Origin of the sequence: Pseudomonas sp. RIT-PI-AD, from assembly GCF_025642785.1 — a bacterium.
Taxonomy (GTDB): Bacteria; Pseudomonadota; Gammaproteobacteria; order Pseudomonadales; family Pseudomonadaceae; genus Pseudomonas_T.
In genome coordinates this window covers 1-55,728 of sequence record NZ_JANZKU010000010.1, presented here as the reverse complement: position 1 = coordinate 55,728, position 55,728 = coordinate 1, and the positions used below count along the sequence as shown (strand labels likewise).

Sequence of the window (55,728 nt, the reverse complement as noted above, 5' to 3'; positions counted from 1 at the left end):
TCGATCCGCAGGGCGGCGACATCGTCCAACTGAGCCTGCCGCAATACCCGCGTCGCCAGGACCGCCCGGACGTGCCGTTCCAGCTGTTCGACAACGGCGGCGAACGCACCTACCTGGCACAAAGCGGCCTGACCGGCGCCAACGGCCCGGACGCGCGCGCCAACGGCCGCCCGCTGTACGCCAGCGCCCAGCGCCTGTACAAGCTGGCCGACGGCCAGGACAGCCTGGTGGTGGACCTGACCTTCAGCGAAGCCGGGGTCAATTACATCAAGCGTTTCAGCTTCAAGCGCGGCCTCAACGCGCAGTGCTCGGCCAAGGAGCAGGAGCAGAAGAAGCCCGGTTGCGTGGACCCGTCCGCCTACCAGATCGAGATGCGCTACCTGATCGACAACCAGAGCGGCCAGGCCTGGAGCGGCAACCTGTTCGCCCAGCTCAAGCGCGATGCCAGCGCCGATCCGTCCTCCAGCACCGCCACCGGTACCGCCACCTACTTGGGCGCGGCCGTCTGGACCGCCGGCGAGCCCTACAAGAAAGTGTCGATGAAAGACATCGACAAGCAGCCGTTCAAGGAAAGCGTGCAGGGCGGCTGGGTCGCCTGGCTGCAGCACTACTTCGTCACCGCCTGGATCCCGTCCAAGGACGACACCAACGCGATTCAGACGCGCAAAGATAGCCAGGGCAACTACATCGTCGGCCTCACCGGCCCGGCCCTCAACGTCTCCGCCGGCGGCAAGGCGGAAACCGCGGCGACCCTGTACGCCGGTCCGAAGATCCAGGCCCACCTGAAGCAGCTTTCCCCGGGCCTCGAACTGACCGTCGACTACGGCATCCTCTGGTTCATCGCCCAACCGATCTTCTGGCTGCTGGAACATATCCACAGCCTGCTCGGCAACTGGGGCTGGTCGATCATCGCGCTCACCGTGCTGATCAAACTGGCGTTCTTCCCGTTGTCCGCCGCCAGCTACAAGTCCATGGCGCGCATGCGTGCGGTATCGCCCAAGCTGCAAGCACTGAAGGAACAGCATGGCGACGACCGCCAGAAGATGTCCCAGGCGATGATGGAGCTGTACAAGAAGGAGCGCATCAACCCGCTGGGCGGCTGCCTGCCGATCGTGGTGCAGATGCCGGTGTTCCTGTCGCTCTACTGGGTGTTGCTGGAAAGCGTGGAAATGCGCCAGGCACCCTGGATGTTCTGGATCACCGACCTGTCGATCAAGGATCCGTTCTTCATCCTGCCGATCATCATGGGCGCCACCATGTTCTTCCAGCAGCGCCTCAACCCGACGCCGCCGGACCCGATGCAGGCCAAGGTGCTCAAGCTGATGCCGATCATCTTCACCTTCTTCTTCCTCTGGTTCCCCGCCGGCCTGGTGCTCTACTGGGTGGTCAACAACTGCTTGTCCATCGCCCAGCAGTGGTACATTACCCGCAAGATCGAGGCGTCCACCCAGAAGGCCACGGCCTGACAGGCAGATAGCCCCACCCGTTGAACCAAGGCGCCCCCTCGTGGGGCGTCTTGCTGTCTGGAGCCACCCCATGAGCCAATCCCGCGACACCATCGCCGCGGTCGCCACCGCCCAGGGCCGCGGCGGCGTCGGCATCGTCCGGGTCTCGGGCCCGCTCGCGCGGCGCATGGCCGGCGAGATCGGCGGCCGCGAGCCGCGCCCGCGACATGCCCAGTACGGCCCGTTCCAGGGCACGCACGGCGAGGTCCTCGACGAGGGGTTGCTGCTGTTCTTCCCCGGCCCGCATTCCTTCACCGGCGAAGACGTCCTGGAATTGCAGGGCCACGGCGGCCCGGTGGTGCTCGACCTGTTGCTGCGCCGGTGCCTGGAACTGGGCGCGCGGCAGGCGCGTCCCGGCGAGTTCAGCGAGCGCGCCTTCCTCAACGACAAGCTCGACCTGGCCCAGGCCGAGGCCATCGCCGACCTCATCGAAGCCAGCTCGGCCCAGGCCGCGCGCAACGCCCTGCGTTCGTTGCAGGGAGAGTTCTCCCGGCGCGTGCACGCCCTGACCGAGCGGCTGATCGAACTGCGCATCTACGTGGAAGCCGCCATCGATTTCCCCGAAGAGGAAATCGACTTCCTCGCCGATGGCCACGTGCTCGGCCGCCTCGAGGCGATCCGCCAGCAACTGGCCGGCGTGCTCCGCGAAGCCGGACAGGGCGCGCTGTTGCGCGACGGCATGACGGTGGTCATCGCCGGACGGCCGAATGCGGGCAAGTCCAGCCTGCTCAACGCCCTGTCGGGGCGCGACACCGCCATCGTCACCGATGTCGCCGGCACCACCCGCGACGTGCTGCGCGAGCACATCCACCTGGATGGCATGCCCCTGCACGTGGTGGACACCGCCGGCCTGCGCCAGGCCGAGGATCAGGTGGAACGCATCGGCGTGGCCCGCGCGCTGGACGCCATCGCCACGGCGGATCGCATCCTGCTGGTGGTGGATGCGACGGCCGCGGAGGCCGGCGATCCTCTCGCGCTCTGGCCGGAATTCCTCGAGCAGCGTCCGGAACCGGCCAAGGTGACCCTGATCCGCAACAAGGCGGACCTTTCCGGCGAACCCATCGGCCTCGCCACCGATGCCGACGGCCAGGTGGTCATCAGCCTCTCGGCCAAGGCCGGTGACGGCCTCGAATTGCTACGCGAACACCTCAAGGCTTGCATGGGCTACGAGCAGACCGCCGAAAGCGGCTTCAGCGCCCGGCGCCGGCACCTGGAGGCCCTGCGCCAGGCCGCCGCCCACCTCGATCACGGCCATCGCCAACTGACCCAGGCCGGCGCCGGCGAATTGCTCGCCGACGACCTGCTCCAGGCACAGCGGGCCCTGGGGGAAATCACCGGCGCCTTCAGTTCCGATGATTTGCTGGGACGCATCTTCTCCAGCTTCTGCATCGGCAAGTGACGGCGCCGGGTTGCGCCCGGCTCACCAGTCGTAGGAAACCGTCCCCAGCAGGGTCCGGCTCTCGCCCCAGTAGCAGCGGCCGGCGTCGTTGCAGCCGGACACGTATTCCTTGTCGAAGAGGTTCTTCGCGTTGAGGTCGACCGACCAGTTGCGGTCGAAGCGGTAGCCGACCGCCGCATCCACCAGGGTGACGTCGCCCGCGTCGAGCTTCCCGTACAGTGTCGCCGGGGTGTAGGAGAAAGCGCTGTCGAAGTGGCGCACGCCGCCGGCGGCGTAGAAGCCGTTGAGCGGTCCTTCGAGGAAGCGGTACTTGGCCCAGAACGAGGCCTGGTTGCGTGGCACGCCGGTCATCTGATGGCCTTCGATCAGCGAGTCGGCGGCGTCCTGGGTGACCCGGGCATCCGTGTAGCTGTAGGTCGCGGTGAGGTTCAGGTTGCGGGTGAGGTCGCTGTTGAGTTCCAGCTCCAGCCCTTTGGCACGGCTCGCGCCGACCTGGCGGTAGCTGGCGCTGGCGGTGTCGTAATAGGTGTCGTCCTTCTTGCGCAGGTCGTAGACCGAAGCGGTGAACGCGGTGTCCCAGCCCGGCGGCTCGTACTTCAGGCCCACTTCGTACTGTTCGCTGGTGATCGGGTCGAGGGGCGTGCCGGCGTTGGTGATCTGCTGCACCGGGACGAAGGCCGTCGAGTAGCTCATGTAGGGCGTGAGGCCGTTGTCGAAGCGGTACATGATCCCGCCCTGGTAGGTGAACTTGCGATCCCGCGAGTGGATGTCGCTGGCAGCGGCGAGCTTGTTGCGGAAGTCGTTCTCCACCCAGTCCTGGCGGCCGCCGAGGAGGAAGACCCACTTGTCGTAGGTGCTGTGGAGCTGCGCGTAGAGCCCTTCCATCCGTTGTTCCAGCAGGGTGTTCTGCACCGCGATCGGGGTGGTGGGGCGCTGCGCGTAGTGGGGATTGAACACGTCGATCCGCCCCGCGAAGCCCGCGTCCCAGTCCTGCCCGAAAGAAGTACGGTCGTAGCTGGCACCGAGCAACAGGGTGTTTTCCAGCCCCCCGGCGACGAATTTGCCTTCGAGCTGGTTATCCAGCGAGTAGACCATCGACTTGTTGTAGCGGTCGTAGGCGGTCATGTTCACCAGGGTGCCGTATCCCGCTTCGTCCAGGCTGCCGGGCCAGGTTTCATGGCGCTGGATGCGCGATTGCATATATCGCGAGTTCTGCCGGAACTGCCAGTCGTCGTTGAAGCTGTGGCTGAATTCGTAGCCGCCGCTCCAGGTCTCGCGCTCGAAGGTGTTCCAGTCCGGGTGGCCGAGCAGGGTGTCCTCGTCCAGCCGGCCGTGGGGGTTGTGCAGCAAGGTACCGGCCGCGGGCAAGCCGAGCTCCATGTGGGTGTGGTCCTTCTGGTAGCTGGCCAGCAGGGTCAGGCTGTCGACCTCGCCCAGGTTCAACGTCAGCGACGGGGCCAGGTACAGCCGATCGTCCGGTACGTGATCGGTCTGGGTATCGGCCTTGCGCCCCAGCATCACCACGCGGCCGAGGATCGAGCCGTCGTCGGTCAAGGGTCCGGCAACGTCCACCCCCACTTGGCGGCGGTCATGGGTGCCATAGCTGAGCTGGACCTCGCCCTGAGGCAGGGCGGTCGGGCGCTTGCTCACCAGATTCACCAGGCCGCCCGGCGCGTTTTCCCCGTAGAGGATCGAGGAGGGGCCGCGGAAGACTTCCACGCGCTCCAGGCCATAGGGCTCGGAGGTGGTGTCATAGCGGTTGCCCTGTACCCGCAAGCCGTCGCGGAGCAGGCCATAGCCGTAGTCGGTGGCATTGAAGCCACGGATGTAGAAGAGATCGCCGGCTAGGCCATCGCCGGCGGCGAAGGGCGGCGCGAAGATGCCCGGCACGTAGCCGAGGATTTCGGTGAGGGTCTGTGACTTCTGGTCCTTGATGCGTTGGCTGGTCACCACCGACACCGAGCGCGGGGTCTCCGCCAGCGCTGTGCTGGTCTTGGTGCCGACCCGGCTGCGCTCGGCCTTGTAGCCGGCGTCGACCAGGGGCTCGGCGCTGGGGCCGTCCACCGAGGCGCCGGTGACGGCGGTCGGCGCGAGCTCGACCGAACGCGGGTCCGAGGCCTGCAGGATATAGCTGCCGGGCGCCTGGGCGACCACGTGCAATCCGGATCCCTGCAGCAACCGCGCGAATCCCTGTTCCACGGCGTAATCGCCACGCAGCCCGGCGGTGCGCAGGCCACGGGTCTGCTCGGGGGCGAACGAGAGCACCACCTGGGCCGCCGAGGCGAACTGGCTCAGCGCCGCGTCCAGCGGACCGGCGTCGATGGCGTAACCCTGGGTGGCGCTGGCGGCGAGCGCCTCGCCCGCCACCAGGGCGCCGGTCATCGCGGGGAGAAGGAGGGCGCAGGTGAAGCAGTGCCGGGAGAGTCGCTGGCGAGCGGGAAACGGGATCGGAGGGAAGCGCATTGTCGTGTGGGCCCTGAGGGTTGCGGAGGTCGCGTTCATCGCGATTACCCTAGAGCCGCACCAGAATGAAAAAAGATCACCCCCGGATGCGGATCGAGCGTCGGCGCTCAGCCGCGGTGCTTGATCGATACCCAGTAGCGGGTGAAGGAATCGACGCGGATCGGTAGCGTCGCCTGCAGATTGGCCAGGACCAGATCGCTGGCGTCCAGGCGGAACGCACCGGACACCCGGAGCCGGGCCGCCCGCGCCTCGCATTGCAGGACGCCCGGTCGGTAGCGCGCGAGCTCGTCGATCACCTCGCCCAGGGGGGCGTCGAGCACGATCAGTTGGCCTTCGATCCAGGCGACCTCCGCAGCGCGATACGCCTGGCTGGGGCCGACGCCATGGGCGGAAAAATCCGCGCGCTCGCCCGCCTTCAGCAGCCGGCTTTGCGCCGCCGGGTCGGCGGGTTGCAGGCTGACGCTGTCCTCCAGTACGCCGACCCGGGTGCTGGAGGGCAACTGCCGGACCGAGAAGCGTGTCCCCAAGGCCTGGACGCGGCCCTCGGCGGTCTCGACGAAGAACGGCCGCGTGTCCCCGCGCTTTCCGGTGCGCACGAGGATTTCGCCCTCGCGGACCCGGATCAGCCGCTGGGCGTCGTCGAACAGCACGTCGATGGCTGTGGCGGTGTTCAGCTCGATCCGGCTGCCATCGGCCAGGTCGATCCCCTTGCGTTGGCCGGTGCGGGTCCGGTAGTCCGCCCAGACGTTGGCAAGGCCCGAGTGCGATTGCAGGTTCCAGCCGAGGTAACCGGTGCCGCCGAGGATCAACAGGGTTTTGAGCACCTGCCGGCGCCGGCGCGGGCTGGCCAGGGCGCGTTGGGCGAGGTCGCCGGGCATGGCGCCGAGGTTACGCTGCAGGTTCTCCAGGTGATTCCAGGCCAGCAGGTGCGCCGGATCGCTGTCGAGCCAACGCTGCCAGGCCAAGCGCTGGGCGGCAGTCGGCGGCTCGGCCTGGAATTGCACGTACCAGCTGGCCGCCGCTTCGAACACCCGGCGCTCGGGAAGGGCGCCCACTATGGGCTGGCCAGGATCATCGAGCATTCGGTGAACGCCCGGATCATGTGTTTCTTCACGGTAGTCAGCGACAGCTGCAACTGCTCCGCGATTCGCTGGTAGGTCAACCCCTCGACCTGGGACATCAGGAAAATCCGCTGGGTCCGGGCGCCGAGTCCGGCCAGTGCCTTGTCCACCGCCACCAGGGTCTCGATGATCAGGGCCTTGTCTTCCTCGCTGATGACCACCGGCTCGGGATGCGCCGCCAGGCTGTCGAGGTAGGCGAGCTCGATGGTGCGTCGACGGTAGCGGTCGATCAACAGACCTCGCGCCACCGTGACCAGGTAATCGCGAGGCTCGCGAATCTGCAAGGCATTGCGCGCGCCGAGCAGGCGCACGAAGGTGTCCTGGGCCACGTCGGCGGCATCGCAAGCGTTGTTCAGTTTGCCCCTGAGCCACGCCTGCAGCCATGAATGGTGCTGCTCGTAGATACGCTGGACGGCAGTCGTATGGGTCTGGAAAGGCATGGGGTCGGGACTGAAGTGTCTTTGATAATGGATATTATTAACTTTTGGCAACGACCGCCACAACCTTGTCCACACCTCCTTCCGAGTCGATCCACCGATGAAGCCGCAGCGCGCGTTCTCCGCTCTTTATACCGGCATAGTTTTCCTCGCGTCCAATCGCTGCCCGACCGGTTCCGGAGCCCTGTGGAAAACCCGCCCTGAGCGAGGTAGATAACCCAGCCGCAACCCTGTGGTTAAAGGGGGCTGTGCATAAGTAGGGCTTTCCTCCACAGCTTACTGACCGCTTTCCGCCAGGAACCCCTCAGCTTCGGCACAGCCTTATACGTCATTTAAATTCTTAAAATACAAAGGCTTGAAGTAGTTATTCACAGAAAACCGATTCACCATTCATAAACACAGTAAACAAGCTTTTTAAAAATTTCTCTCTATCTATTTCTATTAACCGCCAGGTGGATAAGCCGGGCGCGGTTCGGCGCGGTCGTTTCAGGATTGGCTAATTTTTGTGCAATAAGGCTTCATTCGATCCGGGGAAATCCCTATACTTGCCGCCCTTCCCAATTTCCCCTTCAACAGGCACGAGGTGCGTGGTGGATTTCCCTTCCCGTTTTGACGTGATCGTGGTCGGTGGCGGCCATGCCGGTACCGAAGCCGCGCTGGCGGCCGCGCGGATGGGGGTAAAAACCCTGCTGCTCACCCACAACGTCGAGACTCTCGGGCAGATGAGCTGCAACCCGGCCATCGGCGGGATCGGCAAGAGCCATTTGGTGAAGGAAATCGATGCATTGGGCGGCGCCATGGCGATCGCCACCGACAAAGGCGGTATCCAGTTCCGCGTGCTCAATGGCCGCAAGGGCCCGGCGGTGCGTGCGACCCGTGCCCAGGCCGACCGTGTGCTGTACAAGGCGGCGATCCGGAACATCCTGGAAAACCAGCCCAACCTGTGGATATTCCAGCAGGCCTGCGACGACCTGATCGTCGAGGGCGGCGAGGTCAGGGGCGTGGTGACCCAGATGGGTCTGCGTTTCTTCGCCGAAGCGGTGGTGTTGACCGCCGGGACCTTCCTCGGCGGACTTATCCACATCGGCTTGCAGAACCACGCCGGCGGTCGCGCCGGCGACCCGCCGTCGATCGCCCTGGCCCAGCGCCTGCGCGAACAACCGCTGCGCGTCGGCCGCCTGAAGACCGGCACCCCGCCGCGCATCGACGGCCGCTCGGTGGACTTTTCGGCGATGACCGAACAGCCCGGCGACACGCAGATCCCGGTGATGTCCTTCCTCGGCTCGAAGGAGCAGCACCCGGCCCAGGTCAGTTGCTGGATCACCCACACCAACGCCCGCACCCACGAGATCATCGCGGCCAACCTGGATCGCTCGCCGATGTACTCCGGGGTGATCGAGGGCGTCGGGCCGCGTTATTGCCCGTCCATCGAGGACAAGATCCACCGGTTCGCCGACAAGGACAGCCACCAGGTCTTCCTCGAGCCCGAAGGCCTGACCACCCACGAGCTCTACCCCAACGGCATCTCCACCTCGCTGCCGTTCGACGTGCAGTTGCAGATCGTGCAGAGCATCCGTGGCATGGAGAACGCGCACATCGTGCGGCCGGGCTACGCCATCGAGTACGACTACTTCGATCCCCGCGACCTGAAGTACAGCCTGGAGACCAAGGTGATCGGCGGGTTGTTCTTCGCCGGCCAGATCAACGGCACCACCGGCTACGAAGAAGCCGGCGCCCAGGGCCTGCTCGCCGGTGCCAACGCCGCCCTGCGCGCCCTGGGCAAGGACGCCTGGTGCCCGCGCCGCGACGAGGCCTACATCGGCGTGCTGGTGGACGACCTGATCACCTTGGGTACCCAGGAGCCCTACCGCATGTTCACCTCGCGGGCCGAGTACCGGCTGATCCTCCGCGAGGACAATGCCGACCTGCGCCTCACCGAGAAAGGTCGTCAACTGGGTTTGGTCGACGGGGCCCGTTGGGCGGCGTTCTGCACCAAGCGCGAAGCGATCGAGCGGGAAGAACAGCGCCTGAAAAGCACCTGGGTACGCCCGAACACGCCCCAGGGCGATGCCATCGCCGCGCGTTTCGGCACGCCGCTGACCCACGAATACAACCTGCTCAACCTGCTCAGCCGCCCGGAGATCGACTACCTTGCCCTGGTCGCGCTGACCGACGGCGGCGTCGACGACCCGCAGGTCGCCGAGCAGGTGGAGATCAAGACCAAGTACGCCGGCTACATCGACCGCCAGCAGGAGGAAATCGCCCGCCTGCGCGCCAGCGAGGACACCGCCCTGCCGGACGACCTCGACTACCTGGGGATTTCCGGGTTGTCCAAGGAGATCCAGCACAAGCTCGGCCAGGCCCGCCCGCAAACGCTCGGCCAGGCCTCGCGGATTCCCGGGGTCACCCCGGCGGCGATCTCGCTGTTGCTGATCCACCTGAAGAAACGCGGCGCCGGCCGGCGCCTGGAGCAGAGCGCCTGATGGCCGTCTCCCGCCACGCCGACGAGCTCGCCCAGGGCGCGCGCCAACTGGACGTCGAATTGACCGAGGCGCAGCAGGTTCGCCTGCTCGCCTACCTGGCCCTGCTGATCAAGTGGAACAAGGCCTACAACCTCACCGCGGTACGCGACCCGGACGAAATGGTCTCGCGGCACCTGCTCGACAGCCTCAGCGTGGTGCCCTTCGTCGCCGCCGGCGGGGCCGACTGGCTGGACGTCGGCAGCGGCGGCGGGATGCCGGGCATTCCCCTGGCGATCCTGTTTCCCGAGCGGCGTTTCACCCTGCTCGACTCCAACGGCAAGAAGACCCGCTTCCTCACCCAGGTCAAGCTGGAGCTGAAGCTGGACAACCTCGATGTCGTGCACGCCCGGGCGGAAGCCTTCCAACCGGAGCGGCCGTTCGCCGGCATCGTTTCCCGGGCGTTCAGCTCCCTGGAAGACTTCGCCGTCTGGACCCGCCACCTCGGCGACGCCGAGACCCGCTGGCTGGCGATGAAGGGCCAGCACCCCGCGGACGAGCTGGGCGCACTGCCGGCGGACTTCCGCCTGGAAAGCGCGAACGCCCTGGCCGTGCCGGGTTGCCAAGGTCAGCGTCATCTGCTGATACTGCGCCGCACCCTATGACCGGGAAAGACGCCGACCATGGCTAGAGTATTCGCCATCGCCAACCAGAAGGGCGGTGTCGCCAAGACCACCACCTGCATCAACCTGGCCGCTTCGCTGGTCGCCACCAAGCGGCGCGTGCTGCTGATCGACCTGGACCCCCAGGGCAACGCCACCACCGGCAGCGGCGTGGACAAACTGGCCCTGGACTACTCCATCTACGACGTCCTGATCGGCGAATGCAGCCTGGTGGACGCCATGCAGTTCTCCGAGCACGGCGGCTACCAACTGCTGCCGGCCAACCGTGACCTCACCGCCGCGGAAGTGGCCCTGCTGGACATGCCGGCCAAGGAAAACCGCCTGCGCGAGGCCCTGGCGCCGGTGCGCGAGAACTACGACTACATCCTCATCGACTGCCCGCCGTCACTGTCCATGCTCACGGTCAACGCCCTGGTGGCGGCCGACGGCGTGATCATCCCGATGCAGTGCGAGTACTACGCCCTGGAGGGCCTGACCGATCTGGTCAACTCCATCCAGCGCATCGGCAAGCTGCTCAACCCGTCGCTGAAGATCGAAGGCCTGCTGCGCACCATGTACGACCCCCGCATCAGCCTCACCAACGACGTCTCGGCGCAGTTGAAGGAACACTTCGGCGACAAGCTCTACGACACCGTCATCCCGCGCAACGTACGCCTCGCCGAAGCCCCCAGTTTCGGCATGCCGGCGCTGGTCTACGACAAGCAATCCCGGGGCGCGCTCGCCTACCTGGCCCTGGCTGGCGAACTGTCCCGCCGCCAGCGCAGCGCCGCCCGAACCGCAAACGCATAAGGAAACCCGCATGGCCGCCAAGAAACGAGGTCTGGGACGTGGCCTGGACGCCCTGTTGGGGGGAAGCAGCGTCAGCGAACTCCAGGAGCAAGCCGCCCAGGCCGACACCCGCGAATTGCAGCACCTGCCGCTGGAGGTGATCCAGCGCGGCAAGTACCAGCCGCGGCGCGACATGGACCCCGCGGCCCTCGAGGAACTGGCCCAGTCGATCCGCGCCCAGGGCGTGATGCAGCCGATCGTGGTGCGTCCGGTGTCCGCCGGTCGCTACGAAATCATCGCCGGCGAGCGGCGCTGGCGGGCCAGCCAGCTGGCCGGGCTGGAACGCATTCCGGCGCTGGTTCGCGAGGTGCCCGACGAGGCCGCCATCGCCATGGCGCTGATCGAGAACATCCAGCGCGAAGACCTCAACCCCATCGAGGAAGCCGTCGCCCTGCAGCGCCTGCAGCAGGAATTCCAGCTGACCCAGCAGCAGGTCGCGGAAGCGGTGGGCAAATCGCGGGTGACCATCACCAACCTTCTGCGCCTGATCGCTCTGCCCGAGGAAATCAAGACGCTGCTGTCCCATGGCGATCTGGAGATGGGCCACGCCCGCGCGCTGCTCGGGCTGCCCGCCGAAAGACAGGTCGAAGGGGCGCGACACGTTGTCGCACGGGGCTTCACCGTGCGGCAGACCGAAGCCCTGGTACGCCAGTGGCTGGGCGGCAAGGAGAAAGCGGCCGAGCCGGAAAAGGCCGATCCAGACATCAGTCGCCTCGAACAGCGCCTGGCAGAGCGGCTGGGCTCTCCCGTGCAGATCAAGCATGGGCAGAAGGGCAAAGGCCAGTTGGTGATCCGCTACAACTCCCTCGACGAACTGCAGGGTGTCCTCGCTCACATCCGCTGAAACATTTGGCGATGCAACGCCTGTAGCGAACAGTCGGAAATCACTACCCGGCAGTTGAACGGGTGGGGAACGCCCCCTATACTCTGCGCGCATTTTGTCGGCACAAAGTATGCCAAGTCATTGATTTGGAGGGGCCGATCCAGAGAGCCGAATTGGGAATCACGATGGACCTTCGCACGCCCAACCGCCTGCCGCTCCATCGCCTCCCGGTTTTCCCGGTACTCCTGGCGCAATTGGTCGCCTGCCTGCTCGCCGCGCTCATGCTGTGGCTCTGGCGCGGTCCGGTCGCCGGCTATTCCGGTCTCTGTGGTGGCCTGATCGCCTGGCTACCGAACCTGTATTTCGCCCACAAGGCGTTCCGCTTCGGCGTGGCGCGGGCCGCGCAAGCCATCGTCCGGTCCTTTTATGCCGGCGAGGCGGGAAAACTGATTCTGACGGCGGTGCTCTTCGCACTGACGTTCGCAGGTGTGAAACCCCTGGAAGCGCTGGCGGTATTCGGTGTCTTCCTGTTGATCCAGGCGGTCAACTGGTTCGCGCCCCTGCTGATGAGAACAAGACTTTCGAGACCTTAGGGCGTTTGAGGCAACCATGGCAGCAGAAACCGCTTCAGGCTATATCCAGCACCACTTGCAGAATCTGACGTTCGGCCAACTTCCCGACGGCGGCTGGGGTTTCGCCCACTCCGCGGCGGAAGCCAAGGCCATGGGGTTCTGGGCATTCCACCTCGATACCCTCGGCTGGTCGGTCGCACTGGGTCTGATCTTCGTGCTGATCTTCCGCATGGCGGCGAAGAAGGCCACCTCCGGGCGTCCCGGCGGCCTGCAGAATTTCGTCGAAGTACTCGTCGAGTTCGTCGACGGCAGCGTGAAGGACAGCTTCCATGGCCGCAGCGCGGTCATCGCCCCGCTGGCGCTGACCATCTTCGTCTGGGTGTTCCTGATGAACGCCGTCGACCTGATTCCGGTCGACTGGATCCCGCAACTGGCGATCCTGATCACCGGCGACCACCACATCCCGTTCCGCGCGGTGTCCACCACCGACCCGAACGCCACGCTGGCCATGGCCTTCTGCGTGTTCGCGCTGATCATCTTCTACAGCATCAAGATCAAGGGCTTGGGTGGTTTCATCGGCGAGCTGACCCTGCACCCGTTCGGCAGCAAGAACCTGTTCGTGCAGATCCTGCTGATCCCGGTCAACTTCCTGCTGGAGTTCGTCACCCTGATCGCCAAGCCGATTTCGCTGGCCTTGCGGTTGTTCGGCAACATGTACGCCGGCGAGCTGGTGTTCATCCTGATCGCGGTGATGTTCGGCAGCGGCCTGCTCTGGCTCAGCGGCCTGGGCGTGGTGCTGCAGTGGGCGTGGGCGGTGTTCCACATCCTGATCATCACCCTGCAGGCGTTCATCTTCATGATGTTGACCATCGTCTACCTGTCGATGGCCCACGAAGACAACCATTGAGGCGTGCCCGCGCGTCCTGATGGCCGATGCCCGAGAGGCTCGGAACCCCGTTTCTGCTTTACCGCTTCAAAAACCTTAACCAATACGACATAAAAGTCGGGAGGAAAAATGGAAACTGTAGTTGGTCTGACCGCGATCGCCGTTGCTCTGCTGATTGGCCTGGGCGCCCTGGGTACCGCCATCGGCTTCGGCCTGCTGGGCGGCAAGTTCCTCGAAGGCGCTGCGCGTCAGCCGGAGCTGGTTCCTATGCTGCAAGTGAAAATGTTCATCGTCGCCGGCCTGCTCGACGCCGTGACCATGATCGGTGTCGGTATCGCCCTGTTCTTCACCTTCGCTAACCCGTTCATTGGTCAAATCCCGGCTTGATCCACCGATCCATCTGGATTCGGTTGATTGAACGGACAACGAACGAGCGAGGTGTGGCGTGAATATTAATGCAACCCTGATCGGCCAGTCCGTTGCGTTCTTCATCTTCGTGCTGTTCTGCATGAAGTTCGTGTGGCCTCCGGTCATCACGGCTTTGCGCGAACGCCAGAAGAAGATCGCAGAAGGTCTGGACGCTGCCAGTCGTGCGGCTCGTGACCTGGAGCTGGCCCATGAGAAAGTGGGTCAGCAACTGCGCGAAGCGAAGACCCAGGCGGCTGAAATCATCGAGCAAGCCAAGAAGCGCGCGACCCAGATCGTCGACGAAGCACGCGATCAGGCCCGCGCCGAGGGTGAGCGCGTCAAGGCTCAGGCTCAGGCCGAGATCGAGCAGGAACTGAATGGTGTCAAAGACGCGCTGCGCGCCCAACTGGGTAGCCTGGCCGTCGGCGGGGCCGAGAAGATCCTCGGTGCCACTATCGATCGTAACGCGCATGCGCAGCTGGTTGAAAAACTGGCCGCCGAAATCTAAGCGAGGACGATCATGGCAGAACTGACCACGCTGGCCCGACCTTACGCCAAGGCTGCTTTCGAGTACGCCCAGGCCCATCAGCAGCTGGCCGCCTGGTCAGCCGAGTTGGGCCTCGCTGCGGCGGTGTCGCACGACGACACCTTCCAGCGCGTGCTCAAGGCGCCGCGTCTGACGAGCGACGAAAAAGCCAACGCCTTTGTCGAGGTGTGTGGCGAGAAACTCAGTGAACATGTACGGAATTTCATCCGCATCATCGCCGACAACGGTCGCCTGACCCTGTTGCCGGAAATCGCCGAGCTGTTCGAGCTGTACAAGGCCGAGCAGGAAAAATCGGTGGATGTGGACGTCACCAGTGCCTTCGCATTGAGCCAAGAACAGCAAGACAAACTCGCCAAGGTTCTCAGCGCACGGCTCAGCCGAGAAGTGCGTCTGCACGCCGTGGAAGACACTTCCCTGATCGGGGGAGTGATCATCCGCGCCGGCGACCTGGTTATCGATGGCTCGGTTCGCGGCAAGCTCGCGAAACTGGCCGAAGCGTTGAAATCCTGAGTTTGAAGGGGCAGCAGAGCAATGCAGCAACTCAATCCTTCCGAAATTAGTGAAATCATCAAGGGACGCATCGAGAAACTCGACGTCTCTTCCCAAGCCCGCAACGAAGGCACCATCGTCAGCGTGTCCGACGGTATCGTGCGCATCTACGGCCTGGCCGATGCGATGTACGGCGAGATGATCGAATTCCCGGGCGGCGTCTACGGTATGGCGCTGAACCTGGAACAAGACTCCGTCGGTGCGGTGATCCTGGGTAACTACCTGACCCTCGCCGAAGGCATGAGCGCCAAGTGCACCGGCCGCATCCTCGAAGTGCCGGTCGGTCCGGAACTGCTTGGCCGCGTGGTGGATGCCCTGGGCAACCCGATCGATGGCAAGGGCCCGATCGAGGCCAGCGCCACCGACGCCGTCGAGAAAGTGGCGCCGGGCGTGATCTGGCGTAAGTCGGTCGACCAGCCGGTGCAGACCGGCTACAAGTCCGTCGACGCCATGATCCCCGTCGGTCGCGGTCAGCGCGAGCTGATCATCGGCGACCGTCAGATCGGCAAGACCGCGCTGGCGATCGACGCCATCATCAACCAGAAAGACAGCGGCATCCGCTGCGTCTACGTGGCCATCGGTCAGAAGCAGTCGACCATCGCCAACGTGGTGCGCAAGCTGGAAGAGAACGGCGCCCTGGCCAACACCATCGTGGTGGCTGCCAGTGCTTCCGAATCCGCCGCGCTGCAGTTCATCGCACCCTACGCCGGCTGCACCATGGGCGAGTACTTCCGCGACCGTGGTGAAGACGCGCTGATCGTGTACGACGACCTGTCCAAGCAGGCCGTGGCCTACCGCCAGATCTCCCTGCTGCTGCGTCGTCCGCCGGGCCGCGAAGCCTATCCCGGCGACGTGTTCTATCTCCACAGCCGCCTGCTGGAGCGCGCATCCCGCGTTTCCGAAGAGTATGTCGAGAAGTTCACCAATGGCGCCGTGACCGGCAAGACCGGTTCGCTGACCGCTCTGCCGATCATCGAAACCCAGGCCGGCGACGTGTCCGCGTTCGTTCCGACCAACGTGATTTCGATCACCGACGGCCAGATCTTCCTAGAGTCGGCCATGTTCAACTCGGGCATCCGTCCGGCGGTCAACGCCGGTATCTCGGTATCCCGCGTCGGTGGTGCGGCCCAGACCAAGATCATCAAGAAGCTTTCCGGTGGCATCCGTACTGCCCTGGCCCAGTACCGTGAACTGGCGGCCTTCGCCCAGTTCGCCTCGGACCTCGACGAAGCCACCCGCAAGCAGCTCGAGCATGGTCAGCGCGTCACCGAGCTGATGAAACAGAAGCAATACGCGCCGATGTCGATCGCCGACATGTCGCTGTCCCTGTACGCCGCCGAGCGCGGTTTCCTGCAGGACATCGACGTCGCCAAGGTCGGCGCCTTCGAGCAGGCCCTGATCGCCTACTTCAACCGGGATAACGCCGCTCTGATGGCGCGGATCAACGAGAAGGGTGATTTCAACGACGAAATCGACGCGGGCCTCAAGGCCGGCATCGAGAAGTTCAAGGCCACTCAAACCTGGTAAGCCGCAGCGGGAGCCTCCGGGCTCCCGCCTGCTAACCCGATAGGTGTCAAATGGCAGGCGCAAAAGAGATTCGCAGCAAGATCGCGAGCATCAAAAGCACGCAAAAGATCACCAGCGCCATGGAAAAGGTGGCGGTCAGCAAGATGCGCAAGGCTCAGATGCGCATGGCGGCCAGCCGTCCCTATGCGGAGCGTATCCGTCAGGTGATCGGTCACCTGGCCAACGCCAACCCGGAATACCGCCACCCCTTCATGAACGAGCGTGAGGTCAAGCGCGCCGGCTACATCGTGGTCAGCAGCGACCGGGGCCTGTGCGGCGGCTTGAACACCAACCTGTTCAAGGCCTTGATCCGGGAAATGGCGGCGAACCGCGAGCAGGGCGTGGAGATCGATCTCTGCGTGATCGGCAGCAAGGGAGCGGCATTCTTCCGCAACTTCGGCGGCAACGTCGTCGCGGCGATCAGCCACCTCGGTGAAGAACCCTCGATCAACGATCTGATCGGCAGCGTCAAGGTGATGCTGGATGCCTACCTGGACGGCCGTATCGATCGCCTGTCCGTGGTCTCCAACAAGTTCATCAACACCATGACGCAGAAACCCACGGTGGAGCAGTTGATCCCGCTGGTGGCCGATGCGGATCAGGAACTCAAGCACCACTGGGATTATCTCTACGAACCCGACGCCAAAGAGCTGCTGGACGGCCTGATGGTGCGCTACGTGGAGTCGCAGGTGTACCAGGCGGTCGTCGAGAACAACGCAGCCGAACAGGCCGCGCGGATGATCGCGATGAAGAACGCCACTGACAACGCCGGTGACCTGATCAGCGATCTGCAACTGATCTACAACAAGGCCCGTCAGGCTGCGATTACCCAAGAGATTTCGGAAATCGTCGGCGGCGCTGCCGCGGTTTAAGAACGGTTCAAATATTCAGAGGAACCAGAAATGAGTAGCGGACGTATCGTTCAAATCATCGGCGCCGTTATCGACGTGGAATTCCCGCGCGACGCGGTACCGCGCGTCTACGACGCGTTGAAGGTCCAGGGTGCCGAAACCACCCTGGAAGTCCAGCAGCAGCTGGGCGACGGCGTGGTACGCACCATCGCCATGGGCAGCACCGAGGGCCTCAAGCGGGGTCTGGACGTGGCGAGCACCGGCGAAGCGATCAAGGTGCCGGTCGGGGTCAAGACCCTGGGCCGCATCATGGACGTGCTGGGCAACCCCATCGACGAAGCCGGCCCGATCGGCGAGGAAGAGCGCTGGGAAATCCACCGCAAGGCCCCGTCCTACGCGGAGCAGGCAGGCGGCAACGAACTGCTGGAAACCGGCATCAAGGTGATCGACCTGGTCTGCCCGTTCGCCAAGGGCGGTAAGGTCGGCCTGTTCGGCGGCGCCGGCGTCGGCAAGACCGTGAACATGATGGAACTGATCCGTAACATCGCCATCGAGCACAGCGGTTATTCCGTGTTCGCCGGCGTGGGTGAGCGTACCCGTGAAGGGAACGACTTCTACCACGAGATGAAGGACTCCAACGTTCTCGACAAAGTGGCCCTGGTCTACGGCCAGATGAACGAGCCGCCGGGCAACCGCCTGCGCGTGGCCCTGACCGGCCTGACCATCGCCGAGAAATTCCGCGACGAAGGTAACGATGTTCTCCTGTTCGTCGACAACATTTATCGTTACACCCTGGCCGGCACCGAAGTGTCCGCGCTGCTGGGCCGGATGCCGTCCGCGGTGGGTTACCAGCCGACCCTGGCCGAGGAAATGGGCGTTCTGCAAGAGCGCATCACCTCCACCAAGACCGGTTCGATCACCTCGATCCAGGCCGTCTACGTTCCCGCGGACGACCTGACCGACCCGAGCCCGGCGACCACCTTCGCCCACTTGGACGCGACCGTCACCCTGTCCCGCGACATCGCCTCCCTGGGTATCTACCCGGCCGTCGACCCGCTGGACTCCACCTCGCGCCAGCTGGACCCGAACGTCATCGGCCAGGATCACTACGACACCGCTCGCGGCGTGCAGTACGTGCTGCAACGCTACAAGGAGCTGAAGGACATCATCGCGATCCTCGGCATGGACGAACTGTCCGAAGCCGACAAGCAACTGGTATCCCGTGCCCGTAAGATCCAGCGCTTCCTGTCCCAGCCGTTCTTCGTGGCGGAAGTCTTCACCGGCTCGCCGGGCAAGTACGTCTCCCTGAAAGACACCATCGCGGGCTTCAAGGGCATCCTCAACGGCGACTACGATCACCTGCCGGAGCAGGCGTTCTACATGGTCGGCGGCATCGAGGAAGCCATCGAGAAAGCGAAGAAACTGTAACCCCCTGAGCGCCCGGCGACGGGCGCGTCAGGTTCGGCGCCATCCTGGCCAGGCGAATCGCCTTCCAGGTTGGCAGCGGACCTGTCATGTGAGGCTAGCGTATGGCTATTACTGTCCATTGCGATATCGTCAGCGCCGAAGCGGAGATTTTCTCCGGTCTGGTGGAGATGGTGATTGCGCACGGCAACCTCGGTGACATCGGGATCGCGCCGGGCCACGCCCCGCTGATCACCGACCTGAAGCCGGGTCCGATCCGCTTGATCAAGCAGGGTGGCGACATCGAGGTGTTCTACATCTCCGGTGGTTTCCTCGAAGTCCAACCGAGCATGGTGAAGGTTCTCGCCGACACCGTGTTGCGCGCGGACGATCTGGACGAAGCCGCTGCCCAGGAATCGCTCAAGGCGGCGGAAAAGGCCCTGAACGAGAAAGGCGCGGAGTTCGATTACTCGGCCGCCTCGGTTCGTCTGGCCGAGGCCGCGGCCCAGTTGCGCACCGTGCAGCAGATCCGCAAGAAATTCGGCGGCTGATCCGCCGGGCTTCATCGTCAGCGAGTAAAAGGGTAGCCTTGGCTACCCTTTTTCTTTTCCGGTTCCCCGGGCGCCTTCCGTGCATGCCGCTTCCGTCGCGGGCCTCCGGCCCCGTGCGGCGCCGCCCCGGTTCCGGTTTCCAGCCATCCTCGTATCCGGTACTCCAGCATGTCCCTCGATATCGTCATCCTCGCCGCCGGCCAAGGCACCCGCATGCGTTCCGCCCTGCCGAAGGTGCTGCACCCGGTAGCCGGTCGTTCCATGCTCGGCCATGTCATCGACAGCGCCCGCCGCCTGAGTCCCCGCAGCATCCAGGTGGTGATCGGCCACGGTGCGGACCAGGTGCGCGAAACCCTGGCGGCGGACGACCTGAGCTTCGTGTTGCAGGCCGAGCAACTGGGCACCGGCCACGCGGTGGCCCAGGCGCTCCCCGCCCTGGGAGCGGAGCGGGTGCTGATCCTCTATGGCGACGTGCCGCTGATCGAGGTGGAGACCCTGACCCGTTTGTTGGAGAAGGTCGATGCCGAGCACCTGGCGCTGCTCACCGTCGACCTGGCCGACCCCAGCGGATACGGCCGCATCCTGCGGGATGCCGAGGGTGCGGTGACGGCGATCGTCGAACACAAGGACGCCACGCCCGAGCAACGTGCCATCCGCGAAGGCAATACCGGCATCCTCGCGGTGCCCGGTGCGCGCCTGGCCGATTGGCTGGGGCGGGTTTCCAATCGGAATGCCCAGGGCGAGTACTACCTCACCGACGTCATCGCCCTGGCGGTGGCCGACGGCCTGTCGATCGCCACCGAACAGCCGCTGGACGCCATGGAAGTGCAGGGCGCCAACGACCGCCTGCAACTGGCCGAGCTGGAGCGGCACTACCAGAAACGCGCGGCGCGCCGCCTGATGGCCCAGGGCGTCACCCTGCGCGACCCGGCCCGCTTCGACCTGCGCGGCGAGGCGCAGGTGGGCCGCGACGTGACCATCGACATCAACGTAATCCTCGAGGGCCAGGTGCTGATCGAGGACGACGTGCAGATCGGCCCGAACTGCGTGATCCGCGACAGCACCCTGCGGCGCGGCGCGGTGGTCAAGGCCAACTGTCACCTGGAAGGCGCCGAGCTGGGCGAGGGCGCCGATTGCGGACCCTTCGCGCGGCTGCGCCCCGGCACGCGGCTGGAGGCGAAGGCCCACGTCGGCAATTTCGTCGAACTGAAGAACACCCGCCTGGGCGAGGGCGCCAAGGCCGGGCATCTCAGCTACCTCGGCGATGCCGACGTCGGCGCGCGCAGCAACATCGGCGCCGGCACCATCACCTGCAACTACGACGGCGCCAACAAGCACCGCACGCAGCTGGGCGAGGACGTGTTCGTCGGCTCCAACAGCGCGCTGGTGGCGCCGCTCAGCCTGGGCGACGGCGCCACCACCGGCGCCGGCTCGACCATCACCGGCGACGTGCCGGCCGGTTCCCTGGCGGTCGGGCGCGGCAAGCAGCGCAACATCGAAGGCTGGCAGCGCCCGCGCAAGCGCTGAGCTTCATGGAAACGGGCGCGCGCATCCATGTGATCACCGGCGGGCCCGGTTCGGGCAAGACCACGCTGATCGACGCCTTGCGCGAGCGGGGTTTCGCCTGCACGGACGAGGCAGGTCGGCGAATCATCCGCGAAGAGCGGGAGAACGCCGGTCAGGCACTGCCCTGGCGCGATCCGCGGGCGTTCGCCGAACGGATGCTCGCGGCGGACCTTCGTAGCCATGCCTGGGCCTTGGCCCAACCGGGCAGGGTCTTCGCCGACCGTGGCGCCCCGGACATCATCGGTTACCTGCGGATAAGCGGCCTGCCGGTCGAGGACGCTTTCTATCGTCGCTGTACCGGCCTGGTCTATGCGCAGGAGGTTTTCATCGCGCCGCCCTGGGCGGAAATCTTCGAGCAGGACAATGAGCGCCGCCAGGACTTTCCCTTGGCCCGCGTCACCTTCGACGCCATGCGGCGGGTTTACGGCGAACTCGGCTACCGGGTCACCGAGCTGCCCCGTATCGGGGTGGCCGAGCGAGTGGACTTCGTGCTCGATCGTCTGAATCTGTCCGGCGCCCCTTGACGGGCATTGATCATTAGGTTTTGATTCGCGAAATTAAATTTCGAATCGAAACTTAGTGATCAATAAACGAAACACGCCGCAGCGCCGCCATAGCATTCTTTCGCTCCTGGCCGAACGTGGGGAAGTCAGCGTGGAAGCCCTGGCCAAGGCCTTCGCCACCTCCGAAGTGACCATCCGCAAGGACCTCGCCGCCCTGGAAAAAAACGGCCTGTTGCTGCGACGCTACGGCGGCGCGGTGCCCATGCCCCAGGAATTGATCGCCGAGCCGGCGCAGCCGGTTTCCCCCTACAAGCAGGCCATCGCCCGGGCGGCGGTGAGCTGCATACGCGAACACGCACGGATCATCATCGACAGCGGCAGCACCACGGCGGCGATGATTCCTGAACTGAGCCACAAGCCGGGCCTGGTGGTGATGACCAACTCGCTCAACGTGGCCAATGCCCTGCGCGAGCTGGAGCACGAGCCGGTGCTGCTGATGACCGGCGGCACCTGGGACCCCCACTCGGAATCCTTCCAGGGGCAGGTCGCCGAACTGGTGCTGCGCTCCTACGATTTCGACCAGTTGTTCATCGGCGCCGACGGCATCGACCTGCAACGCGGCACCACCACCTTCAACGAACTGCTCGGCCTCTCGCGGGTGATGGCGGACGTCGCCCGCGAAGTCACCGTGATGGTCGAGAGCGACAAAGTGGGCCGGCGGATTCCCAACCTGGAGCTGCCCTGGAGCAGCATTCATCGCCTGATCACCGACGAGCGCCTCGATCCCGCGGCGCGCGAACTCATCCAAGCCCGCGGGGTGCAGCTGGTCTGCGCCGCCGTGTGAACCCGACAGGAGCATCGACATGTGTGGAATAGTGGGAGCGGTCGCCGAGCGTAACATCGCCGCGATTCTGGTCGAGGGCCTCAAGCGCCTCGAATACCGGGGCTACGACAGCGCCGGCCTGGCGCTGATCGACGACGGCGGCGCGCTGCGTCGGCACCGCCGCACCGGCAAGGTCAGCAGCCTGGAGCGGGCCCTGGCCGAAGAACCGCTGAGCGGCCGCCTGGGCATCGCCCACACCCGTTGGGCCACCCACGGCGCGCCCTGCGAGCACAACGCCCACCCGCACTTTTCCGGCGACGAGCTGGCGGTGGTGCACAACGGCATCATCGAGAACCATGGTCCGCTGCGTGAGCGCCTGCAGGGCCTGGGCTACGTGTTCACCTCGGAAACCGATACCGAGGTGATCGTCCACCTGCTGCACCACAAGCTGCAGAGCCTCGGCGACCTCACCGCCGCGCTCAAGGCCGCGGTCGGCGAGTTGCACGGCGCCTACGGCCTGGCGGTGATCAGCCGGGCCCAGCCGGATCGCCTGCTCGCCACCCGCAGCGGCAGCCCGCTGGTGATCGGCCTGGGCCTGGGCGAGAACTTCCTCGCCTCCGACCAGATCGCCCTGCGCCAGGTGACCGACCGCTTCATGTACCTGGAGGAAGGCGACATCGCCGAACTGCGCCGCGACAGCGTGCAGGTCTGGGACGTGCATGGCCAGCCGGTGACCCGCGAGACCGTGCAGTACCACGAAGGCGCGGAAGCCGCCGACAAGGGCGAGTACCGCCACTTCATGCTCAAGGAAATCCACGAGCAACCCAAGGTGGTGCAGCGCACCCTGGAAGGCCGCCTGGGCAGCGACCACGTCCTGGTGCAGGCCTTCGGGCCCCAGGCGGCCGAACTGTTCGCCCGGGTGAAGAACGTGCAGATCGTCGCCTGCGGCACCAGCTACCACGCCGGCATGGTGGCGCGTTACTGGCTGGAGGACCTGGCGGGAATCCCCTGCCAGGTGGAGGTGGCCAGCGAATTCCGCTACCGCAAAGTGGCCGTGCAGGCCGACACCCTGTTCGTCAGCATCTCCCAGTCCGGCGAAACCGCCGACACCCTGGCCGCCTTGCGCAACGCCAAGTCCGGCGACAGCAAGGCCTCGTCCTACCTGAGCAGCCTGGCCATCTGCAACGTCGGCACCAGCTCCCTGGTGCGCGAATCCGACCTGACCCTGCTGACCCAGGCCGGCCTGGAGATCGGCGTGGCGTCCACCAAAGCCTTCACCACCCAACTGGTCGCGCTGCTGCTGCTGACCCTTGCCCTCGGCCAGGTGCGCGGCACCCTCGGGGCGGGCGTGGAAGCACGCCTGGTGGAAGAATTGCGGCGCCTGCCGACCCGCCTGGGCGAGGCGCTGGCCATGGACAAGACCATCGAGAAGGTCTCGGAATTCTTCGCCGACAAGCACCACAGCCTGTTCCTCGGCCGCGGCACCCAGTTCCCGGTGGCCATGGAGGGCGCGCTCAAGCTCAAGGAAATCTCCTACATCCACGCCGAGGCCTACCCCGCCGGCGAACTCAAGCACGGTCCCCTGGCGCTGGTGGACGGCGACATGCCGGTGGTGACGGTGGCGCCGAACAACGAGCTGGTGGAGAAGCTCAAGTCCAACCTGCAGGAAGTGCGCGCCCGCGGCGGTGAGCTGATCGTCTTCGCCGACCGCGAGGCCGGCATCGACCCCGGCCCGGGCACCCAGGTGGTGGCCATGCCGCACATCGACGACGTGCTGGCGCCGATCCTCTACACCCTGCCGCTGCAACTCCTGTCCTACTACGTCGCGGTGCTGCGGGGCACCGACGTCGACCAGCCGCGCAACCTGGCCAAGTCGGTCACGGTGGAGTGAGGGAGCGGCGAGCTGGGTCCAGGAGGGTGAAAACTGTCGCGGGGGCGGCCGCCCCCTAGCCCTTACCGGTTATCCCGAGGAAGGCTCAGCGCAGAGCCTTCCTCGGGGACCCGCCGTTACCGCTGGAGATTTTGCTCGTTCACTGCTTGATGGGGCTCGGGTGCGCTTTAACCGCAGGTCCTCGGAGTGGACGCGATGCCTAGCGCAAACGGGCCGCGTCATTCTCCTTTGCAGGTGTCGGACTTTCATCCAGCGCACGGCCTTGCATCGAGTCGGCCAGCGCATCCCAGGCCCCACCTGCTTGTAGTGGGTGACTGCGGTCACCAACGCGCTGGACTTGTAAGCCTCAACTCTCCCGCACCCCATTCAGCATGGCCTGCGCCTGGTAGGCCTGGCGCGAGGACTCTATGTCCTGGCGATGCCGTTCAGCCCATAACCACACGCCGCAAAATGCCTCCCCCAGGCTCATGCCCATCTCGGTGAGGCGGTATTCCACCTTCGGCGGTACCTGCGGGTAGACGGTTCGCACCAGCAAGCCATCGGCTTCCATCTGGCGCACGGTTTTAGTCAGCATTTTCTGGCTGACGCCCCCGACCTGCGCTGCCAGTTGGGTGAACCGCAGGCAGCCCTGTTCGGCGAGGGCCTCGATCACCAACATCGTCCATTTGTCGGCGATGCGACCGATGATTTCGCGCACCAGCCTATCCAGTTCGGGGTCGCGTGGATCGCCGGCATGAGGCCATTGCGGAGGGCGAGTGGCGGGTTGCAGCGGATCGTTCATGAGCCATGGTTTCCTGCGGGTTAGTACGGCACTTTCCAGCGCCTACTTCCCGTCTGCGCCGAGTGACTCTATGGTAATCCAGGTCGCTCGGCACGAGGCGCCGCACTTTCCCGAGCTTACTGGAGACAGCCATGCAAACTACAGGTAATACCCTTCTGGTCACCGGCGGCGGCAGCGGAATCGGTCGCGCGCTGGCGGAGGCCTTCCTGGCCCTGGGCAACGAGGTGATCATTGCCGGGCGCCGCGAGTCGGTGCTCAAGGAGGTCGTCGAGGCCAATCCGGGCCTGCACTATGCGGTACTCGATACCTGCGACCCGGCAAGCACCCAACGAGTCGCCGAGCAACTCATCGCCCGTTACCCGAAGCTGAACGCGGTGATCCACTGCGCGGGCATCATGCGCGGCGAATCGCTGCGCGCTGGCGCCACCGAGCTCGAGGCCACCGTCGCCACCAATCTATTGGGCCCGATTCGTCTGGACGGGCTGCTGTTGCCGCACTTCCTCAAGCAGCCCCATGCGGCGATCGTCACCGTGTCCTCAGGCCTGGCCTTCGTGCCCCTGGCGCTTACGCCCAGCTACTGTGCGATCAAGGCCGCCGTGCATTCCTACAGCCAGTCGCTGCGCTACCAGCTCAAGGACACGGCAGTAAACGTCCACGAACTGGTGCCGCCCTACGTACAGACCGAACTGATGGGCGAGCGTCAGGCGAACGATCCGCACGCGATGCCGTTGAAGGCGTTTATCGACGAAGTCATGGGAATCCTCCAGCGATCGCCCGATGCCGATGAAATCCTGGTGGAGCGGGTCAAACCGCTGCGCTTCGCCGAGGTGAACGGCGGGTATGCGCAATTCTTCCAGACCTTCAACGACCAGATGGCAGCGGCGCGGGCGGGCGAGTAGGGCCGCGGCTTATGGGGTCACGAATCGGATTGTCCCGAGGGGCCCGCAGGAGCGGGCCTGGGAAGACGACGCAGCGTCGGAAACCGACACAGGACCTGTGCCCGGAAGCGGGCGTCCGCTATCGGCCTGGAAGCGTTGCCGCAACAAGCCGATAACCGTCCACCTACTCGATCCACAGACCACCGTTGAACCGCCGATGAGGGTGATCTCTTCGTCCGAAGCCATCGATTCAAGATCCGCTGATCGTTCCGGCCAACGAATAAGGCGCCGTCATGTCGACCAAAAACAGCACGAGCGAGCTTTCCGTCTTGGCCTGGAGGGAGGGCAATGGGGCTTGTGCGGAACTTACGCCGTCGCCCTTGCCAAGCGGGTGTCCGTCCACTATCACCTCACCGTCCAGCACGTACAGCCAGGACACCAGACCGGGTCGCGCTACCGGGGTGATCTGCTGGTCAGCTTCCAACACCGCGTCGTAGACATACACCTGATTGCGGATGATCAAGGGGGCTTCGCTGCCTTCCGGGCCCGCGACCCATCCCCATTCACCCACCGGAGTGCCTTCTGCGCGCTCCAGGAAATGCACGTGGCCCGACAGATCGGCCTCGCGAGGCCGCACGAAAATCTGCAGCATCTCGACCGCTTCGTCGGGCGTGCTTTCTTCATGCCAGAAGCTTTTACCGGCATTCATCATCATGAGCTTGGTGCGGGAAATCGGGATGATGTTGCCGGCCTTGTCCTCGTGAAGCATGGTGCCTTTCCACATGTAACTGAGGATCTCGTCGTTCACGTGTTCATGCATCTTGACCAGGGTGCCGACGCCTAGCGTGGCGTGGTCAAATCCACTCAGAGGCCCCAGGGCTGGGTCTTTGTTGTTGGCATAAGCCAGGCCCGGTTTGACCCGTTCGATGTGAAACGAGCCATGGCCATGGGTTGTCCGTTGCTCGGCGCGGAAAATTTGCATATCAAGCCTCCAATTATCAGCGGATGACATCGAGCACTCATGCGCGTTTGACTGCTACTGAATCTCTTGCGCGGCAATACCTTCGACATCACCGGTTTGACCAGAGGAGCCATGACAGCAGCTCCGCTGGTTGTAATCGGCGCATCAATCGCCAAATGCTTCCATCAGCACTTGCACCAACTGGCCACCCTCCGGCGTAGCCCAACTGCCCGCCAGTTCGGCGATCAACTGGTTGGTGGTGGTGAGCGTCACACCGGCCTTATCCATACGGCGCAGGGCGATGTCATTGGCCATGGCGGTGGGCGAGGCACCCCCGTCAGCCACGACCTGGACTTCGAAACCATCGCGAACCAGCGACAGCGCCGGGTACACCGTGCAGACGTCGTTGGTCACGCCAGCGATGATCAGCTTCCTGCGCCCCGTGGCTTTTACGGCAGCGGCGAAGTGCTCATCGTCCATGGCATTGACGATTCCCAGGCGCTTGATGCGACCCGCAAATTCGCTCGGAAGGATCTCTTCGAGCTCGCTCAGCAAAGGCCCTTGAGCGTGCTCTTCCATACTGGAAGTCAGCACCACAGGGAGCTTGAGGATGCGAGCGGCTTTGGCGAGCATCAGGGCGTTGCGTTTGAGTTCTTCAAAGGGCATGGATTTCGCCCAGCCCATGGTGCCGACCTGGTGGTCTATCAGCAGAAGCGCGGCATTGTCGGCACTGAATTTTTCGTAGGTCATGTTGAATTTCCTGGCGATGGTGTGGGGTGGATCGCCCCGAGTGGGGAGCGTCTGTATCAGTTCGCGCCGTGCAGTGTTCCGAATGCGCCGCGCTGGTATCCGGTGACCGCTTTAATCAACGCGTCTGCGGAGGCAAGCGCCAGTGGGCCTTGCCAGAACACCGGCTGATTCAGGGGGACGCCAGAAAACATGACGGCCTTGGCGCTCCCCTTTTTGGCAGCCAGCTTCACCAGGCGATCCGGCGTTTGGGGCAGGTTCACTGCCGCTTTCGGATGAGCCAGGTCGAAGGACTGCCCGTCCACCCAGACTTCGCCATCGATTGGCATGACGAAGGCGATGTGACCTTCCGGAACCGAGATCGCGACTTCACCGCCGTCTTCCAGCGAGATATCCAGTAGGCGTACTTCTGTAGGCACTCTCAGGGGAGATACAGCCCCCTCGAAGCTGCCCAGCGGCACGCGAATCTTTGCTGCTGATTTGTAGATGACGGGTACGTCTTGGGCTTCGAGACTCAACGCAAATGGCGCAGCGTTCTGTTTCCGTTCCGGCAAATTGATGAAGATCTGAAGCATGTGGACGGTCTTGCCGGGCTCGGCCGGAACCTCCTCGTGAACGATGCCTTGTCCCGCTGCCGTCCAGTGCAGCCCACCGGGTTGAATCAAGTTGCGGTTGCCCAGGGAGTCCTGGTTGTCGATGCCTGTTTCCGAATCCAGAAACAGGTACGAGACCGCTGAAAAACCTGCATGAGGGTGCGGTGGGAACGTCGGCCCGCTGATCCAGGCGTGATCGACACCCAGGAATGGATCGATAGGTTTTGCATACTGGTCGCCACGCATATTGAAAGCCCTGAACCGGCTGCCGTGGTTCATGCGCTGCAGACGTGCGCTGGATAACATGACGGTCTCCTCAGACCCTTTCGGTCATGGCGGGGTAGTCGATATAGCCTTCAGCGCCAGGGGTGTAGAAGAGGTCTTTGTTCGGGACGTTCAGTTCGGCTCCGGCGCGGAAACGCTCAGGCAGGTCGGGGTTGGCGAGGAAGGCGCTGCCAAATACCACAGCGTCCGCTTTCCCCTCCGCGAGGAGCGATTCGGCACTTTCTTTGCTCTGGCCACTGCCGATCAGGTAACGGCCGTCGAACAGCGGGCGCAGGGCTGCGTGGTAGTCGAATTTCGCACCGAACAGAGCCACATGCAGGTATGCCAGTTTCAGGTCGCGCAGCTGGGTAACGAGGTAGGTGTAGGTTTCCTGCGGGTGGGCGTCGACGATGTCGTTGAAGTTCATCTCCGGGGAAATCTTGATGCCCACCCGATCGCCACCCACTTCGCCGACCATGGCGGCGAGTACTTCCAGAACGAAGCGTGCGCGGTTTTCGACCGAACCACCGTACTGGTCGGCGCGCTGGTTGCTGCCGGTGGAAAGGAATTGCTCAGGCAGGTAACCCGACGCGGCATGCAATTCAACGCCATCGAAACCGGCTTCGATCGCCAGGCGTGCCGCCTGACGATACCCCGCGACCACCTCTGCAATCTCGGCAACGGTCAGCGCGTGCGGGGTGACGAAATCCTGCAAACCGGTTGCGGTGTAGGTCTGGCCCGCTGCCTTGATCGGCGAAGGCGCCTGCGGCTGTGCGCCGTCCGGTAGCAACGAAGGGTGGGATACGCGTCCGCAATGCATCAGTTGCATGAAGATACGACCACCGCGCGCGTGCACGGCGCTGGTGACTTTCTTCCAGGCCGCCACTTGCTCGGCGGTTTCGATGCCGGGGGTGCGAACGTAACCCTTGCCCATGGCAACCGGGAACACGCCTTCGCTGACGATCAGCCCGGCTGAGGCACGCTGGGAATAATAGGTGGTGACCAGATCGGACGGCACGCCGGCATCGTCGGCACGAGACCGTGTCATCGGCGCCATGACCATACGATTGGAGAGGGTGTAACGACCTACTTTGACTTCGGAAAAAAGAGAGTTCATGGCAGTGCTCCTCGGTAACGATGTGGCTATCATTGATCAATCCGAATACGGTATAAACCCAGCTAAATTGAATTGACTGATCCATTTATGGAGCAATGCGGTGGAGTATCTCAACGACATGGCGCTGTTCGTCGAGGTCGTGAAAGTGCGCAGCTTTCGGCGGGCAGCCGAAGCCCTCGACATGCCGAACTCGACGCTGTCGCGGCGTATCAGCGGGCTGGAGAAGGCAATCGGGCTCCGTCTTCTGCACCGCACGACGCGAAGAATCGAGCTGACCGAGGCGGGGCAGCTGTACTACGAACGCTGCAAACGGATCGTCGACGAGGCAAGACTTGCTCATGAGCAACTGGGAGAAATGCTGGCCCGACCGAGCGGCTTGTTGCGGGCGTCACTGCCCGTGGATTTCGCCAATGTCTATCTGGCGCCACTGATCGCGGAGTTCGCGCAGCGGTATCCCGGCATCAGTTTTGACTTCGATCTCACCCCGCGTCAGGTGGATCTGATCAGCGAGCCGGTGGACGTCGTCATCCGCATGGGAGAGCCCGCCAACTCGAATCTGATTGCCCGGAAACTGGCGAGCCTGCAACGCTTTATTTACGCCTCTCCGCAATATTTGAACGCGTCGGGAGAGCCGCAATCGCCTGCTGATTTGAGCGTCCATGAATGCTTGCGACTCCGCGGCCCAGGTTCGGATCGCTGGACGCTTTTGGGAAAGGGTGAAACGGAGCAGGTCGATGTCGGCGGGCGATTCGAACTCAACAGCGTGGGAATGCTGAGGCGTCTGGCGTCGTTAGGTCTGGGGATCACGCTGTTGCCGGAAGGTATTTCCGCACAGGACGTGGAGGAAGGGAAACTACGGCGAATTCTGCCGGATTGGCAGGCATCGCCGGTCTCGGTGTATGCCCTGACCGAAACGCGATTACTTCCTGCAAAGACCCAGCGGTTCATCGAGTTCGTCCGCAACAAGTTGGAAGGCTGAGAGCGAGGTGGGTCTGCCGTTTTCCGACGGGTGAGAGACCCTTCTGGCCGGAGGCGGCCCTCCAGGGTCTGTAGGACCTTCCGTGCGGTCGTGTATTTGCGCAGTCATCATGGGCGGCGCGCGGCGCGAATAGAATTTATGCCCGAAAGCCGGCGAGCGGAGCGGGGGATCGCAATAAGCGCGGTTCGCAGGGCAAATAGCAGGCCAGGTCGACTTCAACGAAGCCTCACCACGCGCAGACGCCTGTCGGACAGGGCCTGCATGTCTGCGCGCGCGCGTGTGCTCAGGTTTTGCCCATTTCGCCCGGCGCGCGGCTGGGCTACCCTTCGCCTCCTTCACGAAATCGTTTCCTCGCGGCGGGGTGGAACAGGAGGTTCCCTGCTCACCGGCCGCCGGGACTATGGAGCCGAACCAATGAGTGCGTGTTTTGCCCTGTTCGTCGGTGGGTGTTCCATTCGATGACATCCGGCCTGATCAAGAACAGTGTGTGGTCGTTGTCCTTCCGATTGTTGTCCGCGCTTTCCGGCCTTCTGCTCACCGCCCTGTTGGCGCGCCTGCTGACCCAGGCGGAAACCGGTCAATATTTCATCCTGCTCAGCCTCGCCTCCATCGGTTCGGTGGTGCTCTGCTGCGGGATGAATTTCTCCGTGGTGCGCCTGATCGCCGAGGCGCAGGCCTTGCAGGATGCCGGACGGGCCAAGGGGGTGATGCTCGCGGCGCTGCTGACAGTGGCGGTCGCCGGGGTGGCACTGGGCCTGGCGTTCTTCTCCGCGCCCGGGCAGGCGTTGCTGCACCGCTACGTCAGCGCCCCGGGCCCGCTGCTCACCGCGTTGCTGTTGATCTGGACCCTGGCGCTGGCCGGCCAGGCGCTGTTCGCCGAGCTGTTCCGCGGTTTGCAGAACATCCTCATGGCGTCGCTGTTCGGCGGGGTCTGCGCCAGCGTGCTGGCACTGGGCGCGTTGCTGGTGGGCGGCTGGCTGACCCCCTTGACCCTGGAACTGGCGGTGACCCTGGTGGCCCTGGCGACCCTGACCGGGGTCGGCCTCGCCGCCCTCACCCTGTGGCGTCAGGTCAGGCGCTTGCCAGGCGCTCCCCATCTCGACTGGCGGCGCCTGGCGGCCATTTCGCTGCCGCTGTGGATCACCAACCTGATGCTGGTGGTGCTGGTGCAGGCGGACCTGTGGATTCTCAACGCCCAGGGCGACAGTGCCCAGGTGGCGCTCTACGGTGCGGCGGTGCGCCTCACGCAATTGCTGACCCTGCCGTTGCTGGTGCTCAACGCCGCCCTGATCCCGGTGATCAGCGAGCGCCACGCCCTCGGCGACCTTCCCGGCCTGCAACGGCTGCTGCGCGCCTCGGCGGCCCTGGCGGCGCTGCCCGCGCTGCTCGCCGTGGCGATTTTCTTCGGCGCGGGCGGCCCGCTCCTTCAGGCATTCTTCGGCCCCGACTATGCCGCGGCGCAACCGCTGCTGTGCATCCTCGCCCTCGGCCAACTGGCCAACGTGCTGTGCGGTTCGGCCGGCTATACGCTGATGATGACCGGACGCCAGCAAGACATGATGTGGATCACCCTGTTGGCCGGGCTGCTGATGATCGGCCTCGGCCTGTACTGGGTGAGGCAACACGGCGCCCTCGGCGTGGCCTGCGCGTCGGCCCTCGGGCTGGGTGCGCAGAGCCTGGCCATGTGGGGCCGGGTCAGGCAACGGTTGGGGCTCTGGACCCACGCTTCGCCGGAATTCCTGCTGCGGCCGCTCCAGGCCCTGAGGGCGCTGCTATGAGCCAGCCCCGGGTCACCCTGGTGGTGCCGGTCTACAACGGCGCGGATTTCGTCGTGCAGACCCTCGAGGCCTTGCTCGCCCAGACCTATGCGAACCTGCAGGTGATCGTCATCGACGACGGCTCCACCGACGACAGTGCCGCGGTGCTGGCCCCCTACGGGGACCGGGTCACCCTGCTGCGCCGGGAGAATCGCGGCCAGGCGGCGACGCTCAACCAGGGCTGGGAGATGGCCGAAGGCAGCCTGCTGGGCTACCTGAGCGCCGATGACACCCTGGAACCCCATGCCGTCGCGCGGCTGGTGGAGACGTTCGAGCGGCAGCCCGCCGCGGTCATGGTCTATCCCGACTACTGGTTGTTCGACGCGGAAGGCCAGCTGTTGAAGAAGATCGAGGCGCCGCCGTTCGTCTATGCCGAGGTGGTGCTGGAAGGCGCCTGCCCGGTGGGCCCGGGCGCGCTGTTCCGGCGCGAGCTGCTCCAGCGCGTCGGCGGCTGGGACGCGCGGCTGCGGCAGATCCCGGACTGGGAATTCCTCCTGCGGGTCGGCTTGTGCGGGGAGGTGCTGCATTGCGCCGAGCCCCTGGCGAGCTTCCGCGTCCACGAGGGGTCGCAGACCTTCGCCGCGTCCAACGAGGCTCGCAGCGGCGAATACGCCTACGCGCTGGACAAGTACTTCCGCCGCGACGACGTGCCGGCGGCGATCCGTCAGCGCCGGCACCTGGCGCTGGCCAACGGCAACGTACTGATGGCCCGGCTGCACCTGCGCGCGGGACGCTGGGGGCGGGCGCTGGATTGCCTGATGACGGCCTCGCGGGCCTGGCCGGCCTGGTTCACCCGGCGGCAGAACCTGCGCCTGCTGCTCAATGGCGTGCTGGGGCAACCGCTGCACCGCGCGCGGCGGCTGCTCGGCCACCTGCGCGAGCGCCGGCCCTCATGAAGGGTTGCGGCGCAGGAATATCCGGTCGCCGGAGAACATCAGCCAGACCACCCCGAGGGTGAAGGCGGCCGAGGTCTCGCCGACCTGGAACAGTTGGTTGTTCGCCGGGGTGTAGTAAAACAGGATGATCATCATGTAGAGCATGGTCACCCACACCACCCCCTGGCGATCGAGCGCCCGGCGCCAACTGACCGAGAGCAGGAAGCTGAAGCCGAACATGGCGCCCATCACCCCCCAGTGGCCGAGGTCCGAGGCCAGCCAGGTGTACAGCGAGTGCCACAGCGCCATCATGCTCCACTTGCGTTCCTTCTCGAGGACCGCGGGCAGCGAGTTGCTGGTGAAGTAATCGGTGCCCAGCAGCGTATCGGCGTTCCGCGAGAGGAACATCGAGTGGCCGAGCCCATAGGTGGACGGCGACTCCAGGTCGAAGCTCATGGACAGCGCGTAGTAGCCCTGGCCGAGGTAGCGGGCCAGGGATTCGTAGACGATCATCACGCCCTTGGGCATCCACTGGGCATAGCCGCCTTCCTGGCGATCGGTGAACAGCAGGGTCTCGCCGGTGGGCAGGTAGCCGGCCTCGCCGACGTTCCCGGCGCGCTCCTTCTGGCCCATGGCGAAGAACGTCAGGAACAGCGCGAAGGCCAGGCAGAACAGCAGCAGGTAGCGCATGCGCATCAAGCGGAACTTGATGCCGCCGGACCAGTTCGCCAGCAGCAGCAGGAAGGGCAGGGTGATGAAGGTGTCGGCGATGCCCTTGTTGGTGCCGATGGCGATGTACAGCGCGATGTTGAACAGCGCCAGGAAGATTCCCAGGATGCGTCGCAGCCAGGTCAACTGGCCCCAGAGGTAGATCAGCAGCGGAAAGGTCGAGGTGAGCAACAGCGACAGCAGGATGCGCACGTACTCGGCGGACACGTAGGGGTTGCCCTCGAGCAGCCGCTGGAAGTTGTCGTTGTAGGCCTTGCCGGCGTTCTGCAGGCCATAGAGCACGTCGGGGATCGCGCTGCCCGAGCGGGTCAGCGAGGTCGGCACGACCATGATCAGGCTCAGCACCAGGCAGATATCGAAGAAGCGCCGGGCCTTGCGTTCGTCGAGGGGCTGGGTGCTCGGTCGTTTCAGCGTACCGCCCAGCAGATAGCCGGCGAGGATGCTCAATTGCGCCACCAGCAGGTACAGCAGCAGCCGCTCCGGGTCTTCCACCGGCCAGGGCCAGGGTCCCCAGTAGAATAGGGCGACGCTGATGCTCAGGTAGATCTGGAAGAACAGCAGGGGGAACAGCCATTTCAACGCGTAGTATTTGTCAGCGTGCATGGCCGATGGCTTTCCTGAGACCGCTCAGCGCGGCGCGAATGGGTTTGCTCACGGTGTTGCGGGTGAGTTGCAACACGTAGCGCGGATGGCTCAATGGCGGATGCAGACGCTGCGCCTCGCGGTAGAGGGTCATGCCCCGGCGCAGCTTGCCGTCGCGCAACGCATTGCGCGCCAGGATGAAATGGGCGAAGCCGTAGGCTTCGTCGCGGCGTGCCAGCAACTCGGGCGCCGGGTCGTGGGCGAAGTAGTCGTCGAGCACCGCCAGGTATTCCCGGGATACCGCCTCGGATACGCTGCGGTAGGAGATCGCCTCGCGGTGCAGGCGGTAGCCGGCGAGCACCTCGTCGAGGTATTCGATGCGCCCCTCGTGGGCCAGGCGCATCCAGAATTCGCGGTCCGGGGCCAGTTTCAACTGCGGTTTCCAGCCGCCCACGCGACGGTAGGCGTCGGCGCGGAACAGCGCGCCGGGGCCGATGTAGCATTCCTGGCGCACCACCAGTTCGGAGAGATCGAAGGGCCGGCAGACGGAGCGTTTGATCACCTGGCCGTGCTGGTCGATCAGGTCCGAGTCGGGGTAGGCGCAGACGCACGTCGGCTCCGCCTCCAGCAGGGCCACCAGGCGGCTGATGGCGCTGGGGTAGAGCAGGTCGTCGGAGCTCAGGTAGCCCAGGTACTTGCCGCGGGCCATGTCCCAGCCGGCGTTGAGCGTGGCGGATTGGCCGCGGTTGGACTGGGTCCGCCAGCGGATCGCCTCGCCATAGCTCATCAGCAGGGCCTCGGTATCGTCCGTCGAGCCATCGTTGATGACGATGTACTCGACGTTCGGATAATCCTGGTCGAGGACGCTCTGCAACGTATGCCGCAGGTATTGCGCCTGGTTATAGGTCGGGGTGACCAGGCTGACCAGCGGCCGTTCGGTGGTGGGCATGGCGTGTTCCCGCGCGTGACCGGAAGGTTCAGGCGCGTTTCGCGCGCAGGTTCTGCCAGAGGTAGGCGGAGCGCAGCAGCGCCAGCAGTGAGCCGAGCAGCAGGCCGATCACCAGGCCGCTGGCGAGGATCAGGCTCTTGCGCGGGCGGACCGGGGTTTCCGGCACCAGCGCGCTCTGGTCGACGAACGCCGGGGTGACCTTCTGCAGGTCGATGGAGACGCCGCGGAGAAAGGCTTCCTGCTCTTCCAGGTTGCGCAGTTCGCCGATGAAGGGCTCTTCCGAGGTCCGCGCCTTCAACACGGCGATTTCGTTGCGGATCGCCTTGGCGCCGCGCATGTAGGTCAGGTTGCCGTCCAAGTAGTTGGACAGGTCGGCCCCGGCGGCGGTACGGGAAATGTTGGTCTTCGGATTCTCCAGGCCCACGGCCTCGGCCACGCGCAGGGCCTCCTCCAGGGTGGCGATGCGGTCGGCCTTGCGCTTGAGCGCGGTGGCCTCGATCACGCCGATGGTGCGCTGGATGTCGGTCAGGCGCAGGTCGATGTCGGAGCGTATGGTCCGGTCGATGCGTTTCAGGGTCAGCGCCTGGGCCCGGGCGATGTAGCCGTTCACCCAGTCGGCGGCGACTTTAGGGTCTTCCAGCTCGGCGCTGACCTCCAGCAGGAAGGGCTTGAGCTTGTCCGGTGCCTCGACGCTGAAGTGCCGGTTGAAGTCTTTCCACAACTGGTCGCGGGGACGGTTGCGGTCGGCCTCGTCCAGGTAAGGCAGGTAGGTGTCCTCGAAGAACTGGTAGCGCAGCGAGCTGCCGAACAGGGCCTGGAGGAACATCTGGTAGACGCTTTCCCCGCTCCAGACCGTCAGGTTGGCCCGGGCGCTGCCCACGTTCAACGCGCTGATATCCGGCGCCAGCGGGGGCAGGATGGACGCTCGCGCCTCGTAGACGGGGCGGACGGTGAAGGCGATCACCGCGGAAGCGATCAGGCACGCCAGGGTGACCGCGGCGATGAAGCGCCACTGGTCGCTCAGGCGGCGGATGATTTCGAACAAATCCACTTCAGGCGTTTCGAGAGCGTCCTGTCGTTGAGAGAGAGTGGTCACGTCCTGTATTCGCCTGTCTGTGGTCGTCGAGGCCGACACGCGGGGCCGCGGGTCGGTACTGGGAAAAAAGCCGCAGCAACATATCATGTTGCCATTCGCTTGCCATCCTTCCTTGACGCGCCGTCCGCCACCCGGTTTTTCGAGCGCCGTCCCGCTCATCGAACGTACGAAAGCGGATGCCTGGAGGCGAAACTTCCTGCATCATGCGACCCGAAAATCGGTCCCGGAAACGGCGGCGCCCAGCGCTGCATGACCAGCGACGCCTCGACGAGCCTCAACCCATGTCTTCATCGTGCAACGGATGCCAACCTTGAAGCAGATGTTTTCCCCGCCCCTGACACTCGCCGTCACCGGTGCCAGCGGCTTCATCGGCACCCATCTGCTGGCCCGGCTGTCCGCGCGCGACGATTGCCGGCTGCGGGTGCTTTCGCGTCGCCCCGACCCGGCGTTCGGCAGCGGTTGCGCGGTGGTCCAGGGCGATCTCGCCGATCCGCGCAGCCTGCATGCGCTCCTCGACGGGGCCGATACCCTGATCAATCTCGCCTGGCCCTCCGGCCTCCAGGGCCCGTCCGCCCATCGGCGGATGGCCGAGGGCCTGGCCCGGGCCTGCCTCGACAGCGGGGTGAAACGCCTGCTGCACGTGAGCACCGCGATGGTGGTGGGGCGGCCTGGCCAGCGCCGGGTCGACGAAGACACGACCTGCCGGCCGCGCAGCGCCTACGAACACGACAAGCTGGCGGTGGAGATGCAGATGCGCGCCGCCCTCGAGGGCCGGCTGGATTTCGCCGTCCTCAGACCCACCGCGGTGTTCGGCGCCGGCTCGCTGAACCTGCGCAAGCTGGCCGCCACCCTGCTCGAGGGGCCGTCGTGGCAACGGCACCTGCTGCGCTTCTTCCACGGCCAGCGGCACATGCACCTGGTGCCGGTGGAGGAGGTGGTGGACACCTTGCTGTTCTTCGCCTTCCTGGCCGAGCCGTTGAACGGCGAGACCTACCTGGTCAGCGCCGACCGCGAACCGGCGAACCGCTACCAGAGCGTGGATGCGCTGCTGGGCGAGGCCCTGGGGATCGAGGCACGGCTTTCCTCGCGGCAGCTGCCGGCGGCCTGGCTCAAGGGCGCGCTGGCACTGCTGGGCCGCTCGCAGAACGATCCGCAGCTGTACTTCGACGCCGCCAAGCTGGCCGCGCGCGGCTTCGTCCCGCGCCAGGATTTCACTGCGGCGATCCGCGCCTACGCCGCCTGGTACCGGGCCGAGGCTGGCCGATGAACATCCTTTTCGTCTGCGATGCCATCGACCCTTCCCTGGGCGGCGGCACCGCCGAGCGCACCTTCCAGATGGCGCAGGCGTTGCAACGGGCCGGTGCGCAATGCGCGCTGTTCGCCACGAACGTCGGCCTGAGCGAACGCCGGCGCCACGAATTGGATACCCTGGAAACCTTGCTGGTGCCGAGCCTCAGCCGACGCTTCTTCCTGCCGAAGGTCTCGCCGGCGCGACTCGCCGCCCTGGTGCGCAAGGCGGACGTGGTGCAGATCACCGGTCACTGGAGCTGGCTCGGCGCCCTGGCCGGCATCCTCGCGATGCTGCAAGGCAAGCCTTACGTATACTGCCCGGCCGGCTCGCTGCGGATCTTCGGCCGCTCGGCCCTGATCAAGCGCTTTTACAATCTGCTGATCGGCCGGCGCCTGGTGCGCAACGCCGCCTGCTGCATCACCACCACCGAGCAGGAGCGCGAACAGTTCCATGCGTACGGGGTACCCGACGCGCGCATCGCGCTGCTGCCCAACGGGGTCGACGACAGGCTGCCGGACGACTTGGATCCGCTGCGCGCCCGGCAGCGATATGGATTGGGCGACGAACCGCTGTTGCTTTTTCTCGGCCGATTGAGCCCTATCAAGGGGCCGGACTTGCTCATCGAAGCCTTCGCCGAGGTTCGCTCGCGTCATCCCCGCGCGCGGTTGTTGCTCGCCGGGCCGGATTCCGGGCAGGGCGAGGCGCTGCGGCGCCAGGTGCAGCAGTTGGGGTTGAACGCCGCGGTAGGTTTCACCGGGCACCTGGAGTGGCACGAGAAATGCGATCTGCTCGCGGCGGCTGACCTGCTGGTGATTCCCTCGCGTCACGAGGTGATGTCGCTGGTGGTGCTGGAAGCGGGGCTGGTGGGGACGCCGGCGCTGCTCACCGACCAGTGTGGATTCGATGAAGTGGAACAGGTCGGGGGAGGCCGGGTGGTGGCGGCGAATGCCGCTGCCCTGGCACGGGGCCTGAATGACATGCTGGATACCGCTGCCGCGTTGCCCGCTTGTGGCGCGCGCCTGCAGCGATTGGTGCTGGATTGCTATACCTGGAAAAGCCTTACCCGGCGCTGCCTGGAACTGTACGCACAGTTGACCGGCAAGCCGGTACCTTGATGGACCGAACAGATAAAGAGAACAGAATGTTCAATGACAAATGCTTGTTGATCACCGGGGGAACGGGTTCTTTCGGTAACGCGGTGCTCGATCGCTTCCTCGACAGCGACCTGCGGGAAATCCGCATCTTCAGTCGCGACGAGAAGAAACAGAACGACATGCGCCTGCGTTACGCGCACCCGAAACTGAAGTTCTACCTGGGCGACGTGCGCGACTATCAAAGCCTGCACGGCGCCATGCAGAACGTCGACTACGTGTTCCACGCCGCCGCCCTGAAGCAGGTGCCTTCCTGCGAGTTCTATCCCATGGAGGCGGTCAAGACCAACGTGCTCGGCACCGAGTGCATGCTCAACGCGGCCCAGGCCTGCAACGTCAGCCGGGTGATCTGCCTGAGCACCGACAAGGCGGTCTATCCGGTCAGCGCCATGGGCATCTCCAAGGCGTTGATGGAGAAGGTCGCCATCGCCAAGGCGCGGACCCTGGAAAACAGCCCCACGGTGGTCTGCACCACCCGCTACGGCAACGTGATGGCCTCGCGCGGTTCGGTCATCCCGCTGTTCATCGAGCAGATCCTCGGCGGCAAGCCGCTGACCCTCACCGATCCGCTGATGACCCGCTTCATGATGACCCTGGAAGAAGCGGTGGAGCTGGTGATGTATGCCTTCACCCACGGCAGCAACGGCGACATCTTCGTGCAGAAGGCGCCGGCCGCCTCCCTGGGCACCCTGGCCAAGGCGCTCTGCGAATTGTTCAAGGTGCCGCACCACCCGCTGAAGATCATCGGTACCCGCCACGGCGAGAAGCGCAGCGAAGCCCTGCTCAGCCGCGAGGAAATGGCCCTGGCCGAGGACCTCGGCGGCTATTACCGGATTCCGCCGGATACCCGCGACCTGAACTACGCCAAGTTCTTCGAGGACGGCGAAACCACCATCACCACCGCCCACGACTACAACTCGGACAACACCGAGCAGCTCACCGTCGAGGAGACCAAGGTCCTCTTGCTGCGCCTGCCGTTCGTCCAGGCCGCGCTCAAGGGCCAATTGCAGGATCCGGAGCTCTGAGCATGACCAAGGTCCTGATCGTCGGCGCCAGCGGCATGCTCGGCTACACCCTGCTGCGCCGCCTGGGCGCGGACACGCGCTACGAAGTGCACGGCACCCTGCGCGGCACCGGCCTGCCCGACGGCTACGCCTGCCCGGCGGCGGTGCAGCTGCATGGCGGCATCGATGCCACCCGTCCGGCGCACCTGCAGGCCCTGATCGAACGCTTGGCGCCCCAGGCGGTGATCAACTGCGTCGGGTTGATCAAGCAGCTCGACGAGGCCAAGCGGCCGGCCGCCGCCATCGAGATCAACGCGCTGTTTCCCCATCGCCTGGCCGAGGCGTGCAGTGCGGTGGGCGCGCGGCTGATCCACATTTCCACCGATTGCGTGTTCGACGGTACCCGCGGCGGTTACCGGGAAACCGATCTCGCCGACGCCGACGACCTCTACGGGCGTTCCAAGCGCCTTGGTGAAGTGGACTACGGCGGTCACCTGACCCTGCGCACTTCGCTGATCGGCCACGAGGTGAGCACCCGGGTCAGCCTGGTGGACTGGTTCCTCTCCACCCGGGGCGCGGTATCTGGCTACGCCGGCGTCGTGTTCTCCGGCTTGCCCACGGTGGAAGTGGCGCGGGTACTGGCCGACAAGGTGTTGCCGACGCCCGATCTGCAGGGGCTCTACCAGCTCAGCGTGGAGCCGATCGACAAGGACCGGCTGTTGCGCTTGCTGGCCAGCGTCTATGGTCATCGGGTGGAGATCCAGCGCGTGGAACAGCCGCGCCTGGATCGCTCCCTGGATTCGACGCGCCTGCGCCAGGCCCTCGACTACAGCCCGCCGGCCTGGGAAGACCTGGTCGCGGCCATGCATGACGATTATCTGAAGGCTTACGCGCCCGCGCGCCGTACCGCCAGCGAGGCCCCATGAAAAAACTCAAGGTCATGACCATCCTCGGCACCCGGCCGGAAATCATCCGCCTCTCGCGGGTGATGGCGCGCCTGGACGAGTACTGCGACCACTGCATCGTGCACACCGGGCAGAACTACGATTACGAGCTCAACGAGGTGTTCTTCCGCGAGCTCGAAGTGCGCAAGCCGGACCATTTCCTCGATGCCGCGCGCGACACCCCGGCGGCCACCATCGGCCAGGTGATCAGCGCGGTGGACGGGGTGCTCGAACGCGAAGCGCCGGAAGCGGTGCTGATCCTCGGCGACACCAACAGCAGCCTCGCCGCCATCGCCGCCAAGCGCCGCAAGATCCCGATCTTCCACATGGAAGCCGGCAACCGCAGCTTCGATCAGCGGGTCCCGGAAGAGATCAACCGCAAGATCGTCGACCACATCGCCGACATCAACCTGACCTACAGCGACATCGCCCGCGAATACCTGCTGCGCGAAGGCCTGCCGCCGGACCGGGTGATCAAGACCGGCAGCCCGCTGGGCGAAGTGCTGGCCCACTACCGGCCGAAGATCGACGCCTCGACCATCCTCGCCCAGCTCGACCTGCAACCGGGGCGCTTCTACCTGGTCAGCGCGCACCGCGAGGAGAACGTCGACTCGCCGCGGCAGTTGCGCAACCTCGCCCACCTGCTCGACCAACTGGCGCAGCGCAGTGGCCTGCCGGTGATCGTCTCGACCCATCCGCGCACGCGCAAACGCATCGACGCCCTCGGCCTGAGCTTCGATGCCGGGGTGCAGTTGATGAAGCCCATGGGTTTCTTCGACTACGTGCGCCTGCAGGCCGAGGCCCGCGCGGTGCTGTCCGACAGCGGCACCATCACCGAGGAATCCTCGCTGCTGAACTTCCCCGCGCTGAACCTGCGCGAGGCCCACGAACGCCCCGAGGGCGTGGAAGAGGGCGCGGTGATGATGGTCGGGCTGGTGCTGGAGCGGGTGCTCCAGGGCCTGGCGATCCTCGAGGACCAAGGCCGCGGCGCGGAGCGGCAACTGCGGCTGGTCGCGGACTACGATGTGGATAACGTGTCGGACAAGGTGTTGCGCATCCTCCACAGCTACACGGACTATGTGAACCGTACGGTCTGGCACAAGGAATGAGCGAGCATGCGTATTCTGATTCTTAGCCAGTATTTCTGGCCGGAAAATTTCCGGATCAACGAACTGGCGGTGGAACTGGCCGCCCGTGGCCATCAGATATGCGTGCTCACCGGAAGGCCGAACTATCCCCAGGGCGAGGTCTACGCGGACTACCGCCACGACCCCGCCGCCTGGGACCACCTGGGCGCCATCGAAGTCCTGCGGGTGCCCATGCTGCCGCGCCACCAGGGCGCGCTGCGGTTGATCCTCAACTACCTCAGCTTCGCCGTCGGCGCTTCGCTGGTGGGTGCCTGGAAGCTGCGCGGCCGGCACTTCGACCGCATCCTGGTGTTCCAGCCCTCGCCGGCCACCATCGGCCTGCCCAGCGTGATCCTGCGCGCCCTGAAGCGCGCGCCGACGATCTTCTGGGTCCAGGACCTCTGGCCGGACACCCTGGAAGCCATCGGCGTGGTGCGCTCGCGGGTGGCGCTGAAGCTGGTGGACCGCTTCGTTTCCTGGGTGTATGCCCACAGCGACCACATCCTGGCCCAGTCCCAGGCGTTCATTCCCCGGCTGCGCCGGCAATCGCCGCCGGACCTGCCGATCTCCTACCTGCCGAACTGGGCGGAGGCGCCGCGCAAGCCCGCGGAGCTCACCGGCGAGACGTTGCCGCTGCCCGGCCCGGCCTTCAAGGTCTTCTACCTCGGCAACTTCGGCGAAGCCCAGGATTTTCCCGCGGTCCTCGGCGCGATCGAATTGCTGGCGACGCGTCAGGACATCCATTGGTACCTGGTGGGCGACGGCCGCATCGCCGGTTGGCTGCGCAGCGAGATCGCCAGCCGCGGCCTGACCGAGCGGGTCAGCATGCTCGGCGCCTTCCCGCCCGAGGAAATGCCGCGCTTCCACCGCCAGGCCGACGCCCTGCTGGTGTCGTTGAAGGCCGACCCCCTGTTCGCCCTGACCATCCCGAGCAAGGTGCAGTCCTACCTCGCCGCCGGCGTGCCGATCGTGGCCATGCTCGACGGCGAGGGCGCGCGGGTCATCCGCGACGCCGAGGCCGGCCTGACCTGCGGCTCCGGCGACAGCCGCGGCCTGGCCGAGGCGGTGGAGCGCCTGGCGCAGATGGAGCCCCAGGCTCGCGCGCGCCTGGGCGAATCCGCGCGCCAGTACAGCCGCCGCGAATTCGATTTCCAATTGCTGGTCGACCGCCTGGAAGACCTGCTGGCCAACACCGGCTCGGGCAAGGTGTCCGAGCAGCTTTCACCACCCCTGCGCTGACCCGACGCCCCTCGCGCTCGCCCGTTGCGGCGCCCGCGGCGAGACCCACGGCCGAATCGGAACCCGCCATCGGGTTTCCACCCCATGACCGGCCGCCGCCCGCGACCCGCTCTACGACAGACGGCGACGCCATTCGTGATACCCCATGGAACTGCGTGGCGGCATTGTGGACACAATCAAAGGGCATCATGGCTCCGGGCCGAGAGCCCGACCCGTGGAGGACCCTTTCTCTGTCGAAACATCCCAAAGGGGTAAACGCTGGCTATGAAATCCGCCGAACATTTTCTTCCGGAATTTCTCCGTGCCCTCGATGAAGTGGCCAAGCCGTTGTTCGAAGGCGTAGCCGCCGAGGCCAAGGAAAAAGGACTGTCGGCCACCGTTACAGCGGACGACGACGAATTCGGCAATCCCTACTTGCAGCTGAAGATCCTCAGCGAGGAAGCCACGGAAATCAGCTCCTACAGCCTCAAGTCCAACGCGGTCAGCCACATGGTGGTGCACGTCGAGTCCTTCGGCCCCAACGAGGAGAGCAAGGAAATTCGCACCAACGCGGCGTCCATCAACCGCGCTGTCCTGGAAACCGAACTGGCAGCGTTCTTCGTCAAATCCGTGGGCAGCCGCCTGGAGTTCGTCCAGGAAGCCCATCCCGTGGGCTTCTGAGCGTCCCACCCGCAACAGGACCTTCGCCATGCCCGTCGAGCATGACCTCAGTCTTGATTTCCCCGAGTTCCATTCACAGGCCCAGGCGCGGATCAAAGTCGATCCCGCCTTCGATCGTCTGGTCGCCGAGTACCGGCGGCTGGACGCCCACATCCTCGCCCTGGAGGCGCTGGACGATCCCGACCAGGACGACGAACTCAACCGTCGGCGGCGCGAGCGCGTGCTGCTGAAGGACCGCATCGCCCGCGCCTTGCAGGAAGGCTGACCGCCATGGCCGGCCGCAAGGACCCAGCACTGGCCAAGCGGGCGACCGAAGCCGGCCCCGCCGAGGTGATGCGCTATCCCAACCGCTTCCCGGAAACCGAGCACGAGCGTGTCTCCCATCGCGAGATCGGTCGCCGCCTGGCCGCGCTGCTGGGCGTGCCCTTCGCCGGCGACTGCCTCCCCGGGCAGCCGGGGCCCGGCCGGTGCTACTACGTGCCGACCGACAGCCTGATCGGCCTGGAAGAGGCGGCGCGCCTGGGCATCCGCGACGAGCGCGACCTGTTCGGCGGCGTGGTGCCGATGCCCTTCATGGCCACCAAGGCCATCACCCATCCGCTGGTGGAAGCCTCGGCGGCCGCCCCACGGGGATGGTCGGCGGCCTTCGCCGAGCGCGTGCGGACATCGGTCCTGGCCGGCTTCAGCGCCTTCGCCCCGGGCGATGCCGAGGTCGCCGCCCAGCGGCTGTTGGCGCGCGGCCCCGTGCGGCTCAAACCGGTCCGCGCCACGGCCGGGCGTGGGCAACTGCTGATCAGGGATGCCGCTCAACTGGAGGGGGCGCTGGCGGGCCTCGACGCCGACGAGCTGGCCGAATACGGCGTGGTGCTGGAGGAGCACCTCGAACAGGTGGTCACCTACAGCGTCGGCCAGGTGCGGGTCGGTGGCCGGGTGGCGAGCTATTGCGGCACCCAGAGCCTGACCCTGGATAACCAGGGCGAGACGGTCTACGGCGGTTCGGAGCTGATCGTGGCGCGGGGCGACTACGCCGCCGTGCTGGCCTTGGGCTTGCCTGAACCCGCTCAGCGGGCGGTGACCCAGGCGCAGGTCTACGATGCCGCCGCGGATGCCTGTCTGGACGGCTTCTTCGCCTCGCGGCGCAACTACGACGTCGCCCAGGGCTACGACGCCGAGGGGCGTTTCCGCTCCGGCGTGCTGGAGCAATCCTGGCGGATCGGCGGCGCGAGCGGCGCGGAAGTGGCTGCCCTGGAAGCCTTCGCCGCCGACCCCCGGGTCGCGGCGGTACGCGCCAGTACCCTGGAGCGTTTCGGCGCCGAGACCCCGGCACCGGGGTCCGCCGCCGTGCTCTACCGCGGCGAGGACCCCTCGATCGGTTTCATCGGCAAATATGTAGTAGTGGAGGCTTATGAAAACCCGCAGTGAAATCTTCGACGTGCAGATCGCCGTGGACGAGGAGCGCATCGACGGCACCGTGCTCACGCCCGAATCGAAGGTGCCCGGCGTGCTCTTCGTCCACGGCTGGGGCGGCAGCCAGCAGCGCGACCTGGTGCGCGCCAAGGGCATCGCCGGGCTCGGCTGCATCTGCCTGACCTTCGACCTGCGCGGACACGAACGGACCCTGGCGGAACAGGCCAGCGTCACCCGAGAGGACAACCTGCGCGACATCCTCGCCGCCTACGATCGACTGGCCGCGCACCCGTCCATCGACCCCTCGGCCATCGCCGTGGTGGGCACCAGCTACGGCGGCTACCTGTCGGCGATCCTGACCACCCTGCGGCCGGTGAAATGGCTGGCATTGCGGGTGCCCGCGCTCTACCGCGACAGCGACTGGGACGCGCCCAAGCTGGCCCTCGACCGCGCCGACCTGAACCGTTATCGGCGCACCCACATCCAGGCCGGCGACAACCGCGCCTTGGCCGCCTGTGCCGACTTCCGCGGGGATGTGCTGATCGTCGAGTCCGAGCACGACGACTTCGTTCCGCACCCGACCATCATGAGCTACCGCGCGGCCTTCCAGAGCGTGCACTCCCTGACCCACCGCATCGTCGACGGCGCCGACCACGGTCTCAGCGACGAAGTCTCGCAGCAGGCCTACACCTCGATCTTAGTGCGCTGGATCACCGAAATGGTGATCGGCTCGCGGATCGGGGCCCACTGAGCTTCGGCCAGGGTCGAAACCCGCGGACGAACCGCCCCGACCCGCCGCCAATCCCGGCGCACGCCAAGGGGGCCTTCGCGCGAACCTTCTGAGATTGATCATCGTCTTTAAAGGCCTGCGCCCTATGACGTGGCGGATGAGGGGCACCCCTCTACAGGACCGGTACGGGGGCACCCTTCGACGCGATAGCGGCCATGGACGCCATATCCGCATATTGAAGGCCGCGCATTTTTCTGTGGACGCGCGTCATGACGCAAGCAATTCGTGAGGGGATCGAATTCGAGTGGGCGGCTGTATCCAGCATCGCGCTGTGCGATGGTGCGGAGCCTTTACGCCGGCCAGGGTGGATAAATCCTGGGCGGGGGCCGAGGCCCATGAATGGCGCGTCGTAGCGCAAAGAGAGGAGGGGACTTCCCAGGTTGGCGAAGTGGCGCTTCAAGAGGTGGCTGCCCGGACGGCAGAAGAAGGCACGCGTCGTCGACCCCGGGCTGCCGATTCGACGACAGGACCTCCCGCTGGGTGAGGGTGCCTCATCCGGGATTGACGTTCGATTTCGACTCTTCGAGGGGCCGGAGGGGGGTGAAGCGCGATCCCTGGCGGGGCTGCGGGACTCGGCGGTACGGAACCTCGCTCGTCAGCGGTACCTGCCGGGAGAATGCCTTCCCGTTCCACTGGAAACCGGAACCCGAGGAGCGGGCCGTGTGGTCGAGCGTTCCGGCGCCGGGTGAGCCTTGAAAGCGCGCCTCCGGACGGGCAGGGCTCGCCCCTGAGCCGACCTTCGAACTCCCCGTGGACAGTCCAGCGCGTCGGCTGGATTGCCCGGGTTCCACGTGAAACCCCCATGGTTGGGGCGTTTCAGCGGTCCATCCACTTGCCTTTGCTCTGTTTCTCGCAGAATGGCTTGAGGTAGTGGGCGTCGCTCGCCACGCCGTAGTAATGGATATCCTGCTGGTAGGGCGTGCTGCCGACCCGGGCATTGCGGCAGACGCCGAAGGAGCCGGCCGGGCATTGTTCGGCGTAGCTGACGTCGACTTTCTGGCCTTTCAGCTGCGGCTGGCAGAAGCCGTCGTGGAACATCTGTTTGGGGATGTTCACGTTCTGCTGGCAGATCTTCACGTCCACTTGATCGCCCTGGCTGTGCACCACGCAGGCCTCGGCGAAGGCCTGGGACGAAAGGCCGAACAGCACAGGCAGTAACCACACACGCATCGTTGGCGCTCCTCGAGGATTTCGCGGCGACTCTAGCATGCCGCTTTCCAGGGCGGCCACGAGGCGGCACCATGGGGCATGCTCACCGCGATCCCCACCCATCTGATCGCCGGCTCCCTGGGTGCCGGCAAGACCAGCCTGATCCGCCACCTGCTCATGCAGCGGCCGGCCGACGAGCGCTGGGCGGTACTGATCAACGAGTTCGGCCGGATCGGCCTGGACGCGGCCCTGCTGACCCGCGACGACGCGGGCGTCGAGCTGGCGGAAATCGCCGGCGGCTGCCTCTGCTGCGTGAGCGGCGCGCCCTTCCAGGTCGGCCTGGCCCGACTGCTGCGCAAGGCGCGACCCCAGCGCCTGCTGATCGAACCCTCGGGCCTCGGCCATCCCGCCGAATTGCGGCGGCACCTGCGCGAGCCGCCCTGGGTCGGGGTGCTGGCGCTGCAACCGGGCGTGCTGGTGCTGGACGCCGCGGCCCTGGCTGATGGGCAAGCCCTGCCCGATGCCCAACGAGCCGCCCTCGATCAGGCCGGTCTGGTGCTGCTGAACAAGTCCGAAGGGCTCGATGACGCGACCCGGGCACGGCTGGCCGCGCGCCTGCCGGACAGCCCGCTCTACTGGACCGAGCAGGGTCGGCTGCCCCTGGCGCGGCTTCCCGGTAGCGGTGTGCGGGCCGGTGCAGCGTCCGACGGACTCGCGCTGCCCCCGGCGGCGGCGCCGTTGCCGCTGCTCTGGAGCGATCCCGAACAGCCGCTGTGCCAGGTACAGGACAGCGCCGAGGGCTGGAGCATCGGCTGGCGCTGGCATCCTTCCCAGGCGTTCGAGCGGGACGCCGTGGCCCGCTGGCTGGCGGGGCTGGCCTGGCGGCGCGCCAAGGCGGTGCTGCGCGACGGGTCCGCCTGGTGGTCGGCGAATGCCCTGGACGGCGCGGCACTGGCGTGGCGCCCCAGCGAATGGCGCAAGGACTCGCGGCTGGAGCTGATCTTTCCCCGCGCCCAGTCGGCTACGACCTTGTCCCGCGATTTCGCCGCCTGCCGCCTTCAGCCGGGTGCCTCTCCCTCGTCGCGGTAACGCGCCACCGCTTCCGCCAGCCGGGCGGCGAAATTCCCCCTGCCTGCGTTGCGCCGGGCCCGTCTGTCACCGTTCCAACACGTCAGCGAGAGGCGGCCTCGGTTCGGTGCTCGCTGCCATTCTTCGAGCCGCCGTGGCCTGTACGACGTGGAGGCAGGATGCGCGCGAGGGGCATGCGGCGAACAGACGGTCGCCGCCTCAAGGCGTGTCAGGCGGGGTAAGCGAAAGAAACCGCACGAGTGCCTGGAGAGGCGCCGTCACCAGATGTCGGCCAGGGTAATACAGGTAGAAGCCGGCAAAGGCGGGCGTCCAATCCGACAACACCTGCACCAGGGAACCGTCGTCGATATGTGCCTGCACCTGATGGGCGAACACATAGGCGATGCCTGCGCCGTCCACAGCCACGCGGGTGAGCATCTCGGGATCGTTGACCAGCAAAGGACCGCTGACCGCGACTTCCAGGGCCTTGCCCGCTTTTTCGAATTCCCACCGGTACAGGCTGCCGTCGGTGGGGCGTCGATAGGCGAGGCAGCGGTGCCCATGCAGGTCTTCGGGTACCCGGGGCGTTCCAACGCGTTGCAGGTAGCTGGGGGCCGCGACCACCTTCATTTCCAGCGGGCCGCCTATCCGGATGGCAACCATGTCTTGCTCCAGGCGTTCACCCAGGCGGATACCGGCATCGAAGCCTTGGCCGACGATGTCCACCAGGCGATCGTCGGTGACGACCTCGAGTTCGATGCCGGGATAGGCCTGAAGAAAAGGTCCGATGAGCGGAGCGAGGTGATGGATGGCGGCGTCGCGCGTGCTATTGATCCGCAAGCGACCGGCGACCACCCCCGGGTAGGCGCGGGCCTGATCCATCGCTGCATCCAGCGCCGTCAACGCCGGCGCCACCTGCTCCAGCAGACGGGTGCCCTTTTCGGTCAGGGCGATGCTCCGCGTCGTGCGGTTCAGCAGCCGGGTACCCAGGCGCTCCTCCAGCAGTTTGAGCGTCTGACTGAGTGCGGAAGCGGACATCCCCAGATGAGCCGCGGCGCGCCTGAAGCTTCCCTGTTCGACGATCGCGACGAATGCCTTCAGCTCCACGTATCCACTGCCGCGCATTATGCATTCCTGGCTTAACGACCCGTTCGGATAATAGCGGATTAACGTTGCAATGGGCCCCTGTCATGCTGTCCGCGACCCCTGGATATGAGGTGACGCATGGGACGATTCAGCGCGAAGACCGTACTCATCACGGGCGGTACGAGTGGCATGGGTCTGGCGGGCGCGCGGCGCATCGTCGATGAGGGCGGACGGGTCATCGTGACCGGGCGCGACAGGTCGCGCCTCGATCGTGCGCGGGAGGCGCTCGGGCGAGCGGCGGTCGTCCTGCATTGCGACTCCGGCAACCCCGACAGCGCTGGCGTCCTGGCAGCCGAGATCCGGAAGCGAGGAGGGCTCGACGGGCTATGGCTCAACGCGGGGTTGGCGCGGATAGGGCCTGTCGAGGCTTTGACGGCCGAGGGTTTCGACGCGCTGATGGCGGTTAACGTCCGAGGGCCCGCCCTGCAACTGGCCGCGCTTTCCCCACTGTTGAATCCGGGGGCATCGGTTGTCGTGACCTCTTCTTCGTCCGCCTACGAGTCGGCACCCCTGGTCAGCGTCTACGCGGCCACGAAAGGCGCGCTGTTGTCGATGGCCCGCTGTTGGGCGGCGAGCATGGCACCACGCCGGATCCGAGTGAACTCGATCGTCCCCGGGCCCATAGAGACGTCCTTCAGGGATTTCCTGGATGCCGACGTCAGGCAGCGGTTCGAGCACGGCGTCGTCGAGCAGGTCCCTTTAGGGCGGGCGGGCACCGCCGACGAGGCCGCGGCGGTCGCGCTCTTCCTGCTATCGGCAGACGCGACCTATGTCACGGGCAGCCAGTACGCAGTGGATGGTGGGCTTTTGATGCGCTAGGGCGGACGCGGGACGCGCAACGGGCGGCGGGAAGGGCCTGGCGGGGGTCGAGTTTCATCAGGCGAGCTGCCGAAGCGGGAGGCGGCTGACCCGGCGCTGGGGGCCTGGAGCACGGCGGGTCGGACCGCTAAAAAGGTCCCGGCTCGCGCCGGGACCGGAGCCAGGACGGCTCAGTCGTGGTCGATCGCGATCAGTCGTGGTTCATGTGGGTGTGGGTGCGGGTATCCGGCATCAGCACGTAGACCAGCAGCGAACAGGCGATGCAGGCGGTGACGTACCAGTAGAAGCCGCTTTCCAGGCCGACGCTCTTGAACCACAGGGCGATGTATTCGGCGGTGCCGCCGAAGACGGAGACGGTCAGCGCATAGGGCAGGCCGACGCCGAGGGCGCGGATCTCGGTGGGGAACAGCTCGGCCTTCACCACCGCATTGATCGAGGTGTAGCCGCTGACGATGATCAGCGCCGCCATGATCAGGAAGAACGCGCCCCAGAGGGTCTGCACTGTGTGCAGCGTGCTGAGGATCGGCACGGTGAAGAGGGTGCCGAGCACACCGAAGGCGATCAGGATCGGGCGCCGGCCGATCTTGTCGGAGAGCGCGCCCACCAGGGGTTGCAGGAGCATGAACAGGAACAGGGTGGCCGCCGACACCATCGTCGAGTCGTTCTTGCTCATGCCGACGGTGTTCACCAGGTATTTCTGCATGTAGGTGGTGTAGGTGTAGAAGGCCAGGGTGCCGCCCATGGTCAGGCCGACCACGGTGAGCACCGCCTTGGGATGGCGGGCGAGGGTGCGCAGCAGGCTCTCCTTCGGCGCGGTCTTGTGCTTCTTGGTGAAGGACTCGGTTTCATCCATGTTGCGCCGCAGGAACAGGGCGATGACCGCGCACAGCGCGCCGATCAGGAAGGGCACGCGCCAGCCCCAGCTTTCCAGTTGCTCGTTATCCAGGGTCTGTTGCAGCACGATGAGCACCGCCAGGGCGATGAGCTGCCCGGAGATCAGGGTCACGTACTGGAAGCTGGAATAGAAGCCGCGGCTCTCCCGGGTGGCCATCTCCGACAGGTAGGTGGCCGAGGTGCCGTATTCGCCGCCGACCGACAGGCCTTGCAGCAGCCGCGCCAGCACCAGCAGGATCGGCGCGGCCACGCCGATGGTGGCGTAGCCCGGAGTCAGGGCGATGATCAGCGAGCCGAAACACATCAATAGCACCGAGGCCAGCAGCGCCGCCTTGCGGCCCTTGCGGTCGGCATAGACGCCCATCAGCCAGCCGCCGATCGGCCGCATCAGGAACCCCACGGCGAAGATCGCGGCGGTGTTGAGCAATTGCGCGGTCTGGTCGCCCTGGGGGAAGAAGGCCTTGGCGAAGTACAGCGAGAAGGCGGCGTAGACGTACCAGTCGTACCACTCCACCAGGTTGCCCACCGAACCGCTGAAGATCGACTTGATCCGTTGCGCGGTGGTGCGCGGAGCGACGGGCGCGGACAGGCTGCTTGTAGATTCCATCGGAATTCCTTGGGTCATTGTTGTTGTGGACGGCTGTCACCGTAGGCTCCGGGGGTGATAGCAGGAGGCGTGCCACGGCGCGAAAAGCCCGTCCCAGAGCGGCTCGACCTGGAAAACGCGAGCTATATGAGCGGAAACCCGCTCATCGCCGCTGGCGGATGAGCGGGATTCCGCCGATGTGGCGCGAGGAAAGGGGAGCCCGGGCACGGAAGGACAGGCGCCCAAAGGCAGCGGGGACGGTCGCGTCAGTCCTCGTCGGGCAGGAAGGCGCCGCGCGCCAGGCCATGGCGCTGCATTTTCTCGTTGAGGGTGCGGCGCGGCAGTTGCAGCAAGGCCATCACCGCCTTGATGTCGCCCTGGCAGCGCGCCAGGGCCTGGCGCAGGCATTGCGCCTCGTAGGCTTCTAGCCGTTCGGCGAGCCCCGGCTCGGCCTGGGGCGGTTCGACCGGCAGCGGCGCCTGCAGGCCGAGCACCTGGCGCTCGGCGGCGTTGGCCAGCTCGCGCACGTTGCCCGGCCAGTCGTGACCGAGCAGGCGCGCCAGCTCCGCCGGGCCGAGCGGCGGGACCTCGCGGCCCAGGCGTTCGGCCGCGGCGCGGGCGAACTGGTCGAACAGCAGCGGAATGTCCTCGCGGCGCTCGCGCAGCGGCGGCAGGTTCAGTTCGGCGACGTTGAGGCGGTACAGCAGGTCCTCGCGGAAGCGCCCGGCGCGGACCTCCTGGCGCAAATCCGGCTTGGTCGCGGCGACCACCCGCAGGTCGACCGCGATGCTGCGGTTGGAACCCAGGCGTTCCAGGCGCTGTTCCTGTAACACCCGCAGCAGCTTGACCTGCTGCGCCAGGGGCATGCTCTCGATCTCGTCGAGGAACAGGGTGCCGCCGTCGGCGTGTTCGATGCGGCCGATGCGCTTGCCCTGGGCGCCGGTGAAGGCGCCGCTCTCGTGGCCGAACAGCTCGCTCTCGAACAGGTGCTCGGGAATCGCCGCGCAATTGAGCGCGACGAAGGGCCGCCCGGCCCGCGGGCCGAAGTCGTGCAGGCAGCGGGCGACCCGCTCCTTGCCGCTGCCGGTCTCGCCGCGCAGCAACACGTTGACCGGGGTCTGGGCCAGGTCGAGCACCTGCCGGCGCAGCGTTTCCATCGCGTGGGAGAACCCCAGCAGGCGCGCGTCCAGGCGCTCCTTGTCCTCGGCGTGGCGGCGCAGGCGGCGGTTCTCCTGCACCAGCCGGCGCTTCTCCAGAGCGCGGCGCAGGCTGTCGAGCAGGCGTTCCGGGCTGAAGGGCTTCTCGATGAAGTCGTAGGCGCCCAGGCGCATGGCCTCCACCGCCTGGGGCACGTCGCCGTGGCCGGTGATCAGCAGCAGCGGCAGTTCGCGGTCCAGCGCCTGCAGGCGTTCCAGCAGTTGCAGGCCGTCGAGGCCGGGCATGCGCAGGTCGCTGATCAGCACCCCGGGGAACTCGGCGTCGAGTTCGGCCAGGCAGGCCTCGGCGCTGGCGTACAGGCGCACGGCGAAGCCGGACAGGCTCAACCATTCGTGGATGGCGTCGCGGATCGACGCGTCGTCGTCCACCACGATCACGGACGGGGTCATCGCGAATCCTCCTGGGCGGCGGGCAGGCGCAGGGCGAACACCGCGCCTGCCGCCTGGTTGGCGGCCTCCAGGCGACCGCCGAGTTCATGAACGATGGCATAGGATACCGCCAGGCCGAGGCCCAACCCTTCGCCCACCGGCTTGGTGGTGAAGAAGGGGTCGAACACCCGTGGCAGGTCCGCCGCGGCGATGCCGCCGCCGTTGTCGGCCACCCGCAGCAGCCAGTCGTCGCCGTCGCGGCACAGGTCGATGCGGATGCGCGGCTCGGCTTGCCCGGCGCAGGCGTCGAGCGCGTTGCGCAGCAGGTTGACCAGTACCTGTTCAAGGCGGATCGCATCGCCGGCGACCCAGGCCGGCGGGCTCGGCGCGCGGACGATCTGAACCGTCTCGTTGCGCAGGCGCGGCGCCAGCAGTTGCAGCGCCTGCTCCACCACGCGGCCCAGCTCCAGGCGCTCGCGCAGGCCATCGGGGCTCTGCCGGGCGTAAGTCTTCAGGTGCCCGGTGAGGGCGCTCATGCGTTGCAGCAGGCCCTCCAGGCGCGGCAGGGCACGTTGCGCCTGCTCCAACTGGCCCGCATCGAGCAGCAGGCGCAGGCTGCCCAGGTGCATCTGCAAGGCGGTCAGCGGTTGGTTGATCTCGTGGGCGAGGGCGGCGGACATCTGCCCCAGGGCCGCCAGCTTGGCCGCCTGCACCAGGCCTTCCTGGGCAGTGCGCAGGGCCTGGGTGCGGCGTTCCACCAAGCGTTCCAGTTCCTCCCGGCGGCGTTGCCGCAGGTGTCCCAGGCGCCAGCGCTGGTGCAGGAACAGGCCGAGGAAGGCCAGCGCCAGCCAGGCGCCGCCGGCGGCCAGGCTGGCGCTGCGTACCAGGCCGCCGCTGTCCTGCGGGTTGCGCAGCAGGTGCAGGGTCCAGCCTTCGGTGGTCAGCGGCAGGGATTGCCAGAGGTAGTCGGCGCCCCCGTCCGGGCCCTCGACCCGCGCCAGCCGGCTATGGGCGTCGAACGCTTGGCGGGTGCGGTGGGCCAGTGGCGCCAGGGGTTGCCGGTCGTACTGGCGGGTCGCGGCCAGCTCGGCGCGTCCCGCCGCGTCCACCGGCTGCAACTCGCGGTAGCGCCAGCCGGGGCGATTGGCGATGAACACCACGCCCTTGGCATCGCTGACCAGCAGCAGGTCCGGGCGCTGGCTCCATTCCCGCTCCAGCCCGGGGAATTCCAGCTTCACCACCATGGCGCCGAGGAACCCGCCCTGGGCGTCGCGCACCGCGTGGGAGAGGAAATAGCCGGGGATGCCGCTGGTCACGCCCACCGCGTAGAAGCGCCCGGTGCCCTGGGTGCGGGTTTCCTGGAAATACGGGCGGAAGCCGTAGTTGTGGCCGACGTAGCTGGTCGGCAGGCGCCAGTTGCTGGCCGCCACCGCCAGGCCGTCGCGGTCCAGCAGTTCCAGGGTGGAGGACTGCGCGGCGGCGTTGATCCGTTCCAATTTCAGGTTCAAGCGCTGCTGCGTCGCGGCGTCCACCGGGCCGGCCAGGGCCGCGCTCAGTTCCGGGTCCAGCGCCAGCACCGCGGGCAGCGCGCGGTAGCGTTCGATCAGGGTGCCGAGGGCTTCGGCGTAGAGCGCGAGCTGTTCCCGGCCCTGGGCGCTTTCGTCGCGCAGCACCCGCCGCTCGGCGTAGCGGCCGGCGAAATGCATCGCCAGCAGCAGGCCGGCGAGCAGCGACAGAATCGACAGGACGATACGCAGGGTACGCGGTTGCACGGTCGGGCCAGGCGTAGGGGAAAGCCGCGACGATAGCACGGGGATGCGGCATCGCCGGGAGATGCAGCGCAGCGACGGCCGGCGCGGGTATGCTAGGCGACATGGACACTCCCGAGCAGCCGCAATACCTGCGGATCAAGACGCACATCCTCGCCGCCATCCGCGCCGGCGAGCTGCGCCCGGGCGATCGCATCCCGGCGGAAACCAGCCTCGCCGGCCAGTTCGGGGTAAGCCGGATGACGGTGAACCGGGCGATCCGCGAACTGGCCGATGCCGGCGTGGTGCAGCGTTTCGTCGGCGACGGCACCTACATCGCCGAGCCCCGCGCCGAGTCGCCGCTCACCGAGATCCGCAACATCGCCGACGAGATCCGCAGCCGCGGCCATGCCTACAGCGCGCGGGTGATCGCCCTGGCCCAGGTGATCGCCGACCAGGACGTCGCCCAGGGGCTCGGCGTGCGCCTCGGCGAGCCGGCGTTCCACAGCCTGATCGTGCATTGCGAGAACGAGGTCCCGGTGCAGTTGGAGGAGCGCCACGTCAACCCGGCGCTGTGCCCGGACTACCTGGCGCAGGACTACCTGAGCATCACCCCCAACCAGTACCTCAGCCGCACCTGCCCGCTGACCGACGTCGAGCACCTGCTCAGCGCGCGCCTGCCCGGCCCGCGCGAGCAGAGCCTGTTGGGCATCGCCGCCGACGATCCCTGCCTGCTGCTGCTGCGCCGCACCTGGTCCGGCGGGCGTCTGGTCAGCGTCGCCCGGCTCTGGCACCCCGGCAGCCGCTATGCGCTGCGCTCGCACATCCACCTGCCGGAACCCGGCGACGCCGACCAGAGCGTGTGAGCCGCGCGCCGCGGCATAGACCTGGGTCAATGCGCGGCCGGCGGGCCTGA

At 66.0% G+C, this 55,728-nt stretch carries 52 protein-coding genes (1 of these 52 only partly in view); 36 read left to right on the top strand and 16 right to left on the bottom strand.

Annotated elements, in window-relative coordinates:
- Positions 1 to 1,466, top strand: partial view of a membrane protein insertase YidC gene (gene yidC, locus OGL92_RS10955; protein ID WP_263143636.1) — the 3' portion only. The gene continues 286 nt to the left of window position 1, outside the view; the window shows 1,466 of its 1,752 coding nt (coding positions 287-1,752); its start codon lies beyond the left edge, outside the window; the stop codon is at positions 1,464 to 1,466.
- Between the two features lie 70 nt (positions 1,467 to 1,536).
- A complete protein-coding gene (gene mnmE, locus OGL92_RS10950; protein ID WP_263143635.1) occupies positions 1,537 to 2,904 on the top strand; it encodes a tRNA uridine-5-carboxymethylaminomethyl(34) synthesis GTPase MnmE in 1,368 nt (455 codons plus the stop codon).
- Between the two features lie 21 nt (positions 2,905 to 2,925).
- Here mnmE and OGL92_RS10945 read toward each other — a convergent pair whose 3' ends face one another.
- The 3 genes from OGL92_RS10945 to OGL92_RS10935 form a co-directional block, all read right to left on the bottom strand.
- Positions 2,926 to 5,286 (bottom strand): TonB-dependent siderophore receptor, encoded by a 2,361-nt coding sequence (locus OGL92_RS10945; protein ID WP_263143738.1) that lies wholly within the window; start codon positions 5,284 to 5,286, stop codon positions 2,926 to 2,928.
- Positions 5,287 to 5,474: 188 nt separating this feature from the next.
- On the bottom strand, positions 5,475 to 6,449 hold the full coding sequence (locus OGL92_RS10940; protein WP_263143634.1) for a FecR domain-containing protein: 975 nt from the start codon (positions 6,447 to 6,449) through the stop codon (positions 5,475 to 5,477).
- Entirely contained in the window at positions 6,422 to 6,928 is a 507-nt protein-coding gene (locus tag OGL92_RS10935) for a sigma-70 family RNA polymerase sigma factor (RefSeq protein WP_263143633.1), read from the bottom strand. Before OGL92_RS10935 ends, OGL92_RS10940 begins: the two co-directional genes overlap by 28 nt.
- 587 nt (positions 6,929 to 7,515) lie before the next feature.
- Here OGL92_RS10935 and mnmG point away from each other — a divergent pair.
- The 17 genes from mnmG to glmS all read left to right on the top strand — a co-directional run bounded on the left by mnmG (position 7,516) and on the right by glmS (position 23,835).
- Positions 7,516 to 9,408 carry a tRNA uridine-5-carboxymethylaminomethyl(34) synthesis enzyme MnmG gene (gene mnmG, locus OGL92_RS10930; RefSeq protein WP_263143632.1) on the top strand — a complete coding sequence of 631 codons (1,893 nt, stop codon included), beginning with the start codon at positions 7,516 to 7,518 and terminating at the stop codon, positions 9,406 to 9,408.
- A complete protein-coding gene (gene rsmG / locus OGL92_RS10925; protein ID WP_263143737.1) occupies positions 9,405 to 10,049 on the top strand; it encodes a 16S rRNA (guanine(527)-N(7))-methyltransferase RsmG in 645 nt (214 codons plus the stop codon). The genes mnmG and rsmG overlap by 4 nt, the downstream gene beginning before the upstream one ends.
- An 18-nt stretch (positions 10,050 to 10,067) precedes the next feature.
- Positions 10,068 to 10,856 carry a ParA family protein gene (locus OGL92_RS10920; RefSeq protein WP_263143631.1) on the top strand — a complete coding sequence of 263 codons (789 nt, stop codon included), beginning with the start codon at positions 10,068 to 10,070 and terminating at the stop codon, positions 10,854 to 10,856.
- Between the two features lie 10 nt (positions 10,857 to 10,866).
- Entirely contained in the window at positions 10,867 to 11,739 is an 873-nt protein-coding gene (locus tag OGL92_RS10915) for a ParB/RepB/Spo0J family partition protein (RefSeq protein ID WP_263143630.1), read from the top strand.
- A 164-nt stretch (positions 11,740 to 11,903) separates the two neighbouring features.
- Positions 11,904 to 12,311, top strand: a complete 408-nt coding sequence (locus tag OGL92_RS10910) for a F0F1 ATP synthase subunit I (protein ID WP_263143629.1) — start codon at positions 11,904 to 11,906, stop codon at positions 12,309 to 12,311.
- A gap of 16 nt (positions 12,312 to 12,327) precedes the next feature.
- Positions 12,328 to 13,197 carry a F0F1 ATP synthase subunit A gene (gene atpB / locus OGL92_RS10905; RefSeq protein WP_263143628.1) on the top strand — a complete coding sequence of 290 codons (870 nt, stop codon included), beginning with the start codon at positions 12,328 to 12,330 and terminating at the stop codon, positions 13,195 to 13,197.
- Positions 13,198 to 13,305: 108 nt separating this feature from the next.
- On the top strand, positions 13,306 to 13,563 hold the full coding sequence (atpE, locus tag OGL92_RS10900; RefSeq protein ID WP_263143627.1) for a F0F1 ATP synthase subunit C: 258 nt from the start codon (positions 13,306 to 13,308) through the stop codon (positions 13,561 to 13,563).
- Positions 13,564 to 13,621: 58 nt separating this feature from the next.
- The gene (locus OGL92_RS10895; RefSeq protein WP_263143626.1) at positions 13,622 to 14,092 is read left to right on the top strand and encodes a F0F1 ATP synthase subunit B; all 471 of its coding nucleotides are present in this window, start codon (positions 13,622 to 13,624) and stop codon (positions 14,090 to 14,092) included.
- Positions 14,093 to 14,104: 12 nt separating this feature from the next.
- Positions 14,105 to 14,641 carry a F0F1 ATP synthase subunit delta gene (locus OGL92_RS10890; RefSeq protein WP_263143625.1) on the top strand — a complete coding sequence of 179 codons (537 nt, stop codon included), beginning with the start codon at positions 14,105 to 14,107 and terminating at the stop codon, positions 14,639 to 14,641.
- A 21-nt stretch (positions 14,642 to 14,662) separates the two neighbouring features.
- Positions 14,663 to 16,207 (top strand): F0F1 ATP synthase subunit alpha, encoded by a 1,545-nt coding sequence (gene atpA / locus OGL92_RS10885; RefSeq protein WP_263143624.1) that lies wholly within the window; start codon positions 14,663 to 14,665, stop codon positions 16,205 to 16,207.
- A gap of 50 nt (positions 16,208 to 16,257) precedes the next feature.
- On the top strand, positions 16,258 to 17,118 hold the full coding sequence (atpG, locus tag OGL92_RS10880; protein ID WP_263143623.1) for a F0F1 ATP synthase subunit gamma: 861 nt from the start codon (positions 16,258 to 16,260) through the stop codon (positions 17,116 to 17,118).
- A gap of 30 nt (positions 17,119 to 17,148) precedes the next feature.
- Positions 17,149 to 18,525, top strand: a complete 1,377-nt coding sequence (gene atpD / locus OGL92_RS10875; protein ID WP_263143622.1) for a F0F1 ATP synthase subunit beta — start codon at positions 17,149 to 17,151, stop codon at positions 18,523 to 18,525.
- A gap of 101 nt (positions 18,526 to 18,626) precedes the next feature.
- A complete protein-coding gene (locus tag OGL92_RS10870; RefSeq protein WP_263143621.1) occupies positions 18,627 to 19,052 on the top strand; it encodes a F0F1 ATP synthase subunit epsilon in 426 nt (141 codons plus the stop codon).
- Between the two features lie 168 nt (positions 19,053 to 19,220).
- Positions 19,221 to 20,579 carry a bifunctional UDP-N-acetylglucosamine diphosphorylase/glucosamine-1-phosphate N-acetyltransferase GlmU gene (gene glmU, locus OGL92_RS10865; protein ID WP_263143620.1) on the top strand — a complete coding sequence of 453 codons (1,359 nt, stop codon included), beginning with the start codon at positions 19,221 to 19,223 and terminating at the stop codon, positions 20,577 to 20,579.
- 5 nt (positions 20,580 to 20,584) lie between these two features.
- Positions 20,585 to 21,142 (top strand): AAA family ATPase, encoded by a 558-nt coding sequence (locus OGL92_RS10860; protein WP_263143619.1) that lies wholly within the window; start codon positions 20,585 to 20,587, stop codon positions 21,140 to 21,142.
- A 55-nt stretch (positions 21,143 to 21,197) separates the two neighbouring features.
- A complete protein-coding gene (locus OGL92_RS10855; RefSeq protein WP_263143618.1) occupies positions 21,198 to 21,965 on the top strand; it encodes a DeoR family transcriptional regulator in 768 nt (255 codons plus the stop codon).
- A gap of 19 nt (positions 21,966 to 21,984) precedes the next feature.
- Complete coding sequence (glmS, locus tag OGL92_RS10850; RefSeq protein ID WP_263143617.1) at positions 21,985 to 23,835, top strand: glutamine--fructose-6-phosphate transaminase (isomerizing); 1,851 nt, start codon at positions 21,985 to 21,987, stop codon at positions 23,833 to 23,835.
- 346 nt (positions 23,836 to 24,181) lie between these two features.
- On the opposite strand, the gene OGL92_RS10845 is transcribed toward glmS, so the two are convergent.
- Positions 24,182 to 24,616: a helix-turn-helix domain-containing protein gene (locus OGL92_RS10845; RefSeq protein ID WP_263143616.1), complete on the bottom strand. Its 435-nt coding sequence runs from the start codon at positions 24,614 to 24,616 to the stop codon at positions 24,182 to 24,184.
- A gap of 131 nt (positions 24,617 to 24,747) precedes the next feature.
- On the opposite strand from OGL92_RS10845, the gene OGL92_RS10840 reads away from it, so the two are divergent.
- The gene (locus OGL92_RS10840) at positions 24,748 to 25,515 is read left to right on the top strand and encodes an SDR family oxidoreductase (protein WP_263143615.1); all 768 of its coding nucleotides are present in this window, start codon (positions 24,748 to 24,750) and stop codon (positions 25,513 to 25,515) included.
- A 229-nt stretch (positions 25,516 to 25,744) separates the two neighbouring features.
- Here the strand turns inward: OGL92_RS10840 and OGL92_RS10835 are convergent, their stop codons facing one another.
- The 4 genes from OGL92_RS10835 to OGL92_RS10820 form a co-directional block, all read right to left on the bottom strand.
- Entirely contained in the window at positions 25,745 to 26,476 is a 732-nt protein-coding gene (locus OGL92_RS10835) for a pirin family protein (RefSeq protein WP_263143614.1), read from the bottom strand.
- A gap of 144 nt (positions 26,477 to 26,620) precedes the next feature.
- Positions 26,621 to 27,205, bottom strand: coding sequence for an isochorismatase family protein (locus OGL92_RS10830; protein WP_263143613.1), 585 nt, complete (start codon positions 27,203 to 27,205; stop codon positions 26,621 to 26,623).
- A gap of 56 nt (positions 27,206 to 27,261) precedes the next feature.
- The gene (locus OGL92_RS10825; RefSeq protein ID WP_263143612.1) at positions 27,262 to 28,101 is read right to left on the bottom strand and encodes a pirin family protein; all 840 of its coding nucleotides are present in this window, start codon (positions 28,099 to 28,101) and stop codon (positions 27,262 to 27,264) included.
- A 10-nt stretch (positions 28,102 to 28,111) separates the two neighbouring features.
- Positions 28,112 to 29,176 carry an alkene reductase gene (locus OGL92_RS10820; protein ID WP_263143611.1) on the bottom strand — a complete coding sequence of 355 codons (1,065 nt, stop codon included), beginning with the start codon at positions 29,174 to 29,176 and terminating at the stop codon, positions 28,112 to 28,114.
- Positions 29,177 to 29,276: 100 nt separating this feature from the next.
- Between OGL92_RS10820 and OGL92_RS10815 the strand changes: the two genes are divergently transcribed.
- The 3 genes from OGL92_RS10815 to OGL92_RS10805 all read left to right on the top strand — a co-directional run bounded on the left by OGL92_RS10815 (position 29,277) and on the right by OGL92_RS10805 (position 32,868).
- Positions 29,277 to 30,155: a LysR family transcriptional regulator gene (locus OGL92_RS10815; protein ID WP_263143610.1), complete on the top strand. Its 879-nt coding sequence runs from the start codon at positions 29,277 to 29,279 to the stop codon at positions 30,153 to 30,155.
- A 458-nt stretch (positions 30,156 to 30,613) separates the two neighbouring features.
- Positions 30,614 to 31,933, top strand: coding sequence for an oligosaccharide flippase family protein (locus OGL92_RS10810; protein ID WP_263143609.1), 1,320 nt, complete (start codon positions 30,614 to 30,616; stop codon positions 31,931 to 31,933).
- Positions 31,930 to 32,868 (top strand): glycosyltransferase, encoded by a 939-nt coding sequence (locus tag OGL92_RS10805; protein ID WP_263143608.1) that lies wholly within the window; start codon positions 31,930 to 31,932, stop codon positions 32,866 to 32,868. Before OGL92_RS10810 ends, OGL92_RS10805 begins: the two co-directional genes overlap by 4 nt.
- On the opposite strand, the gene OGL92_RS10800 is transcribed toward OGL92_RS10805, so the two are convergent.
- From OGL92_RS10800 to OGL92_RS10790, 3 genes are read right to left on the bottom strand one after another with little or no spacing between them, the layout of a single operon-like run.
- The gene (locus tag OGL92_RS10800; protein WP_263143607.1) at positions 32,863 to 34,179 is read right to left on the bottom strand and encodes a hypothetical protein; all 1,317 of its coding nucleotides are present in this window, start codon (positions 34,177 to 34,179) and stop codon (positions 32,863 to 32,865) included. The two genes, OGL92_RS10805 and OGL92_RS10800, sit on opposite strands and share 6 nt — an antisense overlap.
- Positions 34,169 to 35,107 carry a glycosyltransferase gene (locus OGL92_RS10795; protein ID WP_263143606.1) on the bottom strand — a complete coding sequence of 313 codons (939 nt, stop codon included), beginning with the start codon at positions 35,105 to 35,107 and terminating at the stop codon, positions 34,169 to 34,171. Before OGL92_RS10795 ends, OGL92_RS10800 begins: the two co-directional genes overlap by 11 nt.
- Positions 35,108 to 35,135: 28 nt before the next feature.
- Positions 35,136 to 36,203, bottom strand: a complete 1,068-nt coding sequence (locus tag OGL92_RS10790; RefSeq protein WP_263143605.1) for a Wzz/FepE/Etk N-terminal domain-containing protein — start codon at positions 36,201 to 36,203, stop codon at positions 35,136 to 35,138.
- A gap of 319 nt (positions 36,204 to 36,522) precedes the next feature.
- On the opposite strand from OGL92_RS10790, the gene OGL92_RS10785 reads away from it, so the two are divergent.
- The 10 genes from OGL92_RS10785 (at position 36,523) to OGL92_RS10740 (ending at position 45,777) form a co-directional block, all read left to right on the top strand.
- Positions 36,523 to 37,470, top strand: a complete 948-nt coding sequence (locus OGL92_RS10785) for an NAD-dependent epimerase/dehydratase family protein (RefSeq protein WP_263143736.1) — start codon at positions 36,523 to 36,525, stop codon at positions 37,468 to 37,470.
- A complete protein-coding gene (locus OGL92_RS10780; RefSeq protein ID WP_263143604.1) occupies positions 37,467 to 38,609 on the top strand; it encodes a glycosyltransferase in 1,143 nt (380 codons plus the stop codon). Before OGL92_RS10785 ends, OGL92_RS10780 begins: the two co-directional genes overlap by 4 nt.
- Before the next feature lie 26 nt (positions 38,610 to 38,635).
- On the top strand, positions 38,636 to 39,670 hold the full coding sequence (locus OGL92_RS10775) for a polysaccharide biosynthesis protein (RefSeq protein ID WP_263143603.1): 1,035 nt from the start codon (positions 38,636 to 38,638) through the stop codon (positions 39,668 to 39,670).
- A gap of 2 nt (positions 39,671 to 39,672) precedes the next feature.
- Entirely contained in the window at positions 39,673 to 40,575 is a 903-nt protein-coding gene (locus tag OGL92_RS10770; RefSeq protein WP_263143602.1) for an SDR family oxidoreductase, read from the top strand.
- Positions 40,572 to 41,702 carry a UDP-N-acetylglucosamine 2-epimerase (non-hydrolyzing) gene (gene wecB, locus OGL92_RS10765; protein ID WP_263143601.1) on the top strand — a complete coding sequence of 377 codons (1,131 nt, stop codon included), beginning with the start codon at positions 40,572 to 40,574 and terminating at the stop codon, positions 41,700 to 41,702. The genes OGL92_RS10770 and wecB overlap by 4 nt, the downstream gene beginning before the upstream one ends.
- A gap of 6 nt (positions 41,703 to 41,708) precedes the next feature.
- Positions 41,709 to 42,959 carry a glycosyltransferase family 4 protein gene (locus OGL92_RS10760; protein ID WP_263143600.1) on the top strand — a complete coding sequence of 417 codons (1,251 nt, stop codon included), beginning with the start codon at positions 41,709 to 41,711 and terminating at the stop codon, positions 42,957 to 42,959.
- Between the two features lie 264 nt (positions 42,960 to 43,223).
- On the top strand, positions 43,224 to 43,619 hold the full coding sequence (locus OGL92_RS10755) for a hypothetical protein (RefSeq protein ID WP_263143599.1): 396 nt from the start codon (positions 43,224 to 43,226) through the stop codon (positions 43,617 to 43,619).
- 28 nt (positions 43,620 to 43,647) lie between these two features.
- On the top strand, positions 43,648 to 43,884 hold the full coding sequence (locus OGL92_RS10750; protein WP_263143598.1) for a DUF465 domain-containing protein: 237 nt from the start codon (positions 43,648 to 43,650) through the stop codon (positions 43,882 to 43,884).
- 5 nt (positions 43,885 to 43,889) lie between these two features.
- The gene (locus OGL92_RS10745) at positions 43,890 to 45,041 is read left to right on the top strand and encodes a DUF3182 family protein (RefSeq protein ID WP_263143597.1); all 1,152 of its coding nucleotides are present in this window, start codon (positions 43,890 to 43,892) and stop codon (positions 45,039 to 45,041) included.
- Entirely contained in the window at positions 45,025 to 45,777 is a 753-nt protein-coding gene (locus OGL92_RS10740; RefSeq protein ID WP_263143596.1) for an alpha/beta fold hydrolase, read from the top strand. Before OGL92_RS10745 ends, OGL92_RS10740 begins: the two co-directional genes overlap by 17 nt.
- A gap of 855 nt (positions 45,778 to 46,632) precedes the next feature.
- On the opposite strand, the gene OGL92_RS10735 is transcribed toward OGL92_RS10740, so the two are convergent.
- Entirely contained in the window at positions 46,633 to 46,986 is a 354-nt protein-coding gene (locus OGL92_RS10735; protein ID WP_263143595.1) for an NADH:ubiquinone oxidoreductase, read from the bottom strand.
- Between the two features lie 78 nt (positions 46,987 to 47,064).
- On the opposite strand from OGL92_RS10735, the gene OGL92_RS10730 reads away from it, so the two are divergent.
- A complete protein-coding gene (locus tag OGL92_RS10730; protein WP_263143594.1) occupies positions 47,065 to 48,054 on the top strand; it encodes a GTP-binding protein in 990 nt (329 codons plus the stop codon).
- 198 nt (positions 48,055 to 48,252) lie between these two features.
- Here OGL92_RS10730 and OGL92_RS10725 read toward each other — a convergent pair whose 3' ends face one another.
- Positions 48,253 to 49,158 carry a LysR family transcriptional regulator gene (locus tag OGL92_RS10725; RefSeq protein ID WP_263143593.1) on the bottom strand — a complete coding sequence of 302 codons (906 nt, stop codon included), beginning with the start codon at positions 49,156 to 49,158 and terminating at the stop codon, positions 48,253 to 48,255.
- Between the two features lie 99 nt (positions 49,159 to 49,257).
- Here OGL92_RS10725 and OGL92_RS10720 point away from each other — a divergent pair, with 99 nt between their 5' ends.
- Positions 49,258 to 49,998 (top strand): SDR family oxidoreductase, encoded by a 741-nt coding sequence (locus OGL92_RS10720; RefSeq protein WP_263143592.1) that lies wholly within the window; start codon positions 49,258 to 49,260, stop codon positions 49,996 to 49,998.
- Positions 49,999 to 50,188: 190 nt separating this feature from the next.
- Here OGL92_RS10720 and OGL92_RS10715 read toward each other — a convergent pair whose 3' ends face one another.
- From OGL92_RS10715 to OGL92_RS10705, 3 genes are all read right to left on the bottom strand, one after another.
- The gene (locus OGL92_RS10715; RefSeq protein ID WP_263143590.1) at positions 50,189 to 51,499 is read right to left on the bottom strand and encodes an MFS transporter; all 1,311 of its coding nucleotides are present in this window, start codon (positions 51,497 to 51,499) and stop codon (positions 50,189 to 50,191) included.
- Positions 51,500 to 51,744: 245 nt separating this feature from the next.
- Positions 51,745 to 53,085 (bottom strand): sigma-54 dependent transcriptional regulator, encoded by a 1,341-nt coding sequence (locus OGL92_RS10710; protein ID WP_263143588.1) that lies wholly within the window; start codon positions 53,083 to 53,085, stop codon positions 51,745 to 51,747.
- A complete protein-coding gene (locus tag OGL92_RS10705) occupies positions 53,082 to 54,770 on the bottom strand; it encodes an ATP-binding protein (protein ID WP_263143735.1) in 1,689 nt (562 codons plus the stop codon). Before OGL92_RS10705 ends, OGL92_RS10710 begins: the two co-directional genes overlap by 4 nt.
- Positions 54,771 to 54,937: 167 nt before the next feature.
- Here OGL92_RS10705 and hutC point away from each other — a divergent pair, with 167 nt between their 5' ends.
- A complete protein-coding gene (gene hutC / locus OGL92_RS10700) occupies positions 54,938 to 55,678 on the top strand; it encodes a histidine utilization repressor (RefSeq protein WP_263143586.1) in 741 nt (246 codons plus the stop codon).
- The last annotated feature ends 50 nt before the right edge of the window (positions 55,679 to 55,728 follow it).

Excerpts from the sequence above, each read along its gene's own strand:
- OGL92_RS10890 (WP_263143625.1), top strand. The coding sequence starts at position 14,105 with ATGGCAGAACTGACCACGCTGGCCCGACCTTACGCCAAGGCTGCTTTC.
- OGL92_RS10785 (WP_263143736.1), top strand. The coding sequence starts at position 36,523 with ATGTTTTCCCCGCCCCTGACACTCGCCGTCACCGGTGCCAGCGGCTTC.
- wecB (WP_263143601.1), top strand. The coding sequence starts at position 40,572 with ATGAAAAAACTCAAGGTCATGACCATCCTCGGCACCCGGCCGGAAATC.
- OGL92_RS10705 (WP_263143735.1), bottom strand. The coding sequence starts at position 54,770 with ATGCATTTCGCCGGCCGCTACGCCGAGCGGCGGGTGCTGCGCGACGAA.
- OGL92_RS10920 (WP_263143631.1), top strand. The coding sequence starts at position 10,068 with ATGGCTAGAGTATTCGCCATCGCCAACCAGAAGGGCGGTGTCGCCAAG.
- glmU (WP_263143620.1), top strand. The coding sequence starts at position 19,221 with ATGTCCCTCGATATCGTCATCCTCGCCGCCGGCCAAGGCACCCGCATG.
- OGL92_RS10795 (WP_263143606.1), bottom strand. The coding sequence starts at position 35,107 with ATGCCCACCACCGAACGGCCGCTGGTCAGCCTGGTCACCCCGACCTAT.
- atpD (WP_263143622.1), top strand. The coding sequence starts at position 17,149 with ATGAGTAGCGGACGTATCGTTCAAATCATCGGCGCCGTTATCGACGTG.
- OGL92_RS10720 (WP_263143592.1), top strand. The coding sequence starts at position 49,258 with ATGGGACGATTCAGCGCGAAGACCGTACTCATCACGGGCGGTACGAGT.
- OGL92_RS10775 (WP_263143603.1), top strand. The coding sequence starts at position 38,636 with ATGTTCAATGACAAATGCTTGTTGATCACCGGGGGAACGGGTTCTTTC.
- OGL92_RS10760 (WP_263143600.1), top strand. The coding sequence starts at position 41,709 with ATGCGTATTCTGATTCTTAGCCAGTATTTCTGGCCGGAAAATTTCCGG.
- atpG (WP_263143623.1), top strand. The coding sequence starts at position 16,258 with ATGGCAGGCGCAAAAGAGATTCGCAGCAAGATCGCGAGCATCAAAAGC.
- OGL92_RS10725 (WP_263143593.1), bottom strand. The coding sequence starts at position 49,158 with ATGCGCGGCAGTGGATACGTGGAGCTGAAGGCATTCGTCGCGATCGTC.
- OGL92_RS10805 (WP_263143608.1), top strand. The coding sequence starts at position 31,930 with ATGAGCCAGCCCCGGGTCACCCTGGTGGTGCCGGTCTACAACGGCGCG.
- OGL92_RS10915 (WP_263143630.1), top strand. The coding sequence starts at position 10,867 with ATGGCCGCCAAGAAACGAGGTCTGGGACGTGGCCTGGACGCCCTGTTG.
- OGL92_RS10740 (WP_263143596.1), top strand. The coding sequence starts at position 45,025 with ATGAAAACCCGCAGTGAAATCTTCGACGTGCAGATCGCCGTGGACGAG.
- OGL92_RS10870 (WP_263143621.1), top strand. The coding sequence starts at position 18,627 with ATGGCTATTACTGTCCATTGCGATATCGTCAGCGCCGAAGCGGAGATT.
- OGL92_RS10730 (WP_263143594.1), top strand. The coding sequence starts at position 47,065 with ATGCTCACCGCGATCCCCACCCATCTGATCGCCGGCTCCCTGGGTGCC.
- atpE (WP_263143627.1), top strand. The coding sequence starts at position 13,306 with ATGGAAACTGTAGTTGGTCTGACCGCGATCGCCGTTGCTCTGCTGATT.
- OGL92_RS10845 (WP_263143616.1), bottom strand. The coding sequence starts at position 24,616 with ATGAACGATCCGCTGCAACCCGCCACTCGCCCTCCGCAATGGCCTCAT.
- hutC (WP_263143586.1), top strand. The coding sequence starts at position 54,938 with ATGGACACTCCCGAGCAGCCGCAATACCTGCGGATCAAGACGCACATC.
- OGL92_RS10810 (WP_263143609.1), top strand. The coding sequence starts at position 30,614 with ATGACATCCGGCCTGATCAAGAACAGTGTGTGGTCGTTGTCCTTCCGA.
- OGL92_RS10820 (WP_263143611.1), bottom strand. The coding sequence starts at position 29,176 with ATGAACTCTCTTTTTTCCGAAGTCAAAGTAGGTCGTTACACCCTCTCC.
- OGL92_RS10770 (WP_263143602.1), top strand. The coding sequence starts at position 39,673 with ATGACCAAGGTCCTGATCGTCGGCGCCAGCGGCATGCTCGGCTACACC.
- OGL92_RS10830 (WP_263143613.1), bottom strand. The coding sequence starts at position 27,205 with ATGACCTACGAAAAATTCAGTGCCGACAATGCCGCGCTTCTGCTGATA.
- OGL92_RS10825 (WP_263143612.1), bottom strand. The coding sequence starts at position 28,101 with ATGTTATCCAGCGCACGTCTGCAGCGCATGAACCACGGCAGCCGGTTC.
- OGL92_RS10835 (WP_263143614.1), bottom strand. The coding sequence starts at position 26,476 with ATGCAAATTTTCCGCGCCGAGCAACGGACAACCCATGGCCATGGCTCG.
- OGL92_RS10710 (WP_263143588.1), bottom strand. The coding sequence starts at position 53,085 with ATGACCCCGTCCGTGATCGTGGTGGACGACGACGCGTCGATCCGCGAC.
- glmS (WP_263143617.1), top strand. The coding sequence starts at position 21,985 with ATGTGTGGAATAGTGGGAGCGGTCGCCGAGCGTAACATCGCCGCGATT.
- mnmE (WP_263143635.1), top strand. The coding sequence starts at position 1,537 with ATGAGCCAATCCCGCGACACCATCGCCGCGGTCGCCACCGCCCAGGGC.
- OGL92_RS10945 (WP_263143738.1), bottom strand. The coding sequence starts at position 5,286 with ATGACCGGCGCCCTGGTGGCGGGCGAGGCGCTCGCCGCCAGCGCCACC.
- OGL92_RS10935 (WP_263143633.1), bottom strand. The coding sequence starts at position 6,928 with ATGCCTTTCCAGACCCATACGACTGCCGTCCAGCGTATCTACGAGCAG.
- OGL92_RS10840 (WP_263143615.1), top strand. The coding sequence starts at position 24,748 with ATGCAAACTACAGGTAATACCCTTCTGGTCACCGGCGGCGGCAGCGGA.
- OGL92_RS10860 (WP_263143619.1), top strand. The coding sequence starts at position 20,585 with ATGGAAACGGGCGCGCGCATCCATGTGATCACCGGCGGGCCCGGTTCG.
- OGL92_RS10940 (WP_263143634.1), bottom strand. The coding sequence starts at position 6,449 with ATGCTCGATGATCCTGGCCAGCCCATAGTGGGCGCCCTTCCCGAGCGC.
- OGL92_RS10735 (WP_263143595.1), bottom strand. The coding sequence starts at position 46,986 with ATGCGTGTGTGGTTACTGCCTGTGCTGTTCGGCCTTTCGTCCCAGGCC.
- OGL92_RS10755 (WP_263143599.1), top strand. The coding sequence starts at position 43,224 with ATGAAATCCGCCGAACATTTTCTTCCGGAATTTCTCCGTGCCCTCGAT.
- OGL92_RS10715 (WP_263143590.1), bottom strand. The coding sequence starts at position 51,499 with ATGGAATCTACAAGCAGCCTGTCCGCGCCCGTCGCTCCGCGCACCACC.
- atpA (WP_263143624.1), top strand. The coding sequence starts at position 14,663 with ATGCAGCAACTCAATCCTTCCGAAATTAGTGAAATCATCAAGGGACGC.
- OGL92_RS10745 (WP_263143597.1), top strand. The coding sequence starts at position 43,890 with ATGGCCGGCCGCAAGGACCCAGCACTGGCCAAGCGGGCGACCGAAGCC.
- OGL92_RS10750 (WP_263143598.1), top strand. The coding sequence starts at position 43,648 with ATGCCCGTCGAGCATGACCTCAGTCTTGATTTCCCCGAGTTCCATTCA.
- OGL92_RS10910 (WP_263143629.1), top strand. The coding sequence starts at position 11,904 with ATGGACCTTCGCACGCCCAACCGCCTGCCGCTCCATCGCCTCCCGGTT.
- OGL92_RS10800 (WP_263143607.1), bottom strand. The coding sequence starts at position 34,179 with ATGCACGCTGACAAATACTACGCGTTGAAATGGCTGTTCCCCCTGCTG.
- atpB (WP_263143628.1), top strand. The coding sequence starts at position 12,328 with ATGGCAGCAGAAACCGCTTCAGGCTATATCCAGCACCACTTGCAGAAT.
- OGL92_RS10780 (WP_263143604.1), top strand. The coding sequence starts at position 37,467 with ATGAACATCCTTTTCGTCTGCGATGCCATCGACCCTTCCCTGGGCGGC.